Source organism: Kitasatospora sp. NPDC048286 (assembly GCF_043201735.1).
Lineage (GTDB): Bacteria > Actinomycetota > Actinomycetes > Streptomycetales > Streptomycetaceae > Kitasatospora.
In genome coordinates, this window is the sequence record NZ_JBICZE010000002.1 from 563,736 (window position 1) to 619,846 (window position 56,111).

The window sequence follows — 56,111 nt, forward strand, 5'->3', positions numbered from 1 at the left end:
CAGGCGGTACGGCGGCCGGCCGATGGACGGCCGAATGGGCCACCCGCCGTTCGCGGATGGCCCATCGGGAGGAAAGTGCTGGTCAGCGGGGTTGCCTGGTGCTCTACGGGCGGGGCAGGGTGCAGCCCGGGAGGGTGAGGTCGAAGCGGTTGCCGGCGGCGAAGCAGGCCGGTATCCCGTAGGTCTCCTGGGCGTAGCCGATGCCCGGGCGGACCGTCACCGCGCCGTTCTGGTCCACCTCGCAGGGGTTGTCCAGGGTGCAGGTCTCGCCGTTCTCGTTGATCGTGTTGTTCACCGCGACCACCTGGTTGGTCGAGGCGTCGACCACCGGCGAGCCGGAGGTCCCTCCGATCACGTTGCAGGTGGAGGTGTAGCGGAGCGAGTCCTTGAAGGTCCAGTCGGCTTCCTTCAGCCGGTAGGCGAAGCCGTCGACCGAGCAGGAGTAGATCTTCTTCCAGTAGCCGGAGACGACCTTGATCGAGGTGCCCTGGACGGGGTGGGTGGCCGCGATCGTCAACGGGGCTATCCCGTACCGGGACTGGATCGAGGCGTAGGTGGTGTTCAGCTGGTAGATCGACACGTCGGTGTCGGTCATCGCGCCGTACACGATCTTGGTCGCGCGCAGCGTGGCGACACCGCTGCCGCTCGCGTTGAGCAGGGTGAAGCTGCGGCTGGAGGACTGGTTGAGGACCACCTGGCCCGGGCCGGGCATGCCGGTCTCCAGGCAGTGCCCGTTGGAGAGCACGAGGGCCGGGTCGCTCGCGGCCGAGCCGGGCATCCGCACCAGCGAGCCGGAGCAGTTGCTGAGTGCGACCGTCCCGGCGAAGTTGACGGCGGCGACGGGCTTGGCGACGGACTTGTCAGCGGACGTGACAGACGTGGCGGCAGGGGCGGCGGCCTGAGCCGGAACGCCACCGACGAAGGCGGCGGCCCCGGCGACCAGGAACGTGGCGACCGTGCCTATGAGCGGCTTCTTCATGAGAGACCTCTCGCTGTGGGGGTCCACGGGTGGGGGTGCACCAAAGCTGTCGCGGACATGACCCACTGTCAAGAGTCAAAGCAACACCAAGAACCGCCCAAGCCTCAATGGCCGGTTACCGCCGCCACCCGGCACGAGGCTCGGCCCGCCTCGGCCCGCGACCCGGCCCACCCGTCACGCGAAGTGACCGTCAACTCCCCGACGGAGGCGCTCAGCCCGCCTGCCAGTGCTCCCGGCCGATGCTGATCAGGCGCAGCTGGAGACGCGCGGCGGCGGCGATCCGCTGCTCCCGCGCCGGGTCCGTCTCCAGCGCCTCCAGGAAGGCGGCGGCCGTGGAGACCATGTGGTCGACGTACAGCTCGGCGAGCATCCGCAGGTCCTGCTCGCTCCACCCGCGCGACTCCGGCTGCAGCGCGAGGGCGGTTCCCACCTCGGCGGCGAAGCGGCCGAGTTCGGCGTCGATCGCCTCGCGCACCTGCCGCACTCCGCCGTGCCGCTCGCGCGCCAGGAAGCGTACGTGCCCCCGGTGTTCGCGGACGTGCCGCTCGATCACGTCCACCGCACGGTCGATCAGCTCCTCGGCACCGCCGGACTCGGCGAGCACCGAGCGGATCATGACGTGCAGGCTGGCCAACGACTCCTCGACCAGCGCCACCCCGAGGGCGGCGAGGTCCGGGAAGTGCCGGTAGAAGGCGGCCGGCGAGAGCCCCGCCTCCCGGGTGACCTCGCGGACGCCCAGGCTCGCCAGGTTCTGATCGGCCAACAGGTGCAGCCCGGCGTCCAGCAATGCCCGCCGACTCTGCTGCTTCTGGGCCTGCCTGGCCCCAACGGTGTGACTCACGCCATTCAGTAAACATTCGTTTGCCGAACTTGGCCAGCCGGGCATACAGTGAGGACGAAGTCAGTGAACAGTTGTCAACCGAAATCGGCGCAGTCCCAGCCGCAGCCGAAGGAGCCAGCCGTGATCCTGCTCTCCGCCCTCGTCGCCATGGGCATCCTGACCGGCACCGCCGCCCACACCTCGCTCCCGGTCTTCCTCACCGCCTCCGCCGCCATCACCGCCTGGCTGCTCGCCTTCGGCGCACGCGAGGGCATCGCCCGCCTCCGGCACCGCTGACCCGGCCGCACCGCCGACCCAGCCGCACCGCCGACCCAGCCGCACTGCCGACCCGGCCGCTCCGCGGACCGCCCCGCGGCCACTCCCCAGAGAGGACCCGCACCACCATGAGCATCGTCACCGACCGCCAGGCGATCGGCCCTCGGAGCACCAGCCGCCCGGAGACCCACAGCCAGGCGACCACCCGTCAGAGCCCCGCCGAGGCCGACGGCCTCGCCATCGCCTCCTTCCTCCTCGGCCTGCCCGGCCTGCTGCTGTTCAACATCGTCCTCGGGCCGATCGCCATCACCCTGGCCACCCTGGCCCTGCTCCGCGGCACCCGCCGACGCGGCCGCGCCCTCCTCGGCCTGACCCTCGGCATCACCTCGCTGGCGATCCTCGCCGTCACCACCGTCACCTCCCACGGGGTGATCATCGACATCGGCTCCTGAACCCGATCCAACTCCCCTTGCGCTACCGACTCCTGACTCCGTCTCCCCCTCCGCTCCGCTCCCCCGGCCCGCGCCTCCCGTTCGTCTCCGCGCCACCGTCCGCCCCTGAAGCACCGGGCGGACCTCGACTCCCGAGCCGACGGTTCGAACGACTGATCCCGTCAACCCGCCCCGATCCCCCGGCCCGCCACATAGAGTGGGCCCATCGGCCGCACCGGCCGGACGACCTCAGGGGGCCGGAGTGACCACGGAGAACCGCAGCGCCGCACAGCCGACGCGGCCCACCCCGACGGGGGGACGGCTGCTCGCCGTGAGCGATCTGCACATCTCCTACCAGGAGAACCGCGACCTGGTGGAGAAGCTCCAACCCTCCCACCCCGACGACTGGCTGCTCGTCGCCGGTGACGTCGCCGAGCTCACCACCAGCATCGAGTGGGCCCTCGGCCTGCTCGCCGAACGCTTCGCCCGCGTGGTGTGGGTCCCGGGGAACCACGAGCTGTGGACCCACCCGGAGGACCCGGTCCAGCTGCGTGGGGTGGAGCGCTACGAACACCTGGTAGAGCTGTGCCGCCGGCTCGGCGTGGTGACTCCCGAGGACCCGTACCCGCTCTGGGAGGGCCCCGGCGGACCGGTCCGCATCGTCCCGCTCTTCCTCCTCTACGACTACACCTTCCGTGCTCCCGGCACGACCACCAAGGAGGCCTCCCTGGCGGCCGCCTACGAGAGCGGCATCGTGTGCGCGGACGAGCGGATGCTCTACCCGGACCCGTTCCCGGACCGCGACTCCTGGTGCCGCGAGCGCGTCCGGCTGACCGAGAAGCGGCTGGCGGCCTGTGACCCGGACGTCCCGCTCGTCTTCGTCAACCACTACCCGCTGGTCCGGCAGCCCACCGAGATCCTCTGGTACCCCGAGTTCGCCCAGTGGTGTGGGACCGAGCTGACCGCGGACTGGCACACCCGGTTCAACACCGCGGCGATGATCTACGGCCACCTCCATATCCCGCGCCGGACCACCTACGACGGCGTCCCGTTCACGGAGGTCTCGCTCGGCTACCCGCGCGAGTGGCGCAAGCGCGGCCTGCCGGACCCGCTGCTGCGGGACGTCTTCCCGCAGGCCGCGGGCTGAGCCGCCCCGCCACCGCCTTCGTTCCGCCGCCTCCTGCCGCCTCGCCTCCGGCTCGGCCGAGGTCGGCGCCGCCGACGCCGTGGCCCTTCACAGTGTCGGCGGGGCCGACCGCGGCGCCCCGCACGACCTCCGGGGTGGTCACCTGGCGCCACCTCCCCCGGCGTCGCCCTTGGACGACTCGCTGAGTACGGCCCGCTTGGCGCGGTACTCCTCGGCGTCGATCTCGCCCTCGGCGTAGCGGCGGCCCAGGACGGCCAGCGGATGCTCCGCCGCGGCCCCGGCTCCGAACCCGGCTCCGAACCCGCAGGCGCGCCGCCGCCAGACCGTGCGGCGCAACAGCGCGATCACCAGGACCACCACGGCGATCCAGGCCAGAGGGATCAGCAGGATCCACGGGCCGGGGCCGTACCAGTCGGCCAGCTGGGTGTACATGGTTGGTTCAACTCCTCGGTGGTGGGCCTCCAGGACCTCGAGTGGTTCCCGAGATGCCTAGAGCGTCCCTCAGAGAGGTCTCATCACGCGTCCCACCAGCGGCGGCAGTTGGGATACTCCCCGGAGAGTAGGCACCGTCCGCGACACGCCGGGCCGGAAGCAGGCCCGCTCACGGAGCAAGACCCGCTCACGGACGGCGACCCGCTCACGGACCATGCCCCGCTCAGCCCAACCACCCCGGCCGCACCAGCCCCGACTCGTAGGCCAGCACCACCAGTTGCGCCCGGTCCCGCGCGCCGACCTTCACCATCGCCCGGCTGACGTGCGTCTTCGCCGTCAGCGGGCTGACCACCAGCCGCCGGGCGATCTCCTCGTTGGACAGCCCCATGCCGACCAGCGCCAGCACCTCGCGCTCCCGCTCGGTCAGCATCGAGATGTCCGGCAGCCCCTGCGGCCCGGCCTCGGGTGCCTTCGACCGGGCGGCGAACTCGCCGATCAGCCGCCTGGTGACCCCCGGCGAGAGCAGCGCGTCCCCCGCGACGGCGACCCGGATCGCCCGCAGCAGGTCGGCCGGCTCGGTGTCCTTGACCAGGAAGCCCGCCGCCCCGGAGCGCAGCGCCTCGAAGACGTACTCGTCCAGCTCGAAGGTGGTCAGCACGACCACCCGCACGGAGGACAGCGCAGGGTCCTCGGCGATCCTCCTGGTCGCCTCCAGCCCGTCCATCCGCGGCATCCGGATGTCCATCAGCACGACGTCCGGCACGAGTTCGCGGGCGAGCCGCAGCGCGGCCTCCCCGTCGTCCGCCTCGCCGACCACCGTGACGTCGTCCTGGAGGTCCAACAGGGCCCGGAAGCCCGCCCTGACCAGCAGTTGGTCATCCGCCAGCAGTACCCGAATCAATCGCTCTCCACCTTCGGTGTCGGCAGCTCGGCCCGGACCCAGAAGCCGCCGTCGGGCAGCGGCCCCGCGCTGATGGTGCCACCGAACGCCGCCGCGCGTTCCCGCATCCCGACCAGCCCGCTGCCGGATCCGCCCGCGTCACCGAGCACCGCCGGCCCCGGGTCCTCCACCCGGACCACCAGCACGGCCTGGTCCGTCCAGTCCAGCACCACGACCGCCTGCCGGGCCGCCGAGTGCCGGACCACGTTGGTGAGCGCCTCCTGGACGATCCGGAAGGCGGTGAGGTCGACGGTGGCGGAGAGCGCTCGCCGCTCGCCGCGCTCCTGCACCTCCGCCTCCAGGCCCACCCGGTCCGCCTGCTCGGTGAGTTCGTCCAACCGGTCCAGCCCCGGGGCCGGCCCGCGCGGCGCCGCCCCGGGCCCACGCAGCGTGGCGAGCACCTGGCGGACCTCGCCGAGCGCCTCCTTGCTGGTCGACTTGATGGTCACCAGCGCGCTGCGGGCCTCCTCCGGCCGCCGGTCGAGCAGCGCGAGCGCGACCCCGGCCTGGATGTTGATCAGCGACAGGCTGTGCGCCAGGATGTCGTGCAACTCCCGGGCCATCTTGAGCCGTTCGTCGTCGGCCCGGCGCTCCTCCAGCTGCTGTCGGTAGGCCCGGTGGGCGGCGAACCGCTCGCGCCGGAACCGGACCAGCTCGCCGCCCGCCATCACCAGCAACAGCCAGGCCAGCAGCCCGAGCTCCTGCGGCCAGACGCTGCCGGACGGCGGGGCGGCGCGCTGCCAGCTCTCCGGCAGGGCGAAGGAGCCGAGCAGGTGCACCAGGTAGACGCCGCCGGCGCCGGCCCAGGCCGCCCGGCGGTGCCCGGAACCGATCGCCACGCAGCAGGCGATCAGCCAGCTCACGAAGACCGGCCCGTACGGGTACCCGGCGGCCAGGTACCCGGCGGTGACCACCGAGGTGCCGGCCACCACCGCGACCGGCCGGCGGTGACGCAGCACCAGCAGGGCCGGCCCGATCAGCAGCAGCAGGTAGCCGAAGGCGTCCAGCGGGGCCCGCCCGTGCTGTTCGTGCGCGGCGAAGGTCGAGCCGACCACCTGGAGCACCGCGACCGCCGCCGCGACCCCGAGCGGGTACCCCGCCCCGGCCGCACGCGCCCACGGCGGGCGCCACGGCTCGGGCGGCTCCTCGGGCGGCTCTTCGGACGGCCGCTCCGGTGGCTTCCCGGGCGGCTGCCCCGGTGGCTGTTCCGCCGGCCGCCGCGCCCGGGGCGGCTCGGTCGGCGGGGGCGTGAGCGGCATCATGCCCACAAGCTAGACCCGCGCCCCGTCACCACGCGTCCTCCACCAGTGGCGTTCAGGCGTACTCCCGCTGGAGTACGCCCCCGGGAAGTACGCCCTCGGGAAGTACGCGGCCGGTCGTCCTCAGCCCTCCGCGGCGGCCGCGCCGGCCCCGGCCTTCGCCTCCGCCTCCGCCTCCTCGAAGGTCGCCGACGCCTCCGGCCGCGCCAGGGTGACCACCAGCTCCCCGTCGCTCACGTCCGCGATCAGGGTGTCCCCCTCCCGCACCGAACCGTCCAGCAGCAGGTTGGAGATCCGGTTGTCCAGCTCCGACTGGATCGTCCGGCGCAGCGGCCGGGCCCCGAACTCCGGTTGGTAGCCCAGGTTGACCAGGTACTCCTTGGCCGCCTCGGTGACGTCCAAGTGGACGTCCTGGGCCCGGAGCCGCCGCCGGCTGCGCTCCAGCAGCAGGTCCACCACCGACAGCAGGTGCTTCCGGGTGAGCGCGTGGAAGACGATCACCTCGTCGATCCGGTTGAGGAACTCGGGACGGAACTGCTGCCGCAGGTCGCGCATCAGGTCGTCCCTGAGTGTCTGATCAGGAGCTCCGCTCCGGGCATCCACGTTCCCGACACGGTCGAGGATCCGCTGCGAACCGATGTTGCTGGTCATGATCACCACGGTGTTGCGGAAGTCGACCGTACGCCCCTGGGAGTCGGTCAGCCGCCCGTCGTCCAACACCTGGAGCAGCAGGTTGAAGACGTCCGGGTGCGCCTTCTCCACCTCGTCGAAGAGCAGCACGCTGTACGGCTTGCGGCGCACCGCCTCGGTCAGCTGCCCGGCCTCCTCGTAGCCGACGTACCCGGGCGGGGAGCCGACCAGCCGGGAGACGGTGTGCTTCTCCTGGAACTCGCTCATGTCGAAGCGGATCATCCGGTCCGGGTCGCCGAACAGCAGCGCCGCCAGCGCCTTCGCCAGCTCGGTCTTGCCGACGCCGGTCGGGCCGAGGAAGAGGAAGGAGCCGGTCGGCCGCTCCGGGTCGCCCATCCCGGCCCGGCCGCGGCGCACCGCCTGGGCGACGGCGGTGACCGCCTCCTCCTGACCGATCACCTTCTCGTGCAGGTGCTCCTCCAGCTTGAGCAGCCGCTCCCTCTCCGTCGCGTTCAGCTCCGCGACCGGGATGCCGGTCCGGGAGGACAGCACCTGCGCGATGTCGTCGGCCGTCACGTCGACGACCCCCTCGTGGGACTCGGTGATCGCCGCCAGCTCGTCCTCGGTCTGCCGCAGCTCGGTCTTCAGGTTGGCGGCCCGGACGAACTCCTCGTCCGCGACGGCCTCCTCCAACTCCCGCTTCAGCTTGGTGATCCGGCCCTGCACCCCGGTCGCCTCGGTGGACCCGCTCAGACTGCGCAGCCGGACCCGCGCACCGGCCTGGTCCAGCAGGTCGATCGCCTTGTCGGGCAGGAAGCGGTCACTGACGTACCGGTCGGAGAGCGTCGCGGCGGCGTCCAACGCCTCGTCGGTGAACCGCACCTGGTGGTGCGCCTCGTACGCGTCACGCAGCCCCTGGAGGATCTCGATCGTCTCCTCGACGCTCGGCTCGGGCACCAGCACCGGCTGGAAACGGCGCTCCAGCGCGGCGTCCTTCTCCACGTGCTTGCGGTACTCGTCCAGCGTGGTCGCGCCGACCACGCTCAACTCGCCGCGCGCGAGCGCCGGTTTGAGGATGTTGCCGGCGTCCATCGAGCCCTCGCCGCCGCTGCCCGCGCCGACCACGGTGTGCAGCTCGTCCAGGAACAGGATGACGCTCTTCTCGGCCGCGGTGACCTCGTCGATCACGTTCTTCAGCCGTTCCTCGAACTCGCCCCGGTACTTGGAGCCGGCCACCAGCGCGGTCAGGTCGAGGGTGACCACCCGCTTCTCCCGGAGGCTCCGGGGCACGTCCCCGGAGACGATCCGCTGGGCCAGGCCCTCGACGATCGCGGTCTTGCCGACACCCGGCTCGCCGATCAGCACCGGGTTGTTCTTGGTCCGCCGGGAGAGGATCTCGACGGTCTGCTCGATCTCCTCGGCCCGCCCCACCACCGGGTCCAGCCGGCCCGAGCGCGCCTCCTCGGTGAGGTCGCGCCCGTACTCGTCCAGCGTCGGCGTCTCGCTCGGGTGGGCTCCCGTGCTGCTGCGCTCACCGCCGGTGCCGTGCCCCTCCAGCACCGACTTCAGCGCCTCCTGCGAGGGTGCGGCGTTGCGCAGCGCCACGCCGGCGCCCGAGCGCTCCTGGTCGAGCAGCGCGCCGAGGATGTGCTCGGGACCGATGTACGAGGCGCCGACCTCCTGCGAGCGGGCGTGCGCGGCGAGCAGCGCGCGCTTGGCCGAGGGGGTGAGCGCCGGCCGGCCGTCCACCACGTCGGGGCTTCCGGACGGCAGGGCGTGCTCCAGGTCGCCGGAGAGCCGGTCCGGGTCGATGCCGGCCCGCTCCAGCATCCGGCGCGAGGGCTCCACCCGGGTGGCCGCCCAGGCCAGGTGCGCGGTGTCGAGGTCGCTGGAGCCGTCCTCGGCGGCCCGCCGCGCGGCCAGCGTCAGCAGTTCCTGCGAGGACTCGCTGAGCAGCCGCCCGATCGGCACCCGCTGCACGGCGGGCGGAGAGGCCAGCGGGCTCATCCCGAAGAACCGGCTGAGCAGATCGGAGAACGGATCGTTCGATCCGAACGGGGGCATGGTCACGGCGATTCACCTCTCCCAAGCGGTTTGCAGCCACACAAACACAGGCCGCACCCGCTCGCCTGTCGAGCCGCCCGGCGCCGTCACCCGGCGTGCCCGGGCCGCGCCCGCGCCCGGTCGGCAGGCCGGGGGCACAAGGTCACCCCGTGACCTGCTCCAGCAGCACACCGCCGCTGTACGTCACCGCCATCGCCAACAACCCGCCCACGACGTTGCGCAGGACCGCCCGCCCCGGGCCGGCACCCCCCAGCCGGGCGCTCGCCCAGCCCGACAGGGTCAGCGCGGCCACCACCGCCGCCACCGTCACCTGCAGCCGCCACGACTCCGGCGGCAGCAGCACCGCCAGCAGCGGCACCAGCGCGCCCAGCGTGAACGCCGCCGCACTGGCCAGCGCCGCCTCCCAGGGGTTGGTCAACACGTCCGGGTCAATGCCGAGTTCGGTCTGCGCGTGAGCGGCCAGCGCATCCCGCTCGGTCAGCGCCATCGCCACCTCCCGGGCCAGCCCGTCCGTCAGCCCGCTCCCCCGGTAGTAGTCGGTCAGCTCGTCGAGCTCACCCTCCGGGTCCTCCGCGAGCTCCCGCCGCTCCTGCGCCAACGCGGCCCGCTCGGTGTCCCGTTGGGTGCTGACCGACACGTACTCGCCGGCCGCCATCGACATCGCCCCCGCCAACAGCCCGGCCACCCCGGCCGCGAGCAGCGCCGTCCGCGAACCCGCCGCCCCCGCCACACCGGTCACCAGACCGGCCGTCGACACCACGCCGTCATTGGCCCCCAGCACGGCCGCCCGCAGCCAGTTCAGGCGCGAGGACAACTCCGCCCGCGACTCCCCGACCTGCTCAGCCATCCGCCACCGCTCCCAGGGGTCCGTCCGGTCCCCCCGATCCTCACCCGGCGCCCCGACCCCCGCCACCCACACCCGCACGCCGCCCAGCGGTTCGTCCGACAGGCGCGCGACGATCTCGCACTCCGTCTGCATCGCCTGCACCACGCTCCGGTCCAGCACCGGCGCCAGCGCCCGCCGCAGGTCCTCCGGCCCTCGGTAGCGCACCCCGGTCATGCCCATCGCCACCGCCGCGTCCACGTTCTCCTGCCGGTCGTCCACGAACAGGCACCGCTCCGGCGCCATGCCCGCCCGCTCGACGGCGATCTCGTAGATCCGCCGGTCCGGTTTGGCGCTGCCCACCCGGGAGCTGTTCACCACCTCGTCCGCCAGGTCCGTCAGCCCCAGCAGCGCCAGGTCCTCGTCCAGCCACACCGTCGCATTGGTCACCAGCACCACCCGGCAGTGCTCCCGTGCCCGCCGCAGCAGGCCCACCACCACCTCGTCCGCCCGGAACGGCGAGTCCGCGAACGCCTCCGCCAGCCCGCGCGCCCGCGCCCGCGTCACCCGGCCGGCCAGCCCCCGCGCGATCGAGTCCACCCACTCCGCCTTCCCGATCCGCCCGAGCAGCAACGGCAGATCGTTCTCCGGCGCGAACCCGATCGCCGCCGTACTCCCCTCCCCCAGCCCCGCCGCCCGCTCCAACGCCGCCACCCGGTCCCCGTCGAAGAACCGGATCACCCCGTCCACATCGCACAGCACCGCATCGAACGCCCTGGTCAGCATCCCCCCTCCCTACCACCGGCCCGGGCCCGGCCCACGGCCGGGCCCGGGTACGACCGACGGGGACCAGCAGGTGCGGCGGGACTATCACGATCTAGGTGTACGGCACCCGGTTGGGCTAGGTGTTGATCTTCCTGGCGGGCGTGGGCCGGGTGGCCTACGCCCGTCCGGCTGACAGGCGTCCGTCGAAGGCGATGTCGAAGGCGTTGAGGGCGGCCATCCAGCGGTTGCTCCAGCGTTGTCGGCCGCGTCCGCTGGGGTCGAGGGCGAGGGTGGCCAGGTAGAGCCGTTTGAGGGCGGCCTGGTCGTTGGGGAAGTGGCCGCAGGCGCCGGCGGCCCGGCGGTAGCGGGAGTTGAGGCTCTCGATGGCGTTGGTGGTGCAGATGATCTTGCGGATCTCGGCGTCGAAGGCGAGGAAGGGGACCATCTCGGACCAGGCCTTCTCCCACAGTCGCACCACGGCCGGGTAGGTCGCCTCCCAGGCGGCGGCGAACTCGGCGAACCGGTCCAGGGCCGCCTGCTCGTTCGGCGCGGTGTAGACGGGCTTGAGATCCCGGGCCACGGCCGCCCAGTCCCGCTTGGCCGTGTAGCGGAAGGAGTTGCGCAGCAGGTGGACGATGCATGTCTGGACCACGGTCTGGGGCCAGACCTGGGCGACCGCGTCGGGCAGGCCCGCCAGACCGTCGCAGATGAGGATCAGGCAGTCCTTCACACCGCGGTTCTTGATCTCGGTCAGGACCGACTGCCAGTACTTGGCGCCCTCGCCGCCGCTGGAGGTCCACAGACCCAGGATGTCGCGGTAGCCGTCGGCAGTGACGCCCAGGACCACGTAGACGGGCCGGTTGGCGACCTGGCCGTCGCGGACCTTGATGTTCACGGCGTCCACGAACAGGACCGGGTAGACCGCGTCGAGGGGGCGCGTGCGCCAGTCGGCCATGCCTTCCAGGACCCGGTCGGTGATGGTGGAGACGGTCTCCTTGCTGGTCGCCATGCCGTAGACCTCGGCCAGGTGCGCGACGATCTCCCCGCTGGTCAGGCCCTTCGCGGTCAACGAGACCACGAGGTTGTCCAGGCCCTCGGTGCGGCGCGCGTGCCGGGGCAGGACCTTCGGTTCGAACGTGCCGGCCCGGTCCCGGGGCACTTCGAGGGTGACCGGCCCGGCCTCGGTCATCACGGTCTTCATCCGGTAGCCGTTGCGCGCGTTGCCGCCCTTGCGGGCCGAGCGGCCCGGCTCCGCGGTCGAGGCCAGGTGCTCGTCCATCTCGGCTTCCAGGGCTTCCTGGAGCAGGTGCCGGGTCAGTTGCTGGAGCAGCCCGCCCTCACCGAGCAGTTGCATCCCGCCGGCCCTGGCCTGCTCGGCCGCCAGCTCGGCGACCGACGCCACCACATCCGACCCGCCGGTGTTCTTCCTCGGACCCATGTCCAAGGCATCGGCGTCTGCGGACTCCGACGAAACCGTTCCATCAGGAACCGACCCGATCTGGTGATCCGTCAGCGAGCTCATCAGTGTCTCCCTTGATCAGGGTGTCCACCTGATTCATGACACTCCCGGTGCGGCAGATCGGCAGGACACCGGAAACGGCCGAGGGCCGGTCCGGGAGGTGTACACCTCCCGGACCGGCCCTCGGGTCTGTGGGCGCGGACGGTTTCGAACCGCCGACATCTGCTTTGTAAGAGCAGCGCTCTACCACTGAGCTACGCGCCCCCCGTCGTGGCCCGGCGGGCGCACGACGAGTGCCTAGGGTACCTGGTCCCGGGGGGTGGTGGGGGACGGGTGTCAGGTGGGGCGGCGGGTGAGGGGGCGGGGCGCGGTGGGGTGGGCGGGGTGGGAGGGGGTGACGGGCCGGTGGGGGGATCGGGGAGAATGGGGCCGGATCAGCGGTTCGGAGCAGGGAGCGCGCAGTGACGGTGGCCGGCGGGAGCGGGCGGGGGCGGCGTCGGGCGGGGAGTGCGCTGGCCGACGCACTGGTGTTGCCGGTGGTGCTGGCGGGTGCGCTGGGGGCGGTCGGGCTGGCCTCGGCCGGGAGTACCGGCTGGTGGGGCCGGCGCGGCGGCGGTGAGGGCGGACGGGCGCAGGCCCGGGAGGCCCGGGCGGCTGCCCAGGAGGCGTTCTACGAGCTGGAGGAGACCCAGCGCGAGGTGCAGCTCGCGGTGGAGACGGTCCGCGCGGCCGAGGAGGGCCATACGGCGCAGCGCGCGCTGGCCGATCTGGCGGCGATCTCAGGTCGGGTCGAGCAGGTCACCGTGAACTACCTCGCCGCGCTCGACGCCCACAACCTGGACAGCGAGACCCTGGACGCGGGCACGGCCGCGCAGGCCAAGCGCCTCCTGGAGGACGTGAAGGGCCAGCTCGGCTCGGCCCGGGCGGAGCTGAACGACTTCCTGCGCCGCCTGCAGCCGACCATCCAGCACGCCGAGCAGCAGCTGATGCGGGTCACCCCGGCGGTCGAGCAGGCCAAGCGCGCGCTGCTCGCGGCCACCACCGCGCTGGACGAGGCGCGCGGCGTCGGCCTGCGGGCGGACGACCTGGCGGCCCGGCTGGCGGAACTGGCGCCCGAGCTCGGTCGGCTGAACGAGGGCCCGGCCCGGCACGGGGTCACGGGCACCCTGCGGCGCGCGGACGACGTGAAGCAGCGCGCCGAGGCGATCGCCGCCGACGCCGGGCAGCTGCCGGAGCGGGCGCGGGAGATCGACCGGCGGGTGGCGAGCCTGCGCACCCGCATCCAGGCACTGGAGACCAAGGCCGAGACGGTCGAGCCCGCCCTGAGCGAGCTGCGCCGCCGGTTCAGCACCGCCTGCTGGCAGGATCTCCAGCGGGTCTCGGAGCAGGTCGCGGAGACCGGGCGCGCCGCCGAGCGCAAGCTCGCCGAGGCCGCCCGGGCCCGGGACGAGCAGCGCTGGGCGGACGCCACTGCCGCGATCGGGACGGTCCGCGCGCTGCTGGAGACCGCCGACGGCTCGGTGTCCGCGGTGAACGACCGGCTGCGGCAGCTGAACGAGGTGCAGCACGACCCCAACCGGGAGATCGAGCGCGCCCGCTTCGCGATCCGGGACGCCCAGCGGCTGGCGATGGCCGGGCGCAGCGCGCCGGACCCGCGGCACGCCGCCCCGCTGGACGAGGCGGTGGCCCGGCTGGACCGCGCGGTGGCCGTGCTGGAGGCGGCCGGCCGGCACCCCGACTACTGGCACTTCCTGACCGAGCTCGCGGCGGTGCGGGACACGGCGGCCCGGGTGATCGAGCTGATCCGCGGGGACCTCGGCGGCCACCGGTAACGCGCGGCCGGGCGACTATCGCCAACACCGTGACCGGGCGACCGGTGGGCGCCCCGCTGGGTACGCTGCCGGTATGCCTCGCTACGACTTCCGCTGCCGCTCCTGCGGCGCCACCTTCGAGCTCCGCCGTCCGATGGCCCAGGCCAACGATCCCGCCGTCTGCCCCCAGGGCCACGAGGACACCGTGAAGCTGCTGTCCACCGTCGCCGTCACCGGCGCGGCCGGTGCCCAGCCGGCCCCCGCCGCCGGGGGCGGGGGCGGCGGGGGTTGCTGCGGCGGCGGCTGCTGCGGCTGACCCGACCCGGAAGCCGTTCCGGACCGGTCAGACCCCGACGGGCAGCGCCGACGCCCCCGCCAGGAACCTCCGGACGATCTCCTCCCCCGCCGTCACCCCCACCTCCGTCAGGGCGGTGACGCCGGGGGCCGTCCAGCCGCTGTCCGCGAGTTCGCCGTGCCCGGGGCGCCAGCCGGCGTCCGCCGCGAGCAGCAGGTCCGCGTCGAGCAGCGAGTCCCCGGCCGCCAGCACGGTGTCCGCGCCGGTACGCCGGACGACCTCGGCCAGCGCGGCGCTCTTGGTGAGCGGCGCGGGCACCGCGTACACCTTGCGGCCCTGCAGGGAGACCGTCCAGCCGCGCTCGGCGCACCAGCCGGTCAGCTCCGCCAGCCAGCCCTCCGGCAGGGCGGCGCGCTCGACCACCAGGTAGGCGAACAGCTCGTCGGCGACCTGCCGCTTGTGCGTCCACTCCGGGTCCGCGCACAGGGCGAGCCGCCGCACGACCTCCTCCAGCGGGGCCGAACCGGCGGCGATCCGCGCGGTGATCTCGGCCCGCCAGTCGCCGTCCGGGACGCCGTCCACCAGCAGTTGCCCGCCGTTGGCGCAGATCGCGTACGCGGGGACCCAGTCCGCCGTCGGTCCCGGCAGGTTGACCCGCCCGTACTGCTCCGGCGTCCGGGTGGTGGCCGGGACGAAGCAGGCCTCGCGGGCGAGTTCGGCGAGCAGTCCGGCGGCGCGCTCGGTCATGAAGGACAGCGGCCGCCCCTGGTACACCTCGACGCAGAGCAGCCGCGGCGCCGACCGGTCGGGGGCCGCCAGGGCCATGGCCCGCTCGGAGTAGATCAGCGTCCGGTCGAGGTCGCTGGCCACCAGAACACCCATCAGGAATCCCTCCCCGGGACCGAAATCGAAACCGAACCCGACAGCGAGCCCGAACCCGAGCCCGAAAACGCGCCCGAACCCGCGCCCGGAACCGCACCGGGAACCGCACCCGGAACCGACACCACGGCGTGCCCGTCGCCCCCGGTCGCCCCGCGGCTGTAGCGGGGGTGGATCAGGCCGACGCAGGTGTACGGCAGGCCGTCCACCTCCTCGACCTCCACGCCGCGCTGGGCGGCGAGCAGCCGGACGTGGTCGAGGTCCGCGCCGGCGCCGCGCCGGGCGAGGATCCGCCAGGGGACGCGGCGCAGCAGGACCCGGGTGGTCTCGCCGACGCCGGGCTTGACCAGGTTGACGTTGTCGATGCCGTACTCGGCGCTGATCCGCTCGACCGCGGCCCAGCCGGCCCAGTCGGGCGCCCGGTGCGGGTCGTCGGCGAGCCGGTCGGCGCCCGCGACGGCCGCGGCGCGGACCTCGCCGAAGCGGGCGGCCACCGCGTCCAGGAAGGCCGCCGAGACGTCGCTCCCGGCCAGTTCGGCATAGTGCTTGGCGCCGTGGAAGTCGTCCGGCCCGATCAGCCCGGCCCGCAGCACCGTGCGCGAAACCAGCCCGGAGACGGTGGAGTTGAGGCAGGCGGACGGGATCAGGAAGTCGTCCCGGGTGCCGTACGTCCGCACGCAGCGGCCCGGGTCGGCGAGCACCGCGAGGTCCGGGTCGAAGCCGGTGCCGGCCAGTGTGCCGGCGAGTTCACGGGTGATCGCGCCCTTGCCGGTCCAGCCGTCCACGAACACCACGTCGCCCGCGCGGTGGTGGGCGGCCAGGTAGCGCAGCGCGACCGGGTCCATGCCACGGCCGCGCACGATCGAGACCGTGTAGTGCGGCACGGACAGGCCGTGCGCGAAGGCCAGCCAGCGGCGGACCAGGATGCCGACGGGCGTGCCGGCCCGGGCCAGCGAGGCGAGCACCAGCCCCGGGCCGCGCTCGCGCAGCAGCGTCTCGGCGACGGTGCCGACGGCGAGCGCGATCCGGCCTGCGGAGTCGCGCAGCGCCTGGTGGAACAGCTCCTGGTACTCGGGGCTGGGCTGGTACTCGACCGGCAGCGACTCGGCGTAGTGCGCGCCGCCGTTCTGGACGGCCTCCTCGCGCTCCTCGGTGGGCGCCTCGAGCGCGACCCCGGAGAGGTCCTTGAGCAGCCAGGCCACCTCCTCGGCCGGGTACGAGGAGAACGCCGGCCCGTACAGGGGCGCGGGCAGCGACGCGGGAACGGATGGCAAAAGGGGCGCCGGCCGCGACACAGGGTCGGGCAGCGCCTCGGCCGCGGACGGCGCCTCGACCATGGACGGCGCCTCGACCACAGACGGGGCCGAGGCGCCCGCGGACGCCGAGGCGGCCACGGCCACCGGCCGGTGCGAGGGCAGCACCGCGAGCACCACCTGGTCGGTCACCCGCCGCAGCTGCCCGAGCAGCGCCCGCTCGCCCTCGTGCAGCGCCGGGGTGTCGGCCACGTCGTCGACCACCAGCACCACGGCGTCGAAGCGCCGCGCCGGGTCGCTGCCCGGGGCGACGTTGTACGCGTAGCGCTCGGGCGAGCCGCCGTCCTGCGGGTCGTCGTGGGCGGGGAAGGCGAGCCGGGTGCGGATGGCGTAGCCGGGGTCGTCCACCGCCAGGACGGGCGAGCGGGTGGTGGTGGAGAACCGGACGCGGTCGCCGCCGAGCCGCTCGGCGAGGGCGTCGGCCAGGCGCAGCGGCGCGTACATCAGCTCCTCGAAGCCGAGCACCAGTACCCGCTGTGCCCCGGCGGGCATGGCCTCGGCCAACTGACCGGCCAGCCGGGGGAGTTCGGCGTCCAGCCGGGCACGGTCGCGGGCGGTGAAGCCGTGCCGGCCGCCGTCCGGGAGGCCGGCGGGCCAGTCCAGCTCGACTCGGGCCAGCGGCGCGACGCCCGCCGCCTCCGGGTGCCCGGCCGCCGCTCGCCCGGCCCCCGGACGCGCAACCCCCGGATCCCCCGGATCCCTCGCCGCCTCCCCCGCCGCCTCGGCGATCAGCCGCTCGGCCCGGCTCGGCAGGTCCTCGGGCAGCTCGACGCCGCCGCTCGCGGTGGCCACCAGGTCCAGCCGGACGCCGAGTTCGGCGGCGGTCAGGTCGAGCCGCCGCCGGTCGGCCGCGGAGCGCAGGTCCACCAGGGCGACCACCACGTAGTGCCCGCGCGGGTGGCGGGCGTGGAGGTCACGGATGGTGTTGAGCACCGTCTGCCCGGTCGAGAACTCGTCGTCCACCAGCACCAGCGGCCCGTCCCCGGCGAGGAGCCCGGGGTCGGCCGGGAGCAGCAGGTGCGAGGTGGCGTGCGAGTGCTCCTCCTCGAAGCCGCCCACCGGGGCCACGCCGGGCACCGGGCGGCGGGTGGAGTGCAGGTAGGGGGCGTCCAGGCCGTCGGCGACGCTGTGGCCGAGGCCGGTGGCGGTCTCCGCGTAGCCGAGCACGACGGCCCGCCCGGCCGCGCGCTCGCCGAGCAGTTCGCGGACCCGGCGGCCGAGTTCGAGTCCGGTGCCGTGGACCACCGAGGGCCGCTGCGGCACGTGCTTGCCGAGCACGGTGGAGACCAGCAGGTGGGCGCGCTTGGGGTTCCCCGAGCGGAGGGCCAGGCCGACGAGTTCGGGGAGGCGCTCGGAGCCGGTCAGCGCGATCCCGGCCCGGTCGGCGACCCAACGGCCGGTCCACGTCTGCGGTGTTGCTGTCACTACTGGTCCTGCCTTCGGTGGTGCGATGGTGCGTTGGTCATATCCGCGCTCACGGATCCGTCATATCCACCCCGGGGAAACCGGAGGGAACGGCTCGGGCTCGGCCACGGAAACAGTCGGCCCCCGGGTACCGGCCACCCGGGGGCGAGCCGTACGGAAGTGAGCCGTACGGGAGTCAGCCACTCCGGAACCGGCCGCACGGTCAGCCGCACAGGCAGGCCGACAGCAGTTCCGCGAAGCTCACGTCCTCCCGGGCCACCCCGAACACCTCCGCCCGCAGCAGCACCCGCTCCGCCCAGGCCCGGTGCGGCCGGGCCTCGTTCATCTTGTTGGTGTACGCCGAGCGCAGTACCCCGCCGCCGCCCTGCTCCTGCCGGAGGATGTCGCGGGCGTCGCAGTACTCCTCGTGCGTGACCACGGAGAGGGCGTGCACGGCCGGAACGTGGCTGGGGTGAATGCAGGTCTTGCCGAGCAGGCCGTTGGCCCGGTCGAGTTCGACCTCCCGGATCAGCCCGTCCAGGTCGTGTTCGATGATCCGCCGGCGGACCTCCTCGCCGGAGGCCCGGAGCGCCCCGGAGGCGGCGGAGAGCGAGGCCCCGGCGAACGGGGTCCGGCGCAGCTGCGGCTTGAACATCCGCTCCTGCACCGGGAAGTACTCCCAGACCGGCCCGGTGACGGTGTACCCGGTGCCGTCCGCCCGGCCGAGCACGTTGACCACGTCCCCGATCACCGCCGCGACCAGTGCCACGTCGTACGCGGTGAGGTCGGGCGAGCGCCGCAGGCCGTACGCGGAGCAGAGGTCTGTGACGCCGAGCCGGACGGCGAGCACCCGGTCGCGGTGGCCGGCGAGCAGCTCGGCAATGCCGAAGAGCTGCTCCCGCCTGGTTTCCAGGTGGGCGAGTTCGGGCGACTCCAGGACGGGCATGGCGAACAGCCGCCGCCCGGTCGCGGCCTCGGCGGCGGCCAGCGCGGCCAGGTACTCACCGCCGTTCGCGGGGGTGAACTTCGGCAGCACGAAGCCGCTGAGCAGCTCGACGGCCGGTCCGAGGCGTTCGGCCAGGTCGAGGATCTGGGTGGCGGCACGGACCCTGATGAAGAGCAGGGGGTGGCTCTGTGTACAGTCGGTGAAATCCTTGACCAGGTCATTCAGCTGTTCGACCAGGTTCCGCTCGCCCGCGTCCACCTCGTGGTCGGCGATCGCGTCCTCCAGGCAGAGCACCATCGACACCACGCCCCGACCAGCGAGTTTGCGGATGTCCGCGGCCAGCGCGGGCCTGGTGGCCGGGCTGTAGAGGGTGCCGCCGAGGGCGGTGGCGAGCACCGTCGGCCCGCTCCGCGCACTGAACGGGCGCGGCTGTTCCAGGAAGAGCCGGCCGCGTACGTCCTCGGCGAGGTGGCCGAAATGGCGCAAGGTGCTCTCCTCCAGGAAGTGGACCGGCCTGCGGCCCGTTGCCGACGACACCCTGGTCAACCGGCCGACCGGGTGCCATGGTTCCCGGGCACGCCTCCGCCGGACGCCCCTGTGCCGACCCCCCGGGGACCTTTCGACCGCCCATCGTACGGACGGGATCCGGCCGGTCCCGGTTCCCCGGCACTGAACTCCCGGAACATCCCGGTCCACTTGGACGATCACGGATGATCACGGTTGTGACGGCCATGAACCTCGGAATCGACGGCGGCAAACCTCGGAAAGCGCAAGTCTTGGCAAAGTCCGACGCGGCACGGACCGCTCCGGTCACGTTGTCCGAAGGGGTGGCGAACAGGCAGGATGGTCGGCTATGACGCACGTGATGGCCAAGGGCGCCAACATCGCACTGCCGGCGGCGGCGGTCCGCGCCGTGCTGCGCTGGAGCGCCACGCCCGGTGCGCCGGACGTGGACGCGTCCGCGCTGCTGCTCGGCGCCACCGGCAAGGTCCACTCGGACGCCGACTTCGTCTTCTACAACCAGCCCCGCCACCCCTCCGGCCTGGTCCGCCACCTGCCCAAGCAGCAGACCTCCGGCGGCGCCGAGATCATCGACACGGTCGAGGTCGAACTGGGCAAGCTGCCCGCCGGGGTGGACCGCGTGGTGCTGGCCGGCTCCTCCGAGGGCGGGCCGTTCCGCGCGGTGCCGGGGCTGCGCCTGCTGCTCTTCGACGCCACGGCCGGCGAGGGCGCGCCCGCACTCGCCGAGTTCGCGATCGACGACGCCGAGAACGTCACCGCCCTGGTCGCGGGCGAACTGTACCGCCGCTCCGGCGCCTGGAAGTTCCGGGCGATCGGCCAGGGCTACACCTCCGGGCTGATCGGCCTCGCCACCGACTTCGGCATCACCGTGGACGACGAGGCGGAGGCCGACCAGGCGCAGGCCCAGGCGCCCGGGTCCACCACCACCGCGGTCGGCACGCTCGATCCGCGCAGCACCCCGATGCCGGACCCGCGCTCGACCACCCCCGAGCCCGGCACCTTCACCCTGGCCCCGGCCGTCCCGCAGACACCGCCCGCCCAAGCTCCGGCCGCCGCCGGCGCAGCGGGCACCGCGCCCGCACCGGCGACCCCGCCGCCGCCCGCGGCCCCGCCGACCATGCCCCCGCCGCCCACCGCGCCCCCGGCCCACCAGCCCGGTCAGCCCGGTCAGCCCGGCAACGGTTACGACTACCCCCAGCCCGGCACGGGCTACGGCTACCCCCACCAGCAGCAGCCCGCCGGCGGCTACGGCTACCCGCAGCCCGGCGGTTACGGCTACCCCCAGCCGAACCAGCCGGTCCAGCCGGTCCAGCCCGTCCCGCAGCAGCAGGGCCCCGCCGGCTACGGCTACCCGCAGCCCGGCACCGGCCAGCAGCCGCCCGTCCCGCCGCAGCCGCCGACGGCCCAGCCCCCGGCACCCACCGGCGAGGAGTTCGCACTGCCCCCGCAGGGCCCGCAGTTCCAGCCCCGCTGACGCCCCCGGTCCCGCCCGCCACAGGACCACCGATCGCCATCGGTCGCCCGGCCGCACTCAACCGCTCAACCGCTCAACCGCTCAACCGCTCAACCACTCAGTCGCTCTTGTACCCGCGCTGCCACTGCATCCCGAACCCGTACAGCCGGTCGATGTCCGCCTGGAACCCGTTGACGTACCGCACCTCGCGGCGGACCCTCAGCTGGTTGTCCCCCGCGTTCTCGATCAGCACCACCGCGCAGGAACGCGCCGCCCGGGCCCGCTCGTCCAGCTTGATCTCGATCCGCGGCCCGGTCTGCGGCACGATCGTGACCACCGCGTTCGACTGCTCGAAGGCCGGCGTGCCGTCGTAGATGTAGACGAAGATCAGCAGCCGCTTGAACTTGTCCTTCTTCTCCAGGTTGACGTACATCGTCTCGCCGGACGGCGCCCCGTACTGGTCGTCGCCGCTGAGCTTGATGTACGGCGCGTTCTGGAGGTCGCCGAAGAGCCCGCCGAGCGGCTGCACCACGCCCGTGCTCCCGTCGGAGAGCTCGTACATGCAGGCCAGGTCGAGGTCGACGTTGGTCGGCTCGGCGTTCTGCGGCGAGTCCGGATCCTGCGGCCGCAGGATCCGCGGGCTGAAGAACCGCCTGACGGACTCCCGCGGGCTCGGCCGGGCGGCGCCCCCGGAGCTCATCGTCCAGTGCAGGTTGACGTAGAGGTAGCCGGTGGTGGCGGCCGACCCGGTGATCGCGTGCTGCGGGGCCGACTTGGTGAGTATGACCTTGTGCTGACCACCGGGGTTGTCGAAGGTGTAGCTCTTGTCCCCGCGCAGGTACTCCCAGATCGAGACCATGCAGTCCTCTCCCCCCTGCTCCCGTCAGGCGTTCTGACGGCCCGCCGACCAATGATCGGGCATCGGCCCGGCCGTCGGATACCCCGTTCACCCCCTCCCCTACCCAACCTGGCCCGACCGGCGGGTCGATTGGCCCCGAGAAGCCGCCCTCCCGTAACATGCCGCCCCTTCGGACGCGATATCGTCTAGCCGCACAGGTGTCCCGTCCGCCCCTGCGCGGGCGCGGCGGGCATGCCGTGCGGCGACGAACGAACCGTCAGGCAGTGCCCGCACGGCGGGTCCTGACCGTCTGTGTCGCACTGTGATCCTGTCCCCTGCGGAAACCCGAGGCCCGACCCGCAATGAACCTGACCTCCATACAGCTGGTCTGGACCGTCGTCGGCGGCGCAGCCCTGCTGTTCGTCGCCCTCCTGATGGCGACGCTGCGCTTCAAGAACTCGAAGAAGGACGAGTCCGGCGACTCCTGGGAGCGCAGCGAGGAGCGCCGCCGCCGCAAGGAGATGATCTACGGCATCTCCTCGTACACGCTGCTCTTCTGCTGTGCCGGTGTCGCCGCCGCGCTGTCCTTCCACGGCCTGGTCGGCTTCGGCAAGGAGAACCTGGGCCTGTCCGGCGGCTGGGAGTACCTCGTCCCGTTCGGTCTGGACGGCGCCGCGATGTTCTGCTCGGTGCTCGCCGTCCGCGAGGCCAGCCACGGTGACGCCGCGCTCGGCTCCCGCCTGCTGGTCTGGGTGTTCGCGATCGCCTCGGCCTGGTTCAACTGGGTGCACGCCCCGCGCGGCGTGTCGCACGACGGTGCCCCCCAGTTCTTCTCCGGCATGTCGATCTCGGCGGCGATCCTGTTCGACCGGGCACTGAAGCAGACCCGCAAGGCCGCACTGCGCGAGCAGGGCCTGGTGCCGCGCCCGCTGCCGCAGATCCGCATCGTCCGCTGGCTGCGCGCCCCGCGCGAGACCTACGCGGCCTGGTCGCTGATGCTGCTGGAGAACGTCCGCAGCCTGGACGAGGCGGTCGACGAGGTGCGCGAGGAGCGCCAGGCGAAGCTGGACGCCAAGGCCCGCGCCCGTACCGCCGACCGCCGTGAGCGGGCCGAGATGAAGGCCATCTCCCGCCAGACCGGCATGCTCGCCCGGGCCCGCGGCGGCCGCCAGGTTCCCGCCCTCACGGCTGCCGGAGACGGCCCGAGCGCTACGGAGCCTGCCCTAGCCGCGGGAACCGACGCCACCACCTCGACCTCGGCCTCCTCGTACTCGGCCTCGAAGCAGTCCGCCGACCCGCTCGAGCCGGCTGCCCTGGACTCCGGCCTCCGGCCGCGCGCCGCCGTCAGCTCCTCGTACACGTCCTCCTCGTACGCGTCCTCCTCCTACACGTCCTCCTCGGTCTCCGGCACCGGGTCGTCCCGCAGCGGCTCGACCGTCGACCTGACGGCCGACGACGACACCCTGTCGATGCCGAAGCTGGACTCGCTGGAGCGCAAGCTGCGCGCGATCGAGCAGCAGCTCGGCTGACGGGCCCCGCACCCCACAGGAACGACCAGGGACACACGACGAACGGCCGCCCCCGGGAAACCCCGGAGGCGGCCGTTTCGCGTGCCGGTCGTCGGACGGCGGTTACTTGTTGCCGCTGCCGACCAGTTCCGGTTCCTCGTCCGCGCCCTCGCGCCGGTTGCGCAGGATCGACGAGCCGAGCGCCAGCCCGATGAAGGCGACGCCGATCAGGCCGGTGACGATCTCCGGGATGTGGTACTTGATCCCGACCAGCAGGATCGCCGCCAGCGCGCCGATCGCGTAGTGCGCGCCGTGCTCCAGGTAGACGTAGTCGTCCAGGGTGCCCTTGCGGACCAGGAAGACGGTCAGCGAGCGGATGTACATCGCGCCGATGCCGAGGCCCAGGGTGATCTGGAAGATGTCGCTGGAGATGGCGAACGCGCCGACCACGCCGTCGAAGGAGAACGAGGCGTCCAGGACCTCCAGGTAGAGGAAGAGGAAGAACGCCGCCTTGCCGCCGACCTGGACGATCGACTTGCCGGCCTTCTCCGCCGCCTCCTCCCGCTCCTCCTCGGCCTCCAGGCCCGACTCGAAGATCGAGGAGAGGCCGTTGACGGCGAGGTAGGTGACCAGGCCGAGGACGCCGGCGAGCAGGACGGTCTCCGCGTGCTCCTCGGCGAAGAAGTTGGAGGCCAGCAGCAGGGCGACCAGGGCGACGACGGTGGAGAAGGCCTCCAGCTTGCCGACCTTCTCCAGCGGCCGCTCGATCCAGGCCAGCCAGTTGTAGTCCTTCTCCTCGAAGATGAAGTCGAGGAAGATCATCAGCAGGAAGACGCCACCGAAGGCCGCGATGGCCGGGTTGGCCGCCTCCAGGTACTGGGCGTAGGTGAGGCCCTCGTGGGTCTTGTCGGAGTGCAGCGCGAGGTCGATGACCGTCGCGGGGCTGAGCTTCGCGGTGAGGCCGACGACCAGCAGCGGGAAGACCAGGCGCATGCCGAAGACCGCGATGAGGACACCGACGGTCAGGAAGATCTTCTGCCAGTACGGGTTCATCCGCTTCAACACCGTGGCGTTGACCACCGCGTTGTCGAACGACAGGGAGATCTCCAGGATGGAGAGGATCAGCACGATGCCGAAGCCTTGGGCTCCCCAGAGCAGTCCGGCCGCGACCAGGCCGATGGCGGTGATCGCGAACGACCAGCCGAATGTGCGGAGGAACACGGGAGTTGGCTACCTTTCGGGTTCTGGCCGTGCCGGGGGCGGCCTCGTCCCGAGACGCCCTGACCGGGCCGGGCCCGGTCAGGTCACCCCCGCACTGCCCTTTGTTCTCATGATCGGGTCGGGTGCGATAAGTCCGATTTCCGCCCTTACTGTACGTTCACGCCGAAGTCGAGCGCGATGCCGCGCAGGCCGGAGGCGTACCCCTGGCCCACCGCGCGGAACTTCCACTCGCCCGCGTAGCGGTACAGCTCGCCGAAGATCATCGCAGTCTCGCTGGACGCGTCCTCGGACAGGTCGTAGCGGGCGATCTCCTGGCCGTCGACCGAGTTGACGACCCGGATGTAGGCGTTGCGGACCTGACCGAAGTTCTGGAACCGCGCCTCGGCCTCGTAGATCGAGACCGCGAAGATCACCTTGTCGGCCTGGGCCGGGACGAGGTCCAGGTTGACCAGGACCACCTCGTCGTCACCCGTGTCGTCGCCGCCGGTGAGGTTGTCGCCCTGGTGCTCCACCGAGCCCTCGGGGCTCTTGAGGTTGTTGTAGAAGACGAAGTACTCGTCGCCGAGCACCCGCCCGCCACCGCAGATCAGGGCGCTCGCGTCGAGGTCGAACGGGGCGCCCGTGGTCGAACGGGCGGACCAGCCGAGGCCGATCTGGACCTGCGTCAGGTTCGGCGCGGCCTTGGTGAGCGAGACGTTGCCACCCTTGGCGAGCGTGACCACCATGACGTTCTTCCTCCCTTGCTTCTCCCGGGGCGCCTTCCAGGTGTAATCCCCCGCGACCCCGGCCGACCGGCTCCGGTCGGCTGAACTTCCTGAACTCACATCCTCGCAGCGCGACGGACCACCGCGGCACCGGGGCGGACGCAACCGGGGCGGCCCCGGACCACGGAGGTCCGGGGCCGCCCCGGCGGAACGGCGCGGGACCCGCGCCGCAGGGTGTGCCCGAAGGCTCAGACGTTGACGCCGAAGTCCTGCGCGATGCCGCGCAGGCCGGAGGCGTAGCCCTGGCCGATGGCGCGGAACTTCCACTCGCTGCCGTTGCGGTACAGCTCGCCGAAGACCATCGCGGTCTCGGTGGAGGCATCCTCGGAGAGGTCGTAGCGGGCCAGCTCCGAGTTGTCGGCCTGGTTCACCACGCGGATGAACGCGTTGCGCACCTGGCCGAAGTTCTGGCCGCGGGTCTCGGCGTCGTAGATCGAGACCGGGAAGACGATCTTCTCCACGTCCACCGGCACGCCGGCCAGGTTGACCTTGATCGCCTCGTCGTCGCCCTCGCCCTCGCCGGTCAGGTTGTCACCGGTGTGCTCGACCGAGCCGTCCGGGCTCTTCAGGTTGTTGAAGAACACGAAGTTGCCGTCCGAGGCGACCTTGCCCTGGGCGTTGCACAGCAGGGCGCTGGCGTCCAGGTCGAAGTCCGCACCGGTGGTGGTCCTGACGTCCCAGCCCAGGCCGACGACCACGGCCGTGAGGCCCGGTGCCTCCTTGGTGAGCGAGACGTTGCCGCCCTTGCTGAGGCTGACTCCCACTAGTCCTCCAAGAATCGGGAGGCACGTCCAGTGGTGCCCCCGGTGGTGCGGTCCGGGGCGTCGGGAGGCCCATCGGCTCCCGCACCCCACCCCGCCAACGGCCCGAGCGTAGTACGGGGTTCCCGTCCGCACCCCTGATCAGGCCGGACACGGCCCGACGGCACCCGGCCGGCGGGTGCCGCGGGAGCGGGCGCGGCGCCGTCGGGGCACTGGGCGGGGGCCTCAGAGCGCCGCGAGGACCTTCAGGTACTCCTGCTCGTCCCGGGCGTCCGGGAGGCCGTTGACGACGCTCCAGCGCACCGTGCCCTCGGTGTCGATCACGAAGGTGCCGCGCAGCGGGCAGCCCCGCTCCTCGTCGAGGACGCCGTACGCGCGGGTGACCTCGCCGTGCGGCCAGAAGTCGGCCAGCAGCGGGAACTCCAGCCCCTCCCGGTCGGCGAAGACCCGCTGGGAGAACTGCGAGTCGCAGGAGACGCCGAGCACCTGCACGGTGTCGTTCTGCAGGCCCGCCAGCTCCCGCTGGATCGCGCCCAGCTCGCCGGTGCAGACGCCGGTGAAGGCGAACGGGTAGAAGACCAGGACGACGTTCTTGCGGCCGCGGAAGTCGGAGAGCCGGACGGTCTCCCCGTGCTGGTTGTTGAGCTCGAAGTCCGGAGCCGGGGTGTCGACCTCGATGGCCATGGACGGGACCTTTCTGACGCGACCACGCCGCGCGGCGGGCGCGGCAGGCCACATCCTCGCATTCGTTTACGGCGGTTCGACCGAACGGATGAGGCGGGCGGTCGCGGCCCCGGTCCGTTCGCCGTGCGCGAACGGGGCGGCGGGCCGTCCGGGTGTGTCGGGGGATGCGGCGCCGGGCAGTGCGGCGCCGGGAAATGCAGCAGGCCCCGCCGGAGGAGTTCCTCCGGCGGGGCCCGGTGCGGGGCTTCAGAGCCCGCTCAGCGCTTGCCGCCCTTCATCGTGGACTTGGTGGCGAGCCGGGTGGCCGCCCAGTCCTTGACGATGTTGATCGAGCTGGTCTGGGAGAGGCCCGCGGTCTTGGCCGCGTCGTTGATCTCGGAGGCCTCGATGTGGCCGTCCCGCCCGGTCTTGGGCGTCATCAGCCAGATCAGGCCGCCCTCAGCGAGGTACTCCAGCGCGTCGACGAGGGCGTCGGTGAGGTCCCCGTCGTCGTCGCGGTGCCACAGCAGGACGGCGTCGGCGACGTCGTCGTAGTCCTCGTCGACGAGATCCGTACCGGTGAGCTCCTCGATGCCCTCGCGGAGGTCCTGGTCAGTGTCTTCGTCGTACCCCAGCTCCTGGATGATCTGGCCTTCTTCGAAGCCGAGACGGGTCGCCGGGTTGGACTTGTCCGCGGGGTCCGCGGTCGCGCTCACGGGAATAACCTCCAGTATTCGGCTCGGCATCCATGCCGAGGCTGTGGCCGTAGTCCACACGGGCGCGGCGGTTCGCGCAAGTACCCGACCCCCGATCCCCTCCAAAGGTTGACGTGTCGCAGCGGGACACGCCGCGCGGCGTGGCGGGAATCACACCGATTTGCCCTTTTCTGCATGGTCCGAGGATGCTTCGGGTGGTCCCGGTCCACAGGCCGTACGCACGACCGAGATGCGAACGGCATTCGGGTCCGCGCGTGCGCGGGCGTAGAGTCTCCTGTTGGCCCTCACCCCGGCCGCCCGCCATCGGGCGGACGGGACACCAGGTCGGACCACCTCTTTTCGTAACACCCGGGGGTGTGCGGAGCGGACGAAGACGCCCGCACCGCGCGCCACCAGACCGGACCGCCCACCAGGCGGAACGGTTACCGGTCGGTAGAGATGACGGATCTCCGAGCGCGGTAGCACGATGGAGGCGGCGCGACACACCTCAGTTTCGACCGACAGTGAAGGAACAGCGTGGCTTCCGGATCCGATCGCAACCCGATCATCATTGGCGGCCTTCCGAGTCAGGTCCCGGACTTCGATCCCGAGGAGACCGCGGAATGGCTGGAGTCGCTCGATGCGGCCATCGACGAGCGGGGGCGTGAGCGTGCCCGTTACCTGATGCTGCGGCTGATCGAGCGCGCCCGCGAGAAGCGTGTCGCCGTGCCCGAGATGCGCAGCACGGACTACGTCAACACCATCGCGACCAAGGACGAGCCGTTCTTCCCCGGCAACGAGGAGATCGAGCGCAAGATCCTCAACGCGACCCGGTGGAACGCGGCCGTCATGGTCTCCCGGGCCCAGCGCCCGGGCATCGGCGTCGGTGGCCACATCGCCACCTTCGCCTCCTCCGCGTCGCTGTACGACGTCGGCTTCAACTACTTCTTCCGTGGCAAGGACGCCGAGGGCGAGTCCGGCGACCAGGTCTTCTTCCAGGGCCACGCCTCCCCCGGCATCTACGCCCGCGCCTTCCTGCTGGACCGACTGTCCGAGCAGCAGCTCGACGCGTTCCGCCAGGAGAAGTCGAAGGCGCCGTACGGCCTCTCCAGCTACCCGCACCCGCGGCTGATGCCGGACTTCTGGGAGTTCCCGACCGTCTCGATGGGCCTCGGCCCGCTCGGCGCGATCTACCAGGCCCGGATGAACCGCTACCTGGAGCACCGCGGCATCAAGGACACCTCCGACTCGCAGGTCTACGCCTTCCTCGGCGACGGCGAGATGGACGAGCCCGAGTCGCTCGGCCAGCTGTCCCTGGCCGCCCGTGAGGGCCTGGACAACCTGACCTTCGTGGTCAACTGCAACCTGCAGCGCCTGGACGGCCCGGTCCGCGGCAACGGCAAGATCATCCAGGAGCTGGAGTCCCAGTTCCGGGGCGCCGGCTGGAACGTGATCAAGCTCATCTGGGACCGCAGCTGGGACCCGCTGCTCGCGCAGGACCGCGACGGCGTCCTGGTGAACAAGATGAACACCACCCCGGACGGCCAGTTCCAGACCTACGCGACCGAGACCGGCGACTACATCCGCGAGCACTTCTTCGGCAGCGACCTGCGCCTGCGCGCGATGGTCGAGAACATGTCCGACCAGCAGATCCAGCACCTGGGTCGCGGCGGCCACGACCACAAGAAGGTCTACGCCGCGTTCAAGGCCGCCCGCGAGCACAAGGGCCAGCCGACGGTCATCCTGGCGCAGACGGTCAAGGGCTGGACGCTGGGCCCCAACTTCGAGGGCCGCAACGCCACCCACCAGATGAAGAAGCTGACGGTCGAGGACCTGAAGCGCTTCCGCGACCGGCTGCACCTGCCGATCACCGACAAGCAGCTGGACGAGGGCTACCCGCCCTACTACCACCCGGGTCGCGACTCGGAGGAGATCCAGTACATGCACGACCGCCGGCAGGAGCTCGGCGGCTACGTGCCGACCCGCAAGGTCCGCCCGCGGAAGCTGGAGCTGCCCGGCGACGACGCCTACAAGGCGGTCAAGAAGGGTTCCGGCAACCAGACCATCGCCACCACCATGGCGTTCGTCCGGGTGCTCAAGGACCTCATGCGGGACAAGGGCATCGGCAACCGCTTCGTGCCGATCGCCCCGGACGAGTACCGCACCTTCGGCATGGACTCGCTGTTCCCGTCGGCCAAGATCTACAACCCGCTCGGCCAGACCTACGAGTCGGTCGACCGGGACCTGCTGCTGGCCTACAAGGAGTCGCCGAAGGGCCAGATGCTGCACGACGGCATCTCCGAGGCCGGCTGCACCGCCTCGCTGATCGCCGCCGGCTCGTCCTACGCGACCCACGGCGAGCCGCTGATCCCGGTGTACGTCTTCTACTCGATGTTCGGGTTCCAGCGCACCGGCGACCAGTTCTGGCAGATGGCCGACCAGCTGGCCCGCGGCTTCGTGATCGGCGCCACCGCCGGCCGCACCACGCTGACCGGTGAGGGCCTGCAGCACGCCGACGGCCACTCGCACCTGCTGGCCTCGACCAACCCGGGCGTCGTGGCCTACGACCCGGCGTACGGCTTCGAGATCGCGCACATCGTCCAGGACGGTCTGCGCCGGATGTACGGCTCCAGCGCCGAACACCCGCACGGCGAGGACGTGTTCTACTACCTCACCGTCTACAACGAGCCGATCAAGATGCCGGCCGAGCCCGAGAACGTGGACGTCGAGGGCATCCTCAAGGGTCTGCACAAGTACGCGCCGGGCACCGCCGGCCAGATCCCGGCCCAGATCCTCGCCTCCGGCGTGGCCGTGCCGTGGGCCCTGGAGGCCCAGCGCATCCTCGCCGAGGAGTGGAACGTCAAGGCCGACGTCTGGTCCGCGACCTCCTGGAACGAGCTGCGCCGCGACGCGGTGGAGGCCGAGGAGTTCAACCTGCTGCACCCCGAGGAGCAGCAGCGGGTGCCGTACGTCACCCAGAAGCTCCAGGGCTCCGAGGGCCCGGTCGTCGCGGTGTCCGACTGGATGCGCGCGGTGCCGGACCAGATCGCCCGCTGGGTGCCGGGCCAGTACCAGTCGCTGGGTGCCGACGGCTTCGGCTTCGCCGACACCCGTGGCGCGGCCCGTCGCTTCTTCCACATCGACGCGCAGTCGGTCGTCCTGGGGGTGCTCACCGAGCTCGCCAAGCAGGGCAAGATCGACCGCTCGGCGCTGAAGGACGCGATCGACCGCTACCAGCTGCTGGACGTGGCCGCGGCCGACCCGGGTGCCGCCGGCGGCGAAGCCTGATCAGCCCGTAGGCACTGAGGGGCCGGACTCCCGTACGGGGGTCCGGCCCTTCGGCGTGCGCCGCGCACTCGCGCGCCTGACGGCGGGAGCACCACGACGGCCCCGGACTCCGAGGAGTCCGGGGCCGTGGCGTTGCGGCGTCGGGGGCGCCCGTCAGATGTGCACGGCCGGGCCCGCGTCGGTGGTGCCGCGGCGGGTGAGCAGGCCGAGCACGGCGGCGGCGAAGGCCACCACGGCGGCCACCGCGAAGGCGAGCGACATGCCGCTCACGAAGGACTCGTGGACGGCGCCGGCCATCGCGTCCACCGCCTGCTGCGGGGTGCCGGCCGGGGCCGGCGGGGCGATGCCGAGCTGGGCGGCCTGCTTGAGGCCCTCGCCCGCCGTGCCCTCGACCGGCGGCAGGCCGGCCTTGGCCCAGTTGCCCGGCAGCACGTCGCCGACCTTCGCGGCCATCAGCGCGCCCAGCGCCGCGGTGCCGAGGCTGCCGCCGACCTGCATCGCGGCCTGCTGGAGGCCGCCGGCCACGCCGGAGAGCTCCAGCGGGGCGTTGCCGACGACCACCTCGGTGGCGCCGACCATGACCGGGCTGAGGCCGAGGCCCAGCAGGACGAACCAGAGCGACATCACGCCGTTGCCGGAGTCGGTCTCCAGGGTGGACATGCCGAACATCGCGGCGGTGGTGATCAGCATGCCGGCCACGATCGGGATGCGCGGGCCCAGCTTGCCGATCGCGATGCCGGCCAGCGGCGAACCGACGATCATCATGCCGGTCATCGGCAGCAGGTGGACGCCCGCCTCGACCGGCTTCATCCCGTGCACGTTCTGGAGGTAGAAGGTCACGAAGAAGAGCGCGCCGAAGAACGCGAAGGCCATCAGCACCATCAGCAGCACGCCCGCCGACAGCGGCACCGAGCGGAACAGGCCGAGCGGGACCAGCGGCTCCTTCGCCCGGCCCTGCCAGAACGCGAACAGCACCATCAGGACCACCGCGCCGCCCAGGAACAGCAGCGTCCTGGTGTCGCCCCAGCCCCACTCGGGGGCCTTGATGATGCCGAAGACCAGCGCGAACATCCCCACCGAGAGCAGCGCGATGCCCGGCAGGTCGAAGGACTTGGCGGCGTTCTCGGCCCGGACGTCCCTGAGGATCCACAGGCCCAGCGCCAGCGCGATCAGGCCGACCGGGATGTTGATGAAGAACACCGACTCCCAGCTGACGTGCTCGACCAGCAGGCCGCCGACGATCGGACCGGCCGCGGTGGAGGCGCCGATCACGCCGCCCCAGATGCCGATCGCCATGTTGAGCTTCTCGGCCGGGAAGGCCCCGCGCAGCAGGCCGAGCGCGGCCGGCTGGAGCAGCGCGCCGAACAGGCCCTGGAGCACCCGGAAGGCGATCACGGTCTGGATGTTGCCGGCGAAGCCGATCGCGGCCGAGGTGGCGGCGAAGCCCACCGCGCCGACCAGGAAGGTGCTCTTGTGGCCGAAGCGGTCACCGATCTTGCCGGCGGTGATCAGGAAGACCGCCAGGGCCAGCAGGTAGCCGCTGGTGACCCACTGGATCTCGGAGGGCGCCGCGTGCAGCTTCTCCTGGATCACCGGGTTGGCGATGGCGACGATCGTGCCGTCCAGCGCGACCATCATGACGCCGACCGCGACGGTCAGCAGGGTCAGCCAGGGGTGCCCCTTGAGGCCGCCCCCCGACGGTGGATTCGGCGGCGGCGGTGCGTCCGCCTCGGAGTTCTTCACGACGGACTGGCTCATCTGGGCCCTCCGGGGGCGTGGCTCGGTTCAGGACGTGGTCGTGGCGCCCCGGCCCACCCGTCCCCACAGGTGCCCCGGCCCGACGGACGCCACCACGGCAGATTATGTCAGCCTCTGACATACGGCAAACAGTGACTTCTGACCAGCACTGACATTTGTCAGAGCGCTAAGGTTGTGCTCCCACCCGCCCCACCCCGCGCTCCGGAAGGCCCCCGCCATGGCCGCTCACGCCCCCCGCACCACCGACGCCCCGGAGGGCCCCGCCCGCACACCGGGGCTGCGCGAGCGCAAGAAGCAGCAGACCCGGACCGCCCTGATCCAGGCCGCCCACGTGCTCTTCCTCCGGCAGGGCTTCGCCCACACGACCGTCGACGAGATCGCCTCCGCCGTCGACGTCTCCCAGCGCACCTTCTTCCGCTACTTCGCCAACAAGGACGAGGTCGCGCTCGCCGTGATGGCCGTGGCCGAGGACTACTTCATCGCGTGCCTGCGCCGCCGCCCGGCCGAGGAGACCCCGCTCCAGGCCCTGCGCGCCGCGATCGTCAAGGCCTGGCTCGACCTCGGCAGCGCGGAGGGCTCCGGCCCCGACTCGATCCACAGCGCCCTCGAACTCATGCGGATGATCGAGGAGACGCCCCCGCTGCTCGCCGCCCACCTGCGCCGGGTCACCGAGCAGGAGCAGGTGGTGATCCAGGTGCTCGCCGAACGCGAGGGCCTGGACCCGGCCGAGGACCTGCGCCCGGCCGTGCTCGCCGCCGTCTTCGCCAGCCTGCTGCGCTCGGCCCACCTGGCCTGGAGCGCCGAACGCGAGCCGGCCGGCCCCGAGGGCATGGTCGCGGTGATCGAGCGCTACTTCGACCAGCTCGGCCCCGCCCTGGCCGGCCACTGGCGCCCGTAGCACCACCCACCCGCGGTACCGCCCGGACCCCGCCCGTCATACCGGGGTATCACCCGATACCCCGGTACCACCCGGAAGTTCGCGCTCCAGTCCGACGCCCGACACGGGCCCGGCCACCTAGGGTGGCCCCCGATGAAAACGCCCACCAGAGCCGACGGCCGCGGGTTCGCGCTGCGCCAACTGCGCACCCTGCGGCACCACCTGACCACCCCGAGCGAGGACCACACCCCGCTGCTCGGGGACTCCCGCCGGCGCTGGGTGCGCCGGCTCCCGTACATCGTCGTGATCATCCTGCAGGCCTCGCTGATCCCCACCGGGATCGTCAACCTGGTCGGCTTCTACGGCCTGGCGGTGCCGGTGGCCGGCGCGCTGACCGTCGCCCAGACCACGCCGCTGTTCCTCGCCGTCACCCGGCCGCTGGCCGCCTGGTGGATCAGCGCCGCCACCCTGGTCGCCACCGCCGCCATCACCGCCCGCCACGAGCAGGTGATGGGCAGCTGGCCGTGGACGGCTCCGATGATCATCGGGTACGTCTTCCTGCTGCTCGCCCTCGCGCTGCGGGAGAGCCGGGCCACCCTGGTCTCGGTCTGGGTCGCCACCATCCTGCTCACCGTGGTCACCACCACCCTCGGCCTGCCCCGGCCCGGCGACGGCACCACCGTGCTGCTGATCGCGCTCAGCGGCGCCGCGCTGCTGCTCGGCTGGGCCGTCCGGGACCGCGCCGTGGCCCGCCGGCTGCTCACCGAGCAGGAGCAGATCAGCGAGGTCGAGCGCGAACGCCGCACGCTGCTGGAGGAACGCGCCCGGATCGCACGGGAGTTGCACGACGTGGTGGCCCACCACATGTCGGTCATCGCGGTGCAGGCGGCCAGCGCGCCGTACCGGATCGGCGGCGTACCGGACGAGGCCGCCGAGGAGTTCACCGCGATAGCCGGCACCGCCCGCGAGTCGCTGGCCGAGATGCGCCGGCTGCTCGGCGTGCTGCGCAGCGAGGAGTCCGGCGGGGACAAGGCGCCCCAGCCCGGGGTCGGTCAACTCGCCCAGCTGGTCGAGACGGTGGGCCGGGCCGGGGTGGCGGCCGAACTGACCCTGGAGCCGGACGCGGCGGACCTGGCAGGCCAGGCGCCGCAGGCCGTCGGGCTGTCCGCGTACCGGATCGTGCAGGAGGCGCTGGCCAACGTGGTGCGGCACGCCCCCGGCGCGCGGACCTGGGTCTCGCTGACCACGGACGGCCCGGCGCTGCTGGTGACGGTGGTCAACGCGCCCCCGCCGCAACCCACCGAGTCGCTGGAGGCCTCGGTGGAGGGCACCGGGCAGGGGCTGGTCGGAATGCGCGAACGCGTCCGGCTGGTCGGTGGCAGGCTGGACACCGGTCCGCTGCCGGACGGCGGCTTCAAGGTGGCCGCCGTCCTGCCCCTCGACCGCCCCGACAGCCCCGACACCCCCCGGGAGACCACCGCATGACCATCCGCGTGATCATCGTCGACGACCAGGCCATGGTGCGCGCCGGCTTCGCGGCCCTGCTCAACGCCCAGAGCGACATCGACGTGGTGGGGGACGCGGCGGACGGCGCCCAGGCCCTGGAGGTCAACGGCCGCACCCACCCGGACGTGGTGCTGATGGACGTCCGGATGCCCGTCATGGACGGCCTGGAGGCGGCCCGGCGGCTGCTCGACCCCGAGGTGCCCGGCGCCCACCGGCCCAAGGTGCTGATGCTGACCACCTTCGACGTGGACGACTACGTGTACGAGGCGCTGCGCGCCGGGGCCAGCGGCTTCCTGCTCAAGGACGCCCCGCCGGCCGACCTGATCGCCGCGGTCCGGGTGGTCGCCGCCGGCGAGGCGCTGCTCGCCCCCTCGGTGACCCGCCGGCTGATCGAGGACTTCGCCCGCACCCGCCCGGCGAAGCGCCGCGACCCCAAGGTGCGGCTCAACGGCCTGACCCCGCGCGAGACCGAGGTGCTGGAGCTGATCGCCCGCGGCCTGTCCAACCAGGAGATAGCCGCCGGACTGGTGCTCGCCGAGCAGACCGTCAAGACGCACATCGGGCGGATCCTCGCCAAGCTCGGCCTGCGCGACCGCGCCCAGGCGGTCGTCCTGGCCTACGAGTCGGGCCTGGTGGCACCGGGTCAGTAGCCGGCGCCCGCCCGCTCGGGCGGCCCCCCTGATACCCGGGTAGCACCCGGGAGTTGGCCCCGCGGTGTGACGTCCGCGGGGCCGTCGCGTTCCTACCTTCCTCTCCACCGGACGCCGAACCGACTCGGCGGCCGCGCCGACGAGGGGGAGCACGGACATGCGCAGGTTCCGGACCAGACGGGCGATCGCCGCCACCGCGCTGGCACTGGCGGTGGCGCTCGGCACGGGCGGCTGGGCCGCCGACACCCAGACCCCCGTCACCGGCCCGCCGCCCGGCAGCGCCGCCTGGACCGCCGACACCTCGCTCGGCCTGCGGCCGCCCGACCCGGCCACCGCCGCCCCGGCCCTTGTCGCCGCGTTCTTCGCCGGGTTGGCCCCGGCCACGCAGGAGGCCCTGGCCGCCCGGCACCCGCTGGTGGTCGGCAACCTGGACGGCGCCCCGGTCGCCCTCCGGTACCGGGCCAACGCCCTCGCCCTGGCCGCCGAACGCACCCGCGAACTCGCCCGGGCCACCGACCCCGCACTCACCCCGCAGGACCACGCGGCCGCCCGCACCCGGGCCGAGCGCTACCGAGCCCTGCTGGACGGCGGCCGCCAGGTCCTCGCCTTCGACCCGCGCGGCCGCGGCCAGGTCGCCGAGGTGTACGGCGACCTCGCCACCGCCCGCCGCACCGCCGTGATCGTCCCCGGCTCGGACATCGACCTGCTCCGCTTCGACCGCGCCTCCGACCCGTACGGCACCCCCGCCGGCATGGCCCGCGCCCTCCTGGACGCCACCGACCGGCAGACCGCCGTGATCGCCTGGGCCGGCTACACCACCCCGCTCGGCCTCGGCCCGGACGCCGCCACCGAGGACCTGGCCCGGGCCGGCGCCCCGCGCCTCACCCGACTGCTCGACGGACTCGCCGTCACCACCCGCCCACAGGCCCCGCCCACCGTGTTCTGCCACAGCTACGGCTCCGTGGTCTGCGGCCTGGCCCGCCCCACGCCCGCGCAGGCCTCCGGCGTGGTGGTGCTCGGCTCGCCCGGCATGGGCGTCGACTCGGCCGCCGACCTCGACCCGGGCGTCCCGCTCTGGGCCACCACCCGCAACGGCTCCGACTGGATCGGCGAGGTGCCCAACGTCCGGCTGTTCGGCCTCGGCCACGGCGCCGACCCGACCGGCACCGGCTTCGGGGCCCGCCCGCTGCCCGCCACCGGATCCCACGGCCACACCGGCTACTTCGCCCCCGGCACCGCCTCCCTCGCCGCCTACGCCGACGTCGCGCTCGGCCGCGCCTGACCGCCCGCACCGGAAGGAACACCACGCCATGGCCGGCACCACCACCCCCAGCCCGCTCACCGCCCTGCGCCGCGCCGCCGCCCGCGTCGACGCGAAGACCCCGGCCGACCGCGACCGCGCCCTGGACGGGCTGCGCGCCCTGGCCCTGCTCGCCGTGCCCGTCGGACACTGGATGCTCGGCGGCTTCACCCGCACCCCCGACGGCGCCCTGCACAACGCCAGCCCGCTCTCCACCCTCGACTTCTTCGCCCCGCTCAGCTGGGTGCTCCAGATGCTCGGGGTGTTCTTCCTGGTCGGCGGCCACTCCTCGGTCCGCTCGCTGGAGCGCGCCCGGGCCAAGGGCCTGCGGACCCGCGACTGGCTGTGGGCCCGTACCGTCCGGCTGCTGCGCCCGGTGCTCGGGGTGGCGGCCGTCTGGGCGGCGCTGGTCCCGCTGCTGCCCGCGCTCGGCGTCCCCGCGGACACCCTGCGCACCGGCGCCACCCTGGTGGTGCAGCCGCTCTGGTACATCGCCGTCTACCTGGGGCTGACCGCGCTCACCCCGCTCTGCGTGGCCGCCGGGCGCCGGCTCGGCGGCTGGTCGGCGGGCCTGCCGGTGGTCGTGGTCGCCGCCGTCGACCTGCTGCGGTACGGGCCGTGGGCCGGGGCGGTGCCGTCCTGGGTGGCGCTGCTGAACATCCTGCCGGGCTGGCTGTTCGGCTACCAGCTGGGCGTGCTCTGGGCGCAGGGCCGGCTCGGCCGCCCGGCGGCCCGGGTGCTGCTGCTCGGCGGCGGCGCGCTGTTCGCCGCGCTGCTGCTGGTCTTCCACTACCCGGCCAGCATGGTCGGCGTGCCCGGGGCCGCGCGAACCAACTCGCACCCGCCGTCCCTGCTGGTGCTCGCCCTGGCCGCGTTCCAGTGCGGCGCCGCGGTGCTGCTGCGGGAGCGGCTGGGCCGGCTGCTGACCCGCCGCCCGCTGCTGTGGCTGCCGGTCGTGGTGGTCAACCTGTCGGCGATGACGGTCTTCTGCTGGCACCAGAGCGCGATGCTCGCGGTCGCGGTGCCGGGCGCGGCCGTCCTGGGCGCCGTCCCGGGCCTGACCACCGCGCCGGACTCGCTCGGCTGGGTGGCCGCCCGGCTGGCGCTGCTGCCGCTGTTCGGCGCCGTACTGGTGGCGGTCGGCTGGTTCACCCGCCGGTTCGACGGCCCGTGGACGGCCTTCTCGCGGGGCGGCAAGGCGGTGGCCGGGGCGGCGGCGGCGCTGTTCGCCGCGTACGCGCTGGGTGTGGTGTGACGGCACGCCAGGCGTGAGCCGCCCCCGGTGCGCCGTGCCGCGCGCCGGGGGCGCGCTGTCGGTGCCCTGCCCTACCCTGCCGCCATGGTGACGTTCGACGAGTTCCGCGCGATGGGTCTGGCCCTACCCGAGGCCGTCCAGGAGCCGACCTGGGACATCGAGACGCTGCGGGTCCGCGGCCGGATCTTCGCGATGGGCGCACCCGACGGGGAGCGCGTCAGCGTGAAGGCCTCCCCCGAGGACCAGGCCGAACTGCTCGCCGCCGAGCCCGAGGTGTTCTCCTCCGCCCCGTACGTCGGGCGACACGGCTGGGTGAGCGTCCGGCTGGACCTGGTGGACCGGGACGAGCTGCACGACCTGGTCACCGAGGCCTGGCGGCGGACGGCGCCGAAGCGCCTGGTGCGCGAGTTCGACGCCTGAGCGCCACCCCGCCGGCCCCTGTCGCACCCGACCGCACGCGCCGCCCGAACCACTGGGAGACGCCGTGAGGACACCCCCGGTTCATGTGATCCATCCCACAGTTTAGGCGTTCCCGCCGCCCCGTCGGGCGCCCTAGGCTTGCGCAGGGAAGTCAGCAGAACCATCGCACCCTCCGGGCACCGCCCGCGAAACGGTGACGGGCCCCAAGGGAGTTGGTGCGGTGCGCAACCGTCGACGCTGGAAGCGGGTACTGATCGGGGCGTTCGCCGGCTGCGCGGTGCTCGCCGACGCCGGAGCCTCCGCCGCCGCGGCCGCGGTCTCCTCCGAACAGCTGGCGATCTCCACGCCTCCGGCCGGCAGCGCCGCCTGGATCCAGGACCACTCCTTCGGCCGCTCCCTGCCCGACCCGGCCACCACCACGCCGGCCGCCGCCGCGGCGTTCTTCGCCTCGCTCGCGCCCACCGAGCTGGACCGGCTCATCCAGGACTACCCGCTGGTCGTCGGCAACTACGACGGCGCCCCGCTGGACCTGCGCTACCGCGCCAACCGGATCGCCCTGGCCGCCGAGCGCGACCAGGCCCGGGCCCGCGCCGCGGACCGCAAGCTGGACTCCGACACCCGCGCGCTGGCCGTCTCCCGCGCCAACGACGTCGAACACCTGCTCGCCCCGGACCGGCAGATCCTGGCCTTCGACCCGCGCGGCCGCGGCCTGGTCACCGAGGTGTGGGGCGACCTCGCCGACGCCGAGCGGATCTCCGTGCTCGTCCCCGGCTCGGACGCCGACCTCGGCCACCACGACCAGGCCGCGGATCCACTGCGCTCCCCGGCCGGGATGGCCCGCGCCCTGTACGCCGAGGAGCGGCACCAGGCGGCGGGCACCCGGACCGCCGTGATCTCCTGGACCGGCTACGTCACCCCCTCCGGCCTCGGCCCGGACGCGGCCACCTCCCGGCTCGCCGACGTCGCCGCCCCCCGGCTGGAGCGGCTGCTCGCCGGGCTCAAGGAGACCACCCGGCCGGACGCGCCGCCGTCGCTGCTCTGCCACTCGTACGGCTCGGTGGTCTGCGGCACCGCCGCCCCGGAGATCCCGCGCGCGGCCGCCTCGCCGTCCGACACCTCCGGCATCACCGACCTGATGGTCTTCGGCAGCCCGGGCATGGGCGTGCAGAGCACCACCGAGCTGGGCGCCGGCGTGCACGTCTGGGCCACCCGCAACCCCAGCGACTGGATCGGCAACGTGCCGTTCCTGGAGGTCGGCGGGCTCGGCCACGGCGCCGACCCGACGGCGAGCGGCTTCGGCTCCGAGCAGATCTCCTCGGCCCGCGCGGTCGGCCACAACGGCTACTTCAGCGAGGGCACCGACAGCCTGCACAACTTCGCGGCGATCTCGCTCGGCCACTACCAGGACGTGCTCCGGCCGAACCCCGACCAGTAGCGGCCCGGCGCCTGGACGCCCGACCCCTAGACGCCCTGCTCCTGGTACAGCCGCAGGGCGTCCGCCGCCGCCCGGGCGAGCTCCCGCCGGGCGGCCGGCGGGGCCAGCACCTCGACCTCCGCCCCGAAGGCCAGCAGCGACCGGACGGCCGCCGGGGCCGGGAAGGCCATTGCCACCTCGGCCCACTCCTCGGCCGGCCCCGTACCCGGCTCCGGCGGCGGGGCGGTGACCCGGCCGCCGTGGATGCGCAGGAACATGTCCAGCCGTCCGCGCCGGACCCGCACCCGCACCGGCACGTCCTTCGGCAGCCGCTCCACCTGCTCGCGCAGCACCGCCCAGACGTCGCCGAGCCCGACCCCGGCCCGGCGCCGCACCGCCTCCTCGGTGGTCTCGGCGGCCAGCACCCGGTCGGCCCGGAACAGCCGCGGCTCGCCGTGCAGGTCGGCCACCAGGTACCAGACCGCGGCCTTGCTCACCAGCCCGTACGGGTCGACGGTGTACTCCACCGGCGCGGGCGTGCCGCCGTGCCGGTAGCGCAGCCGCAGCCGCCGGTCCGCGAAGACGGCGTACTGCAGTTCGCCGAGGTCCGGCCCGGCGGCGGGGCCGGCCGCGCCTGGGGTCTGCATCCAGCGGGCCGGGTCGACCAGGATCCGCTCGCTGATCCGCTCGGCGCCGGGCCGGTGCGGGGCCGGCAGCGCCGCCATCACCTTGCGCAGCGCCGAGCCGAGCGCGCCGTCCAGCCCGAGGTCGCTGTGCGCGCCCTGGGCGGAGAGCACGAACAGCGCCCTGGCCTCGTCCGCGGTCAGGCCGGTGACGTCGGTGCGGTAGCCGGGCAGCAGGCCGATGCCGCCGTGCCGCCCGCGTTCGGTGAACACCGGCACCCCGGCGGCGGAGAGCGACTCGACGTCGCGGTAGATGGTGCGGACGGACACCTCCAGCCGCTCGGCGAGTTCGGTGGCGGACACCTGGCCGCGGGTCTGGAGCAGCAGGAGGATCGAGAGCAGGCGGTCGGCCTTCATGCACCAAGAATCCCAGTAATCCTGACGGCAGCTGTCAGGTTTTACTGGGAGATTGCGTTCCGAGCCCGAAAAACCATCCGACACCAGGGAGTTGAGCACGGATGACCGCCGTCCAGGATGCCCGCCCGCAGTACCGCAGCGCCCTCGACCAGCTGGAGAAGCTGTTCGCCACGATCACCCCGGCCGACCTCGAACGGCCCACGCCCTGCCCCGAGTTCACCCTGCGCGAGCTACTGAACCACGTGGTCGGCGGCGTCCACCGGTTCGCCTACTTGGGCGAGGGCGGCCATGCCCGGGACGCCGTGCCCGCCATCGAGGACCCCTCGGACGAGGGCTGGCCGGCCGCGCTGGGCCGCGCCCGGGCCCGGGTGACCGCCGCCTGGGCGGACGACGCCAAGCTCGGCCGCCCGACCGTCGTCCCCTGGGGCGAGGTGCCCGGCGCGGCGGCGGTGGGCGGCTACCTGATGGAGCTGGTGACCCACTCCTGGGACATCGCCGTCGCCCTGGACAACGGCTTCGCCCTGGACGACGACCTGGCGCGGACCGCGCTGGGCATCGCCGAGTCCGCGCTGCCGGCCGAACGGCGGGTGCCTGGCGTCCCGTTCGCCGCCGTCCGGCCGGTCGCCGAGGACGCCGACGTGCACACCCGGCTGGCCGCCTGGACCGGTCGTACGGTCTGAACCCGACGCGGCGGGGCCGGGGAGCGCCGAACGGACTCCCCGGCCCCGCCGGGCCGTCGGCGTCCGGCTACTCGCGCGCGGCCGAGGTCGAGCTCATGTCCGCGTAGCGGTTGCCCGCCACCCGGTCGGCCACCGGCTCCAGCAGCGCCAGTTCCTCTGCGGTCAGCCGCAGCGTCGCCGCCGCGGTGTTCTCGGCGAGCCGGCTGCGCTTGCGGGTGCCCGGGATCGGCACCACGGCCAGCCCGTGCGCCTCGGCCCGCTGGTGCACCCAGGCCAGCGCGACCTGGGCGAGCGTCACGCCGTGGGCCGCCGCGATCTCCCGCAGCGGGGCGAGCAGTTCGCCGTTGGCGGCGGCGTTGTCGCCGGTGAAGCGCGGGAAGTTCCGGCGGAAGTCGTCCGCCGGGAGCTCCTCGGCGTTCTGGAAGGCACCGGTCAGGAACCCACGCCCGAGCGGCGAGTACGGCACGAAGGCGACGCCCAGCTCCGCGGCGGCCGGCACCGCCGTGCGCTCGACGTCGCGGGCGAACACCGACCACTCGGACTGCAGCGCGGCGATCGGGTGGACCGCGTGCGCCTCGCGCAGCTCCGCCCCGGTCACCTCGGACAGGCCGAGGTGGCGCACCTTGCCGGCCTTCACCAGCTCGGCCATGGCGCCGACCGAGTCGGCCAGCGGCACGGCCGGGTCGCGGCGGTGCATGTAGTACAGGTCGATCACGTCGACGCCGAGGCGGCGCAGCGAGGCGTCGACCGCGGTCCGGATGTACTCCGGGTCGTTGCGGATGCCGCGGACGGAGGCGTCCTCCGCGGAGCGCACGATGGAGAACTTGGTGGCGAGCACCACCTTGTCCCGGTTGGCCCGGACGAAGGGGCCGATCAGCTCCTCGTTGCGGCCGGAGCCGTACATGTCGGCGGTGTCGAAGAGGGTGACGCCGGCCTCCAGGGCGGCGTCCAGGGTGGCGAGCGCCTCACCGGTGTCGGTGTGGCCGTAGAACTCGCTCATGCCCATGCAGCCGAGGCCCTGGACGCCCACCAGCGGGCCTCCGGTGCCGAGTTCGACGGTGGGAAGGACGGTCTGAGTCATGCGCTCTGCTCTTCCTCTACACGGATGTTCTGGCATTGGACCGGGGTACCGGTGCGGTCGGCGACCTTCCCGGCATAGAGATCGATCTTGTGGTCGAGGACGGCGAGGGTGGCCTGGAGGTCCACGATCCGCTGCCGGACCTCCTCGCGCTGGGCCTCCAGGAGCAGCCGCCGGTCCTCGTAGGTCCGCTCGCCCTGGCGGGCCATGTCCACGTATTTGAGCATGTCCGCCACGGACATGCCGGTCAGCCGCAGCCGGCCCAGAAAGGCCAGCCGGTGCAGGTCGGCGTCGCAGTAGCGGCGCCGGCCCCCCGCGGCCCGGCCGACCGGGTCCAGCAGGCCGATCCGCTCGTACCAGCGCAGGGTGTGGGCGGTCAGTCCGCTGGCCGCGGCGACCTCGCTGATGGTGTGCCGCGGCGAGCGGTCCGGATCGCCGGCCGGGCTGCTGAACACCTCGGAGCAGCTGCGCAGGTCGATCTCGACGCGTTCGGGTGTGGCCATCGCTCGTTCCCCCTGTCCTGTGCGACGTGAACGACGCTACCGACTTCGAGTGCACTCCAAGCAAGCCGCTACCCGGGTGGCTCCGCCACCACCTTCTCCGGCGGATTTCCCGGCGACTAGAGTCGGGCCCATGGAGAGCTTGCGGATGATCGAGAACTGGCCGGTGCCCCATGCCGCGGCGGCCGTGGTCCGGGGGGCGGACGGCGCTGTGCTGGGCGCGCACGGGCCGCAGCAGCACCTGTTCCCGCTCGCCTCGGTCACCAAGCTGCTCACCTCGTACGCGGCGCTGGTCGCCGTCGAGGAGGGCGTGTTCGAGCTGGACGACCCGGCCGGGCCGCCCGGGGCGACCGTCCGCCACCTGCTCGCGCACACCTCCGGCCTGGGCTTCGACGAGGACCGGGTGTTCGGTGTGCCCGGCAAGCGCCGGCTCTACTCCAACGCGGGCTTCGACGCGCTGGCCCGGGCACTGTCCGAGGCCGCCGGGATCGAGTTCTCCCGCTACGTCGCCGAGGCGGTGTTCGAGCCGCTGGGCATGACGGACACCCTGCTCCACACCGCGCACAAGTCCCCGGCCGGCGCCGGCGGCCTGTCCACCGTCGCCGACCTCGCCCGGTTCGCCGCCGAGCTGCAGGCGCCCAAGCTGCTGGACCCGTCCACCGTCCTGCGGGCCACCCGCGAGGTCGCCTTCCCCGGCACCAGCGGCGTGCTGCCCGGCTACGGCCACCAGCGCCCGAACGACTGGGGCCTCGGCTTCGAGATCCGCGACGAAAAGAGCCCGCACTGGACCGGCTCCGCCAACTCCCCCGGGACCTTCGGGCACTTCGGCCAGTCCGGCACCTTCCTGTGGGTGGACCCGCGGGCCGGTGTGGCCTGCGTCGCGCTCACCGACCGGGACTTCGGCCCGTGGGCCGTCGAGACCTGGCCGGCCTTCTCGGACGCGGTCCTCGGAGAGCTCGCGAAGGACTGAGCCGAGCCGTGCGGCTAGCCGTACGAGACCGGCGAGTGCATCTCCCAGAGCAGGAGTTCGGCGCCGGTCTCGCCCGCCGCCGGATCGGCGAAGGCCTCGCCGGTGATCCGCACGCTGTCGCCCGGCACCATCGAGCGGCCGGCGCCCTTGGGCCCGGGGACGGTCCGGTAGCCCAGCGAGCCGGCCATCAGGTGGGCGTACCGCCAGGGCGCCTCGGGCAGCGGCGGCAGCGGCTGCCACGGCCCTGCGGTGGCCAGCCAGAGCGCGGCGTCGCCGCGGCGCAGCCGCAGGGCGTCCGTCCCGGCGTCGCGCTCCAGCCCGGAGGCCAGTAGCGTCAACCCGCCGTCCGCCGGTTCCACCTTGCGCAGGCCGTACGCGGGGGGCGCGTCGAACTCGTCCGGTTGGAGCCACATCTGGACGAAGCGGACCGGACCGGTGGCACCGCCGACGTTGCGCTCGGTGTGGGTGACGCCGGAGCCGGCGCTGAGGTACTGGACCGTCCCGGGCCGGACCACCCCGCTGTGGCCCTGCGAGTCCCGGTGGGCCAGCGCGCCCTCCAGCACCCAGGTGAGGATCTCGGTGTCCCGGTGCTTGTGCTCCTCGAACCCGGCCCCGGGGGCGAGGAGTTCCTCGTTGCACGCGAGCAGCGCGCCGAAGTGGGTGTTCTTCGGGTCGTAGTGGCCGGAGAAGGAGAACGCGTGCCTGGTCTCGACGCCCTCGGCCGGGGCGGAGCGGTAGCGCTCGGCGGTGCGGCGCAGGTCGGCACGGGGGCGGGCGGCGGCTTCGGTCACGCCCCCACCGTAGTGGGTGGGCATCGGAGTGTGACTCTTGCCACCGTGCCGCTCCGCCGGGGATTGTGCACGAGCAGTCACTCACGTGAGGCAGTCTTGTCCTTGTGCCAGCCGCCTCCACGAACTCCACGAACGACCCCAGCTCCAGCCCCGCACCCGACCCCACCGGGAAGAGCCCGACCGCCCGGTCGGGCCGCGACCGCCCGGGCCGCGCGGCGCCCCGCCTGACCGCGCAGGAGCGCAGAAACGCCGCCGAGCGCGCCGAGCGCCGGGCGGCGACGCTCAAGCGGCTGGAGAAGTCCTCCGGCAAGCTGGCCACCGCCGCGATCTCGCGGATGGACGACCAGCTCGGCTGGTACCGGCGGATGCCGCCGGAGCACCGGTCCTGGATCGGCCTGGTCGCCCAGGCCGGCATCGCCGCGTTCACCGAGTGGTACCGCCACCCCGACGCCGCCCAGGCGATCTCCACCGACGTCTTCGGCACCGCCCCGCGCGAGCTGACCAGGGCGATCACCCTGCGCCAGACCGTCGAGCTGATCCGCACCACGATCGAGGTGATGGAGGAGGCCATCGAGGAGGTGGCCGCTCCCGGCGACGAGGCCGACATGCGCGAGTCGGTGCTGGTCTACGCCCGGGAGATCGCCTTCGCGACCGCCCAGGTGTACGCCCAGGCCGCCGAGGCGCGCGGCGCCTGGGACGCCCGCCTGGAGGCGCTGGTGGTCAACTCGCTGCTGTCCGGCGACGCCGACGAGGGCGTGCTCTCGCGGGCCGCGGCGCTCGGCTGGGGCCAGCCCAGCCAGGTCCGGGTGGTGATGGGCAGCGCGCCGGACGGCGACAGCGAGCTGGTGGTCGAGGCGATCCGCCGGGCCGCCCGCTACGCCAAGCTGAACGTGCTGACCGGGGTGCTGGGCAAGCGCCTGGTGGTCGTGGTCGGCGGCGACAAGGAGCCGGTACACGCGGCCCGGGCGCTGATCGGCCAGTTCGCGCCGGGCCCGGTGGTGGTCGGCCCGACCGTGCCCGACCTGCTCTCCGCGACCCGCTCGGCCCACGCCGCCGCGGCCGGCCTGCGCGCCTGCGCCGCCTGGCCGGACGCTCCTCGCCCGGTGCTGGCCGACGACCTGCTGCCCGAGCGGGCGCTGGCCGGCGACCAGGCCGCGCGCCGTCAGCTGGTGGAGGAGATCTACACACCGCTGGACGAGGCCGGCTCCGCCCTGCTGGAGACGCTGAGCGTCTACCTGGAGCAGGCCTCCTCGCTGGAGGGCGCGGCCCGGATGCTCTTTGTGCACCCCAACACGGTGCGCTACCGGCTGCGACGTGTGACTGACGTCACGGGGTACGCCCCCTCCGACGTACGTTCGGCGTTCACGCTGCGGATCGCGCTGGCCCTCGGCCGGCTGGGCGCCGTCGGAGAGCCCGGCTGAGCCGGAGTGTAGGGACCATACAATCCCGGATGGTTTTCTTCGTTACCGTCGCCTACCCGCCCCTGGGCGCCTGGCGAGAGAGGGTTGAACCGTGCTCGTAATCGTCGCCCCTGGACAGGGTGCCCAGTCCCCCGGTTTCCTCAGCCCCTGGCTGGAGCTCGACGGCGTCGCCGACCGCCTGCGCGGCTGGTCGGAGGTCGCCGGGCTCGACCTGGTGCACGCCGGCACCGAGGCGTCCGCCGAGGAGATCAAGGACACCGCCGTCGCCCAGCCGCTGCTGGTCGCCGCCGGTCTGGTGACCGCCCGGGAGCTGTTCCCGGACGAGGACGCCGCCCGCAAGCTGGTCGGCGCCGTGGCCGGCCACAGCGTCGGTGAGATCACCGCCGCCGCCGGCGCCGGAGTGCTCACCGCCCACGACGCGCTGGCCTTTGTGCGCGAGCGCGGCCAGGCCATGGCCGAGGCCGCCGCCGTCACCGAGACCGGCATGCTCGCCGTGCTCGGCGGCGAGCCGGAGGAGGTCGCGGCGAAGCTCGCCGAGCACGGCCTGACCGCGGCCAACAACAACGGCGGCGGCCAGATCGTCGCCGCCGGCACACTGGCCCAGCTGGAGGCACTGAAGGCGGACCCGCCGGAGCGCGCCAAGCTGATCACCCTCAAGGTGGCCGGTGCCTTCCACACCGAGCACATGGCCCCGGGCGTCGAGCGGCTGGCCAAGCTGGCCCCGACCCTGACCGCGGCCGACCCGCTGGTCCGCTACGTCTCCAACCGGGACGGCGCGGTCGTGGAGTCCGGCGCCGAGGTGCTCTCGCGCCTGGTGTCGCAGGTCTCCAACCCCGTCCGCTGGGACCTCTGCATGGAGACCCTCGGGCAGCTGGGCGCGACGGCCGTGATCGAGCTGTCCCCCGCGGGCACCCTCACCGGACTGCTCAAGCGCAACCTCAAGGGTGTGGCCACGCTCGCCCTCAAGACCCCCGCCGATCTCGACAAGGCCCGCGCGCTCGTCGCGGAGCACGGCGGTCAGGAGCAGGAGACCCAGGCATGACCAAGCCCCAGATCCGCCCGGTGAACGGCGCGCAGTACGCGCGCATCCACGGCGTCGGCGGCTACCGTCCGGTCCGGGTCATCCCCAACTCCGAGGTCCTGGAGTGGATCGACTCCTCGGACGAGTGGATCCGCACCCGCAGCGGGATCGCCGAGCGCCGCTGGGCCGGCCCGGACGAGTCCGTCGCCGAGATGTCGGTCCAGGCGGCCGGCAAGGCCATCGCCCAGGCCGGGATCACCGCCGACCAGATCGGCGGCGTGATCGTCTCGACCGTCTCGCACTTCAAGCAGACCCCCGCGATCGCCACCGAGATCGCCGAGCGGCTCGGCTGCGGCACCGCCCCGGCCTTCGACATCTCGGCCGCCTGCGCCGGCTTCGGCTACGGCCTGGGCCTGGCCGACGGCATGATCCGCGGCGGCAACGCCGAGTACGTGCTGGTCATCGGCGTCGAGCGGCTCAGCGACCTGACCGACAAGTCGGACCGCTCCACCGCCTTCATCTTCGGCGACGGCGCCGGCGCCGCGATCGTCGGCCCGTCCGACACGCCCGGCATCGGCAAGCTGATCTGGGGCTCGGACGGCTCGCAGGCCGAGCTGATCACCCAGACCCAGGCCTGGGACACCGCCTTCGCCAAGTCCGACGCCGTCAACGGCGCGGGCGAGGAGACGAAGTGGCCGGCCCTGAAGATGGACGGCCAGCCGGTCTTCCGCTGGGCCGTGTGGGAGATGGCCAAGGTGGCCCAGCAGGCGCTGGACGCCGCCGGGATCACCGCCGACCAGCTCGGCGCGTTCATCCCCCACCAGGCCAACATGCGGATCACGGATGCCATGATCAAGGCGCTCAAGCTGCCGGATTCGGTGCCTGTCGCCCGCGACATCGCCGAGACCGGCAACACCTCCGCCGCCTCCATCCCGCTGGCGATGGAGCGCATGCTGGAGAGCGGTGAGGCCCACAGCGGGGACCTGGCCCTGATCATCGGGTTCGGGGCGGGTCTCGTCTACGCCGCCGCAGTCGTTACTCTCCCCTAGGCGCGTTCGCGCCATCCACAAGCCTGTGTCCGGCCGCCGGCCGGACACGTTCAACACCGAAGAGGAGCAGCCAGTATGGCTACCAAGGACGAGGTCCTGGAAGGTCTCGCCGAGATCGTCAACGAGATCGCCGGTATCCCGACCGAGGACGTCCAGCTCGACAAGTCCTTCACCGACGACCTGGACGTCGACTCGCTGTCCATGGTCGAGGTCGTCGTGGCCGCCGAAGAGCGCTTCGACGTCAAGATCCCGGACGACGAGGTCAAGAACCTGAAGACCGTCGGCGACGCGGTGGACTACATCCTCAACGCCTGAGCGACCGACTCGTTCGACTCGGCCAGCCCGTCCGGCGTCCCGTACGCCGGCCCGGGCTGACCGGTCGGCCGGGCTCGTAGAGCCTGGCCGACCTCTCCGGCCGGGACGCCCTCACCGGGCGCCCGGCCGGGCCCATCCTCGGCACGCCGCCGACCCCCGCACACGTGAGAGAAGAAGAAACCAGTGACCGCTGAAAATCGCACCGTGGTCGTCACGGGTATCGGCGCCTTCACGCCGCTGGGCGCCGACGCCGCCAGCACCTGGGAGAACCTGGTCGCGGGCACGTCCGGCGTGGCGGCCCTGACCGAGGAGTGGGCCGAGGACCTGCCGGTGAAGATCGCGGCGCGGACCGCCGTCGAGCCCGGCGACATCCTTCCCCGCCCGCTGGCCCGCAAGCTGGACCGCTCGGCCCAGTTCGCGCTGATCGCCGCCCGCGAGGCCTGGGCCGACGCCGGCTTCGAGACCCCCGCCACCGACGAGTCCTCCAAGCTCGCCCCCGAGCGCCTGGGCACCGTCATCGCCTCCGGCATCGGCGGCGTGACCACCCTCCTCGACCAGTACGACGTGCTGAAGGAGAAGGGCGCCCGCAAGGTCTCCCCGCACACCGTCCCGATGCTGATGCCCAACTCCCCGGCGGCCAACGTCGGCCTGGAGGTCGGCGCCCGCGCGGGCGTGCACACCCCTGTCTCCGCCTGCGCCTCCGGCGCCGAGGCGATCGGCTACGCGATCGAGATGATCCGCACCGGCCGCGCCGACGTCGTGGTGGCCGGCGGCACCGAGGCGGCGATCCACCCGCTGCCGATCGCCGCGTTCGCCAACATGATGGCGATGTCCAAGAAGAACGACGACCCCCAGCGCGCCTCCCGCCCGTACGACAAGGCCCGCGACGGCTTCGTGCTGGGCGAGGGCGCCGGCGTGGTCGTGCTGGAGTCCGTCGAGCACGCCGAGGCGCGCGGCGCCCGGATCTACTGCGAGGCCGTGGGCCAGGGCCTGTCCTCGGACGCCCACCACATCGCCCAGCCCGAGCCGACCGGCGCCGGCGTGGCCCGCGCGCTGGCCGACCTGTTCGAGCGCAACGAGCTGGACAAGGCCGAGATCGTGCACGTCAACGCGCACGCCACCTCGACCCCGCAGGGCGACACCGCCGAGCTGAAGGCGCTGCGCAAGGAACTGGGCGACGACCTCGACCACATCGCCGTCTCGGCCACCAAGTCGATGACCGGTCACCTGCTGGGCGGCGCCGGCGGCGTCGAGACCGTCGCCACCGTGCTGGCCCTGCACCACCGGGTCGCCCCGCCGACCATCAACGTGGACGAGCTGGACGACGACGTGGACGCCGACATCGTCCGCGGCGAGGCCCGCAAGCTGCCCGAGGGCCGGATCGCCGCGCTGAACAACTCGTTCGGCTTCGGCGGCCACAACGTGGTGCTGGCCTTCCGCACCCGCTGACGCCCACGACGAAGGGGCCGGCGCTCTCCGCGAGCGCCGGCCCCTTCGCACGTCCCCGGTACGGCCCCGGGGCGGGCCTCAGACCACCTGGTGCAGCCAGCGCACCGGCGCGCCCTCGCCCGCGTACCGGAACGGCTCCAGCTCGTCGTCCCAGGGCTTGCCGAGCAGCCGGGCGACCTCGGCCTCCAGGTCGGCCCCCTCGCTGCGGGCGCGCACCAGGACGGCGCGCAACCGGTCCTCGGGGATCAGGATGTCGCCGTGGATGCCGGTGACGGCGTGGAAGATGCCCAGCGAGGGCGTGCTGCTGTACCGCTCCCCCTCCGCCGTGGCGCAGGGCTCGCTGGTCACCTCGTACCGCATCAACTGCCAGCCGCGCAGCGCGGAGGCGAGCTTCGAGGCCGTACCGGGCTCCCCCTGCCAGGAGAGTTCGGCGCGCCAGTGCCCGGGTGCGGCCGGCTGGCGGATCCAGTCCAGGCTCACCCGCACACCGAGCACCCCCGCGACGGCCCACTCGACGTGCGGGCACAGCGCGCGGGGCGCGGAGTGGACGTACAGGACTCCACGTGTCGTCACCGGGACCTCCAGGCTGTGGACGAGGGTCGCCTTCCCCAGCTGCCTCGTGCCTGCAGTTGATCCGCAGTTACTCACGTTAGCTGACATTAAGCTACTAAATTGAGCAAAACGGACAGGCTTTCGCTCAATGCTAGTCGAATCCTCAACGAGGTCTACCCCTCGGCCGGATCTCTCCCCCGAACGGCCCCATCACCGGCTGAACCACCGTACCGCGCGGCGCCACAGGATGGATGACGCACTTTCGGATCCGGCCGGAATGCGGTAGTGCGGCCCCGGCACCCGCGCCCGGCGGCGGTCCGCCCGTGACGAACGCCCCGCCGCCCGGTCGGGGCGGCGGGGCGGTCAGGATGCCTGACGGTCCGTCAGTCACCCAGGCGGACGACCATCTTGCCGGTGTTGACGCCGCGCAGCAGGTCGAGGAAGGCCTCGGCAGCGTTCTCGACGCCGTCCACCACGGTCTCCTCGGTGCGCAGTTCACCGGACTTCAACCAGCCGGCCACCTCCGCGACGAACTGCTGCTGGAGCCCGGCGTGGTCGCGCACCAGCATGCCCTCCAGGCGCAGCCGCTTGCCGATGGCGAGCGCGAGGTTGCGCGGGGCGGCGGGCGCGGCGGTGTCGTTGTACTGGGCGATCGCGCCGCAGAGCACCGCGCGGCCGTGCACGTTCAACGCGCCGATCGCGGCCTCCAGGTGGTCGCCGCCGACGTTGTCGAAGTAGAGGTCGATGCCGTCCGGGGCGGCCTGGGCGAGCTGCTCGGCGACCGGGGCGTCCTTGTAGTTGAAGGCCGCGTCGAAGCCGTACTCGTCCACCAGCTTGGCCACCTTCTCCGCCGAGCCGGCCGAACCGACCACCAGCGAGGCGCCCTTGAGCCTGGCGATCTGGCCGACCAGCGAACCGACCGCGCCGGCCGCGCCGGAGACGAAGACCCTGTCGCCCTCCTCGAGGCCGCCGACGGCCAGCAGGCCGGAGTAGGCGGTCAGGCCGGGCATGCCGAGCACGCCGAGGTAGGCGGAGAGCGGGGCGGCGGCCGGGTCGACCTTGACCGCGTGCCGGGCGTCCAGCGTCGCGTACTCGCGCCAGCCGAGCCCGTGCAGCACCGCGTCTCCCGGGGCGAAGCCCTCGGCCCCGGAGGCGACGACGTGACCGACTGCGCCGCCGTCCATGGCCTGGCCCAGCTGGAACGGCGGGACGTACGACTTCACGTCGTTCATCCGGCCGCGCATGTACGGGTCCACCGAGAGGTAGGCGTTGCGGACCAGGATCTCGCCCGGGCCCGGGGTGCGGACCGGGGCCTCGACCAGGGCGAAGTCGGCCGGCACCGGCCAGCCCTGCGGGCGGGCGGCGAGGTGCCATTCACGGGCGGTCGCGGGGGCGGCGGCCTGCTCTGCCATGGGTGTGCTCCTTGTGGTTCGGGGGCGGGTCGGGACGCGGGTTCGAATGAAGTTCGAACGCCTGAAAGGTTGAGCAACTGAAGTAACGATGGGCATGAAAGGTTCATGTTGTCAACTTTTCAGGTAGACTCTCGACCATGGACACCCAGCCGATCGAGGACGCCGCGCCGCAGCCCGACGAGATCACCCGCGAGGTCGTCGACCTGATGGCCAACCTGGTCGCGCTGTTCCACCGCGAGTACGAGGACGCCGCCGCCGCCCGCTCGCTCACCGGCGCCCAGGCCAAGGTGCTCGCCCTGCTGCGGCGCGGGCCGATGCCGATGCGCCAGATCGCCCAGACGCTCAGCTGCGAGCCCTCCAACATCACCGGCATCGTCGACCGGCTCGAATCCCGCGGCTTCGTGACCCGCGAGGCCGACCGGCACGACCGCCGGGTCAAGCTGGTCGCCGCCACCGACACCGGCTCGGCCGCCTCCGAGGAGCTCCGCGAGTCGCTGAACTTCGCCCGCGAGCCGCTGGCCGCGCTCGGCCCGGACGAGCGGACGGCGCTGCGCGACCTGCTCCGCAGGATGCTCGCGGGCGCCTCCGGCCCCGGCGCGTGACCAGCATCACAGGACCCCGGGGCTGCTCGTAGGCCCCGGGGGGGTAACCGAACCGCCTCCCGGAACGTCTAACGTTCGAACATCGAACGCGAGAGACCTGAAGACGGGGGGCACGGAGGATGAGCAGCAGCACGCGCCGGCGCCGCTACCTGCGGACCGCCATCGGCCTGGCCGCCGTACTGGTGCTGTCGGTGGTGGGCGCCGGAGCCTGGTTCTACCACCGGCTGGACAACAACATCACCACCTTCGACCCGGGCGGCGTCGCCACCGAGCGCCCGCCGGCCCCCGTCCCGGCAAGCCCGGGCGCCTCCGTACCGGTCAACGTGCTGCTGCTCGGCTCGGACACCCGCGACGAGGGCAACGACTCGCTGGGCGGCGGCGACGAAGGCGTCGGCCACTCGGACACCGCGATCCTGGTGCACGTCTACGCCGACCACAAGCACGCCGTCGGCGTCTCGATCCCCCGCGACACCCTGGTCACCATCCCGTCCTGCAAGCTGCCGAACGGCACCTGGACGGCGCCGAAGACCGACCAGATGTTCAACTCCGCCTTCACCGTGGGCCTGGCCGAGAAGGGCAACCCGGCCTGCACCCAGAACACCGTGGAAAAGCTCACCGGACTGCGGGTCGACCACACCGTCGTGGTCGACTTCAAGGGCGCGGCCGCGATGTCCGACGCCGTGGGCGGCGTGGACGCCTGCGTCCCCAACGACGTCAACGAGTACGGCATACACCTCAAGAAGGGCCTCCAGAAGCTCTCCGGGCAGTCCGCGGTGGACTACCTGCGGGCCCGCCACGGCATCGGCGACAACTCCGACATAGGCCGGATGAAGCGTCAGCAGGCCTTCCTCTCCTCGATGATCAAGAAGGTGCAGGGCCAGGGCTTCTCACTGCCCACCCTGCTGCCGCTGGCCGACGCGGCCACCAAGTCGCTCACCGTGGACGAGGGGCTGGGCACCGCGATGAAGCTGGTGGACTTCGCCCACTCGATCCAGGACATCAAGCTCTCCGACGTCTCCTTCGTCACCGCCCCCTGGCGCTTCGCCGGCGACCGGGTACGGCTGGTCCAGCCGGACGCCGACACCCTCTGGAAGCTGCTGCGCGAGGACCGCACCCTGGACGGGCAGAGCACCTCCGGGACGGGCCAGGCGGCCTCCTCCCCCACCGCCGACCCGGGCGCCGCCGCGACGGCCCCCGGCACCCCGCTCACCGCGGAGCAGGCCGCGGCGCCGATCACGGTGGTCAACGGGGTCGGCACGCCCGGCCTGGCCGGATCCGGCGCCGACACCCTCAAGGCGCGCGGCTTCCGCAACGTCACGCTGGGCCACACCTCCGCCGGGCGGCAGACCACCCGGGTCGCCTACGACCCCGCGCTGAAGGCCACCGCCGACCAGGTCGCGGCGCTCTTCCCCGGCGCCACCACGGTCGAGGAGCCCGGCACGGAGGCGATCACCGTCACCCTCGGCGCCGACTACCGCGCGGCGGGCACCCGGATCGACCCGGCGGCCGCCCCGAGCCCGGAGCCCGGCGTCCCGGCCGCCGCCACCCCGGGTGCCGTCCCCGGCAGCACCACGCCGGGCACCACCGCCGGCAGCACCCCCGGCACCGCCCCGGGCCTGCCGAGCGGCATCCCCACCGGCATAGCGGAGAACACCCGCAACGCCGACACCGACCCGTGCGCGAACCTGACCTTCGGCTGATCGCGCCCTCCCGCCGGACGGACGGCCCGCCCTCCCCGCCGAACGGCGGGAGCGCGGGCCGTCCGCGTCGGAGCCGAGGCAGCCCTACCGCGGATCCGGCAGCCCGGTGACGACGGCGGTGAGGCGGGTGCCGCGGGGGAAGGCGCCGTCCGCCGTCAGGTCGGCCAGCGCGGCGAGCAGCTTGGCGACGTAGCGGCGCTCCAGCGGGATGCCGTGGCGGCGCTCGAACCGCTCGGCGAAGGCGGCCAGTTCGGCCGGGACCCTGCCGTAGCCGCCGCCGTGGTGCGCGTGGTCGATCCGCCAGTTGTCGAACCCCCGCCCGTACGCGGCCCGGTGCAGCCGGGTGACCTCCGCCTCCAGGTAGCCCTCGCCGCCGCGCAGCACGGCGACCCCGAGCGCCCGGGCGCCCGCCGGCAGGCCGGCCGCGATGCCGGCCAGGGTGCCGCCCGTGCCGACCGGGCAGCAGACCACGTCCCGCTCACCGAGACCGGGCAGTTCGGCCGGGATCGCGGCCGCGCCGACGGCGGCCAGCGCGTTGGAGCCGCCCTCCGGGAGCACCAGGCAGGGGCCCCAGCGGCGGAGCAGGGCGTCCGTGCCGTGCTCCCCCTCGGCCCGGCCGGTGGCCTCCCGGTACTCGGCCCGGGTCAGGAACTCCAGCCGCATCCCGGCCGCCTCGGCGGCCCGCAGCGACCAGTTGCGCGGCCGGTCGGCCAGCTCCTCGCCGCGGACCAGCCCGACGCTCTCCAGTCCGAGCGCCCCGGCGGCGGCCGCGACGGCCCGCAGGTGGGTCGAGTAGGCGCCGCCGAAGGTCAGCAGCCGGGTGTGGCCCTGCTCCACGGCGGCGGCCAGGTTGGGCGCCAGCTTGCGCCACTTGTTGCCGGGGACGGTCGGGTGCAGCAGGTCGTCCCGCTTCAGCCGCAACTCCACCCCGGCCCGGGCGTAGGCCTCGTCGGTGCAGTCCACCAGCGGGGTCGGCAGCAGGGCGGGTTCGAGCATCCGGCCAGCTTACGGGCCGGTACGCCCGGACGGCCGGGAGCCCGGCCACCGGACCGGTGACCGGGCTCCGCGCCCTCTTGCGGGCCGTCTCCCCCGCGGACGGCCCGTCAGCCCAGGGCCGCGCTCTCCGCCGCGTGGCCCGCCATCCGCCAGGCCAGCGCCGTGCCGAGCGCGCGCGGGACCGGGCCGGCCGCCGGGGTCAGCTTCGCGATCCGGCCCCGGTGCTCCCGGCGCTGCCTGCCGTTCAGGACCGAGCCGAGCCGGCCCGCCGCGACCAGGGCGGTCAGCGCCGCGTCGGCCGGGTCGACCCGGCTGAGCGGCCCGGTCAGCGCCCCGGTGACGGAGGCCGCCAGCGCCTCGCGGACCCCCGGGTCCGCCAGGGTGACCAGGGTCACCGGGAACAGCCCGGCCGCCCGGTGCGACCGGAGGGTGAGCCGGCCGGAGTCCGCCAGACCGTCCCGGACCCGGCGGACCGGCTGGTCGCGGCCGGTGCTCCTGGCGCGGCTGACCCAGGAGTTCCAGCTGTGCGGCCGGCTCTCCCTGATCTGGCCCAACAAACGGGCGCTGTACGGGTCGAGGCCCTCCTCGGCCGCGCCGCCGCGGACCCGGGCGACAGCCTTGCGGCCCTCCTCGTACAACAGGCCCCGGCGCAGCAGCTCGGTCAGCGCCGCCGCCTGGAGCAGCAGGTTGAGCGAGGAGTTCCGGGTGGTGCGCTCGCGCCGCGGGTCGTAGGCGAGCAGGTACAGCTTCTCGGGCAGGTTGTCGGGCAGGTCCATCTCGGTCTCCGAAGGTTCTCTGAGCCCCGGCCCGCGGTCAGTCCTCGCCGGACTCGCCGCTCTCCGGGCTCTCCTTGGGGGGGCGGCCGCGCCGGGGAAGCCTGGCCGCGCCGCTGGGCATCCGTCCCGCGTCGGTGAGGGCGCGGCGGAGCAGGAACTCGATCTGGGCGTTGGTGCTGCGCAGTTCGTCCCC

The 56,111-nt window shown here is 73.2% G+C and carries 51 protein-coding genes, 1 tRNA gene and 1 pseudogene (1 of these 53 only partly in view); 24 read left to right on the top strand and 29 right to left on the bottom strand.

What is annotated here, in order from left to right; translation table 11 throughout:
* Positions 1 to 103: 103 nt before the first annotated feature.
* Both ACGF13_RS06860 and ACGF13_RS06865 read right to left on the bottom strand, forming a co-directional pair.
* Positions 104 to 979, bottom strand: coding sequence for a serine protease (locus ACGF13_RS06860; RefSeq protein WP_392869665.1), 876 nt, complete (start codon positions 977 to 979; stop codon positions 104 to 106).
* 211 nt (positions 980 to 1,190) lie between these two features.
* Positions 1,191 to 1,820, bottom strand: a complete 630-nt coding sequence (locus ACGF13_RS06865) for a TetR family transcriptional regulator (protein WP_392869666.1) — start codon at positions 1,818 to 1,820, stop codon at positions 1,191 to 1,193.
* Between the two features lie 120 nt (positions 1,821 to 1,940).
* Here ACGF13_RS06865 and ACGF13_RS06870 point away from each other — a divergent pair, with 120 nt between their 5' ends.
* The 3 genes from ACGF13_RS06870 (at position 1,941) to ACGF13_RS06880 (ending at position 3,653) form a co-directional block, all read left to right on the top strand.
* A complete protein-coding gene (locus tag ACGF13_RS06870; RefSeq protein ID WP_392869668.1) occupies positions 1,941 to 2,096 on the top strand; it encodes a hypothetical protein in 156 nt (51 codons plus the stop codon).
* 107 nt (positions 2,097 to 2,203) lie between these two features.
* Complete coding sequence (locus tag ACGF13_RS06875) at positions 2,204 to 2,527, top strand: DUF4190 domain-containing protein (protein WP_392869670.1); 324 nt, start codon at positions 2,204 to 2,206, stop codon at positions 2,525 to 2,527.
* Positions 2,528 to 2,768: 241 nt separating this feature from the next.
* Positions 2,769 to 3,653 carry a metallophosphoesterase family protein gene (locus ACGF13_RS06880; RefSeq protein ID WP_392869672.1) on the top strand — a complete coding sequence of 295 codons (885 nt, stop codon included), beginning with the start codon at positions 2,769 to 2,771 and terminating at the stop codon, positions 3,651 to 3,653.
* A 138-nt stretch (positions 3,654 to 3,791) separates the two neighbouring features.
* On the opposite strand, the gene ACGF13_RS06885 is transcribed toward ACGF13_RS06880, so the two are convergent.
* The 8 genes and pseudogenes from ACGF13_RS06885 to ACGF13_RS06920 all read right to left on the bottom strand — a co-directional run bounded on the left by ACGF13_RS06885 (position 3,792) and on the right by ACGF13_RS06920 (position 12,289).
* On the bottom strand, positions 3,792 to 4,085 hold the full coding sequence (locus ACGF13_RS06885) for an SHOCT domain-containing protein (RefSeq protein WP_392869674.1): 294 nt from the start codon (positions 4,083 to 4,085) through the stop codon (positions 3,792 to 3,794).
* Between the two features lie 223 nt (positions 4,086 to 4,308).
* Positions 4,309 to 4,986, bottom strand: a complete 678-nt coding sequence (locus ACGF13_RS06890) for a response regulator (protein ID WP_392869676.1) — start codon at positions 4,984 to 4,986, stop codon at positions 4,309 to 4,311.
* Positions 4,983 to 6,287 (bottom strand): sensor histidine kinase, encoded by a 1,305-nt coding sequence (locus ACGF13_RS06895; protein ID WP_392869678.1) that lies wholly within the window; start codon positions 6,285 to 6,287, stop codon positions 4,983 to 4,985. The genes ACGF13_RS06890 and ACGF13_RS06895 overlap by 4 nt, the downstream gene beginning before the upstream one ends.
* A gap of 120 nt (positions 6,288 to 6,407) precedes the next feature.
* Positions 6,408 to 8,978, bottom strand: a complete 2,571-nt coding sequence (locus ACGF13_RS06900; RefSeq protein WP_392870096.1) for an ATP-dependent Clp protease ATP-binding subunit — start codon at positions 8,976 to 8,978, stop codon at positions 6,408 to 6,410.
* Between the two features lie 142 nt (positions 8,979 to 9,120).
* On the bottom strand, positions 9,121 to 9,825 hold the full coding sequence (locus tag ACGF13_RS06905; protein ID WP_392870099.1) for a VIT family protein: 705 nt from the start codon (positions 9,823 to 9,825) through the stop codon (positions 9,121 to 9,123).
* Positions 9,826 to 10,086: 261 nt separating this feature from the next.
* Positions 10,087 to 10,587 (bottom strand): annotated as a pseudogene (locus ACGF13_RS06910) (HAD family hydrolase); the annotation flags it as partial.
* 154 nt (positions 10,588 to 10,741) lie between these two features.
* Positions 10,742 to 12,004: an IS256 family transposase gene (locus tag ACGF13_RS06915; protein ID WP_392869680.1), complete on the bottom strand. Its 1,263-nt coding sequence runs from the start codon at positions 12,002 to 12,004 to the stop codon at positions 10,742 to 10,744.
* Between the two features lie 213 nt (positions 12,005 to 12,217).
* Positions 12,218 to 12,289, bottom strand: a tRNA-Val gene (locus tag ACGF13_RS06920).
* 197 nt (positions 12,290 to 12,486) lie between these two features.
* On the opposite strand from ACGF13_RS06920, the gene ACGF13_RS06925 reads away from it, so the two are divergent.
* Positions 12,487 to 13,857 (top strand): hypothetical protein, encoded by a 1,371-nt coding sequence (locus ACGF13_RS06925; RefSeq protein ID WP_392869682.1) that lies wholly within the window; start codon positions 12,487 to 12,489, stop codon positions 13,855 to 13,857.
* 73 nt (positions 13,858 to 13,930) lie between these two features.
* Complete coding sequence (locus ACGF13_RS06930; RefSeq protein ID WP_392869684.1) at positions 13,931 to 14,152, top strand: zinc ribbon domain-containing protein; 222 nt, start codon at positions 13,931 to 13,933, stop codon at positions 14,150 to 14,152.
* Positions 14,153 to 14,179: 27 nt separating this feature from the next.
* Here ACGF13_RS06930 and ACGF13_RS06935 read toward each other — a convergent pair whose 3' ends face one another.
* From ACGF13_RS06935 to ACGF13_RS06945, 3 genes are all read right to left on the bottom strand, one after another.
* Positions 14,180 to 15,013 carry an HAD family hydrolase gene (locus ACGF13_RS06935; RefSeq protein ID WP_392869686.1) on the bottom strand — a complete coding sequence of 278 codons (834 nt, stop codon included), beginning with the start codon at positions 15,011 to 15,013 and terminating at the stop codon, positions 14,180 to 14,182.
* A complete protein-coding gene (locus tag ACGF13_RS06940; RefSeq protein ID WP_392869688.1) occupies positions 15,013 to 17,748 on the bottom strand; it encodes a phosphoribosyltransferase in 2,736 nt (911 codons plus the stop codon). Before ACGF13_RS06940 ends, ACGF13_RS06935 begins: the two co-directional genes overlap by 1 nt.
* A 202-nt stretch (positions 17,749 to 17,950) precedes the next feature.
* The gene (locus tag ACGF13_RS06945; RefSeq protein ID WP_392869690.1) at positions 17,951 to 19,159 is read right to left on the bottom strand and encodes an HpcH/HpaI aldolase/citrate lyase family protein; all 1,209 of its coding nucleotides are present in this window, start codon (positions 19,157 to 19,159) and stop codon (positions 17,951 to 17,953) included.
* Positions 19,160 to 19,526: 367 nt separating this feature from the next.
* Here ACGF13_RS06945 and ACGF13_RS06950 point away from each other — a divergent pair, with 367 nt between their 5' ends.
* Positions 19,527 to 20,669, top strand: coding sequence for a TerD family protein (locus ACGF13_RS06950; RefSeq protein WP_392869692.1), 1,143 nt, complete (start codon positions 19,527 to 19,529; stop codon positions 20,667 to 20,669).
* Positions 20,670 to 20,766: 97 nt separating this feature from the next.
* Here the strand turns inward: ACGF13_RS06950 and ACGF13_RS06955 are convergent, their stop codons facing one another.
* The gene (locus ACGF13_RS06955; RefSeq protein ID WP_392869694.1) at positions 20,767 to 21,507 is read right to left on the bottom strand and encodes a Tellurium resistance; all 741 of its coding nucleotides are present in this window, start codon (positions 21,505 to 21,507) and stop codon (positions 20,767 to 20,769) included.
* A 341-nt stretch (positions 21,508 to 21,848) separates the two neighbouring features.
* Between ACGF13_RS06955 and ACGF13_RS06960 the strand changes: the two genes are divergently transcribed.
* A complete protein-coding gene (locus tag ACGF13_RS06960) occupies positions 21,849 to 23,015 on the top strand; it encodes a DUF2637 domain-containing protein (protein ID WP_392869695.1) in 1,167 nt (388 codons plus the stop codon).
* 102 nt (positions 23,016 to 23,117) lie between these two features.
* Here the strand turns inward: ACGF13_RS06960 and ACGF13_RS06965 are convergent, their stop codons facing one another.
* From ACGF13_RS06965 to ACGF13_RS06985, 5 genes are all read right to left on the bottom strand, one after another.
* Positions 23,118 to 24,215 (bottom strand): DUF475 domain-containing protein, encoded by a 1,098-nt coding sequence (locus tag ACGF13_RS06965; RefSeq protein WP_392869697.1) that lies wholly within the window; start codon positions 24,213 to 24,215, stop codon positions 23,118 to 23,120.
* 146 nt (positions 24,216 to 24,361) lie between these two features.
* Positions 24,362 to 24,940 carry a TerD family protein gene (locus ACGF13_RS06970; protein ID WP_392869699.1) on the bottom strand — a complete coding sequence of 193 codons (579 nt, stop codon included), beginning with the start codon at positions 24,938 to 24,940 and terminating at the stop codon, positions 24,362 to 24,364.
* Positions 24,941 to 25,167: 227 nt separating this feature from the next.
* Positions 25,168 to 25,743, bottom strand: coding sequence for a TerD family protein (locus ACGF13_RS06975; RefSeq protein ID WP_392869701.1), 576 nt, complete (start codon positions 25,741 to 25,743; stop codon positions 25,168 to 25,170).
* 222 nt (positions 25,744 to 25,965) lie between these two features.
* Positions 25,966 to 26,424, bottom strand: coding sequence for a peroxiredoxin (locus ACGF13_RS06980; RefSeq protein WP_392869702.1), 459 nt, complete (start codon positions 26,422 to 26,424; stop codon positions 25,966 to 25,968).
* A 257-nt stretch (positions 26,425 to 26,681) separates the two neighbouring features.
* The gene (locus ACGF13_RS06985) at positions 26,682 to 27,119 is read right to left on the bottom strand and encodes a DUF3052 domain-containing protein (RefSeq protein ID WP_392869704.1); all 438 of its coding nucleotides are present in this window, start codon (positions 27,117 to 27,119) and stop codon (positions 26,682 to 26,684) included.
* Positions 27,120 to 27,635: 516 nt separating this feature from the next.
* On the opposite strand from ACGF13_RS06985, the gene aceE reads away from it, so the two are divergent.
* On the top strand, positions 27,636 to 30,386 hold the full coding sequence (aceE, locus tag ACGF13_RS06990; protein ID WP_392869706.1) for a pyruvate dehydrogenase (acetyl-transferring), homodimeric type: 2,751 nt from the start codon (positions 27,636 to 27,638) through the stop codon (positions 30,384 to 30,386).
* 153 nt (positions 30,387 to 30,539) lie between these two features.
* Here the strand turns inward: aceE and ACGF13_RS06995 are convergent, their stop codons facing one another.
* A complete protein-coding gene (locus ACGF13_RS06995) occupies positions 30,540 to 32,129 on the bottom strand; it encodes an MFS transporter (RefSeq protein WP_392870102.1) in 1,590 nt (529 codons plus the stop codon).
* Between the two features lie 232 nt (positions 32,130 to 32,361).
* Here ACGF13_RS06995 and ACGF13_RS07000 point away from each other — a divergent pair, with 232 nt between their 5' ends.
* The 7 genes from ACGF13_RS07000 to ACGF13_RS07030 all read left to right on the top strand — a co-directional run bounded on the left by ACGF13_RS07000 (position 32,362) and on the right by ACGF13_RS07030 (position 39,587).
* Positions 32,362 to 33,042, top strand: coding sequence for a TetR family transcriptional regulator (locus ACGF13_RS07000; protein ID WP_392869708.1), 681 nt, complete (start codon positions 32,362 to 32,364; stop codon positions 33,040 to 33,042).
* Between the two features lie 132 nt (positions 33,043 to 33,174).
* A complete protein-coding gene (locus ACGF13_RS07005) occupies positions 33,175 to 34,506 on the top strand; it encodes a sensor histidine kinase (RefSeq protein WP_392869710.1) in 1,332 nt (443 codons plus the stop codon).
* Complete coding sequence (locus ACGF13_RS07010; RefSeq protein ID WP_392869712.1) at positions 34,503 to 35,177, top strand: response regulator; 675 nt, start codon at positions 34,503 to 34,505, stop codon at positions 35,175 to 35,177. Before ACGF13_RS07005 ends, ACGF13_RS07010 begins: the two co-directional genes overlap by 4 nt.
* A 157-nt stretch (positions 35,178 to 35,334) precedes the next feature.
* Positions 35,335 to 36,459: an alpha/beta hydrolase gene (locus ACGF13_RS07015; protein WP_392869714.1), complete on the top strand. Its 1,125-nt coding sequence runs from the start codon at positions 35,335 to 35,337 to the stop codon at positions 36,457 to 36,459.
* Positions 36,460 to 36,487: 28 nt separating this feature from the next.
* Positions 36,488 to 37,732 carry an acyltransferase gene (locus tag ACGF13_RS07020; RefSeq protein ID WP_392869716.1) on the top strand — a complete coding sequence of 415 codons (1,245 nt, stop codon included), beginning with the start codon at positions 36,488 to 36,490 and terminating at the stop codon, positions 37,730 to 37,732.
* 84 nt (positions 37,733 to 37,816) lie between these two features.
* Positions 37,817 to 38,152 carry an MmcQ/YjbR family DNA-binding protein gene (locus tag ACGF13_RS07025; RefSeq protein ID WP_392869718.1) on the top strand — a complete coding sequence of 112 codons (336 nt, stop codon included), beginning with the start codon at positions 37,817 to 37,819 and terminating at the stop codon, positions 38,150 to 38,152.
* Between the two features lie 220 nt (positions 38,153 to 38,372).
* Positions 38,373 to 39,587, top strand: coding sequence for an alpha/beta hydrolase (locus ACGF13_RS07030; RefSeq protein WP_392869720.1), 1,215 nt, complete (start codon positions 38,373 to 38,375; stop codon positions 39,585 to 39,587).
* A gap of 26 nt (positions 39,588 to 39,613) precedes the next feature.
* Here the strand turns inward: ACGF13_RS07030 and ACGF13_RS07035 are convergent, their stop codons facing one another.
* Complete coding sequence (locus ACGF13_RS07035; RefSeq protein ID WP_392869722.1) at positions 39,614 to 40,606, bottom strand: helix-turn-helix transcriptional regulator; 993 nt, start codon at positions 40,604 to 40,606, stop codon at positions 39,614 to 39,616.
* A gap of 101 nt (positions 40,607 to 40,707) precedes the next feature.
* Between ACGF13_RS07035 and ACGF13_RS07040 the strand changes: the two genes are divergently transcribed.
* A complete protein-coding gene (locus ACGF13_RS07040) occupies positions 40,708 to 41,286 on the top strand; it encodes a TIGR03086 family metal-binding protein (RefSeq protein WP_392869724.1) in 579 nt (192 codons plus the stop codon).
* A gap of 67 nt (positions 41,287 to 41,353) precedes the next feature.
* On the opposite strand, the gene ACGF13_RS07045 is transcribed toward ACGF13_RS07040, so the two are convergent.
* Together ACGF13_RS07045 and ACGF13_RS07050 are read right to left on the bottom strand one after the other, a co-directional pair.
* Entirely contained in the window at positions 41,354 to 42,367 is a 1,014-nt protein-coding gene (locus ACGF13_RS07045; protein WP_392869726.1) for an aldo/keto reductase, read from the bottom strand.
* A complete protein-coding gene (locus ACGF13_RS07050; protein ID WP_392869728.1) occupies positions 42,364 to 42,867 on the bottom strand; it encodes a MerR family transcriptional regulator in 504 nt (167 codons plus the stop codon). Before ACGF13_RS07050 ends, ACGF13_RS07045 begins: the two co-directional genes overlap by 4 nt.
* Before the next feature lie 130 nt (positions 42,868 to 42,997).
* Here ACGF13_RS07050 and ACGF13_RS07055 point away from each other — a divergent pair, with 130 nt between their 5' ends.
* Positions 42,998 to 43,834: a serine hydrolase domain-containing protein gene (locus ACGF13_RS07055; protein ID WP_392869730.1), complete on the top strand. Its 837-nt coding sequence runs from the start codon at positions 42,998 to 43,000 to the stop codon at positions 43,832 to 43,834.
* Between the two features lie 14 nt (positions 43,835 to 43,848).
* Here ACGF13_RS07055 and ACGF13_RS07060 read toward each other — a convergent pair whose 3' ends face one another.
* Positions 43,849 to 44,625 (bottom strand): pirin family protein, encoded by a 777-nt coding sequence (locus ACGF13_RS07060; RefSeq protein ID WP_392869732.1) that lies wholly within the window; start codon positions 44,623 to 44,625, stop codon positions 43,849 to 43,851.
* A 224-nt stretch (positions 44,626 to 44,849) separates the two neighbouring features.
* Here ACGF13_RS07060 and ACGF13_RS07065 point away from each other — a divergent pair, with 224 nt between their 5' ends.
* The 5 genes from ACGF13_RS07065 (at position 44,850) to fabF (ending at position 49,880) form a co-directional block, all read left to right on the top strand.
* A complete protein-coding gene (locus ACGF13_RS07065) occupies positions 44,850 to 46,046 on the top strand; it encodes a PucR family transcriptional regulator (RefSeq protein ID WP_392870105.1) in 1,197 nt (398 codons plus the stop codon).
* Between the two features lie 91 nt (positions 46,047 to 46,137).
* Complete coding sequence (locus tag ACGF13_RS07070) at positions 46,138 to 47,088, top strand: ACP S-malonyltransferase (RefSeq protein ID WP_392869734.1); 951 nt, start codon at positions 46,138 to 46,140, stop codon at positions 47,086 to 47,088.
* Positions 47,085 to 48,116, top strand: a complete 1,032-nt coding sequence (locus ACGF13_RS07075) for a beta-ketoacyl-ACP synthase III (protein WP_392869736.1) — start codon at positions 47,085 to 47,087, stop codon at positions 48,114 to 48,116. Before ACGF13_RS07070 ends, ACGF13_RS07075 begins: the two co-directional genes overlap by 4 nt.
* Positions 48,117 to 48,191: 75 nt before the next feature.
* Positions 48,192 to 48,431 (top strand): acyl carrier protein, encoded by a 240-nt coding sequence (locus tag ACGF13_RS07080; protein ID WP_355251392.1) that lies wholly within the window; start codon positions 48,192 to 48,194, stop codon positions 48,429 to 48,431.
* A 183-nt stretch (positions 48,432 to 48,614) separates the two neighbouring features.
* Positions 48,615 to 49,880 (top strand): beta-ketoacyl-ACP synthase II, encoded by a 1,266-nt coding sequence (gene fabF, locus ACGF13_RS07085; protein ID WP_392869738.1) that lies wholly within the window; start codon positions 48,615 to 48,617, stop codon positions 49,878 to 49,880.
* A 78-nt stretch (positions 49,881 to 49,958) separates the two neighbouring features.
* On the opposite strand, the gene ACGF13_RS07090 is transcribed toward fabF, so the two are convergent.
* Entirely contained in the window at positions 49,959 to 50,453 is a 495-nt protein-coding gene (locus tag ACGF13_RS07090; RefSeq protein WP_392869740.1) for a DUF3145 domain-containing protein, read from the bottom strand.
* A 362-nt stretch (positions 50,454 to 50,815) separates the two neighbouring features.
* Positions 50,816 to 51,844, bottom strand: a complete 1,029-nt coding sequence (locus ACGF13_RS07095) for an NADP-dependent oxidoreductase (RefSeq protein ID WP_392869742.1) — start codon at positions 51,842 to 51,844, stop codon at positions 50,816 to 50,818.
* Between the two features lie 137 nt (positions 51,845 to 51,981).
* Between ACGF13_RS07095 and ACGF13_RS07100 the strand changes: the two genes are divergently transcribed.
* The gene (locus ACGF13_RS07100) at positions 51,982 to 52,446 is read left to right on the top strand and encodes a MarR family winged helix-turn-helix transcriptional regulator (RefSeq protein WP_392869744.1); all 465 of its coding nucleotides are present in this window, start codon (positions 51,982 to 51,984) and stop codon (positions 52,444 to 52,446) included.
* Positions 52,447 to 52,565: 119 nt separating this feature from the next.
* On the top strand, positions 52,566 to 54,146 hold the full coding sequence (locus ACGF13_RS07105; RefSeq protein ID WP_392869746.1) for an LCP family protein: 1,581 nt from the start codon (positions 52,566 to 52,568) through the stop codon (positions 54,144 to 54,146).
* An 84-nt stretch (positions 54,147 to 54,230) separates the two neighbouring features.
* Here the strand turns inward: ACGF13_RS07105 and ACGF13_RS07110 are convergent, their stop codons facing one another.
* The 3 genes from ACGF13_RS07110 to ACGF13_RS07120 form a co-directional block, all read right to left on the bottom strand.
* Positions 54,231 to 55,142 carry a 1-aminocyclopropane-1-carboxylate deaminase/D-cysteine desulfhydrase gene (locus ACGF13_RS07110; protein WP_392869748.1) on the bottom strand — a complete coding sequence of 304 codons (912 nt, stop codon included), beginning with the start codon at positions 55,140 to 55,142 and terminating at the stop codon, positions 54,231 to 54,233.
* 107 nt (positions 55,143 to 55,249) lie between these two features.
* A complete protein-coding gene (locus ACGF13_RS07115) occupies positions 55,250 to 55,918 on the bottom strand; it encodes a GPP34 family phosphoprotein (protein WP_392869750.1) in 669 nt (222 codons plus the stop codon).
* A gap of 37 nt (positions 55,919 to 55,955) precedes the next feature.
* Positions 55,956 to 56,111: the 3' portion of a hypothetical protein gene (locus tag ACGF13_RS07120; RefSeq protein WP_392869752.1), read on the bottom strand. It continues 72 nt past the right edge of the window; only the last 156 of its 228 coding nucleotides appear in the window; the start codon falls outside the window, past its right edge; the stop codon is at positions 55,956 to 55,958.

What these genes read in the sequence shown, in the direction of transcription:
- ACGF13_RS06860 (WP_392869665.1), bottom strand. Translation starts at nt 979, where the DNA reads ATGAAGAAGCCGCTCATAGGCACGGTCGCCACGTTCCTGGTCGCCGGG.
- ACGF13_RS06875 (WP_392869670.1), top strand. Translation starts at nt 2,204, where the DNA reads ATGAGCATCGTCACCGACCGCCAGGCGATCGGCCCTCGGAGCACCAGC.
- ACGF13_RS06885 (WP_392869674.1), bottom strand. Translation starts at nt 4,085, where the DNA reads ATGTACACCCAGCTGGCCGACTGGTACGGCCCCGGCCCGTGGATCCTG.
- ACGF13_RS06895 (WP_392869678.1), bottom strand. Translation starts at nt 6,287, where the DNA reads ATGATGCCGCTCACGCCCCCGCCGACCGAGCCGCCCCGGGCGCGGCGG.
- ACGF13_RS06900 (WP_392870096.1), bottom strand. Translation starts at nt 8,978, where the DNA reads ATGCCCCCGTTCGGATCGAACGATCCGTTCTCCGATCTGCTCAGCCGG.
- ACGF13_RS06905 (WP_392870099.1), bottom strand. Translation starts at nt 9,825, where the DNA reads ATGGCTGAGCAGGTCGGGGAGTCGCGGGCGGAGTTGTCCTCGCGCCTG.
- ACGF13_RS06915 (WP_392869680.1), bottom strand. Translation starts at nt 12,004, where the DNA reads ATGGGTCCGAGGAAGAACACCGGCGGGTCGGATGTGGTGGCGTCGGTC.
- ACGF13_RS06930 (WP_392869684.1), top strand. Translation starts at nt 13,931, where the DNA reads ATGCCTCGCTACGACTTCCGCTGCCGCTCCTGCGGCGCCACCTTCGAG.
- ACGF13_RS06935 (WP_392869686.1), bottom strand. Translation starts at nt 15,013, where the DNA reads ATGGGTGTTCTGGTGGCCAGCGACCTCGACCGGACGCTGATCTACTCC.
- ACGF13_RS06950 (WP_392869692.1), top strand. Translation starts at nt 19,527, where the DNA reads ATGACGCACGTGATGGCCAAGGGCGCCAACATCGCACTGCCGGCGGCG.
- ACGF13_RS06955 (WP_392869694.1), bottom strand. Translation starts at nt 21,507, where the DNA reads ATGGTCTCGATCTGGGAGTACCTGCGCGGGGACAAGAGCTACACCTTC.
- ACGF13_RS06960 (WP_392869695.1), top strand. Translation starts at nt 21,849, where the DNA reads ATGAACCTGACCTCCATACAGCTGGTCTGGACCGTCGTCGGCGGCGCA.
- ACGF13_RS06970 (WP_392869699.1), bottom strand. Translation starts at nt 24,940, where the DNA reads ATGGTGGTCACGCTCGCCAAGGGTGGCAACGTCTCGCTCACCAAGGCC.
- ACGF13_RS06980 (WP_392869702.1), bottom strand. Translation starts at nt 26,424, where the DNA reads ATGGCCATCGAGGTCGACACCCCGGCTCCGGACTTCGAGCTCAACAAC.
- ACGF13_RS07000 (WP_392869708.1), top strand. Translation starts at nt 32,362, where the DNA reads ATGGCCGCTCACGCCCCCCGCACCACCGACGCCCCGGAGGGCCCCGCC.
- ACGF13_RS07005 (WP_392869710.1), top strand. Translation starts at nt 33,175, where the DNA reads ATGAAAACGCCCACCAGAGCCGACGGCCGCGGGTTCGCGCTGCGCCAA.
- ACGF13_RS07010 (WP_392869712.1), top strand. Translation starts at nt 34,503, where the DNA reads ATGACCATCCGCGTGATCATCGTCGACGACCAGGCCATGGTGCGCGCC.
- ACGF13_RS07015 (WP_392869714.1), top strand. Translation starts at nt 35,335, where the DNA reads ATGCGCAGGTTCCGGACCAGACGGGCGATCGCCGCCACCGCGCTGGCA.
- ACGF13_RS07020 (WP_392869716.1), top strand. Translation starts at nt 36,488, where the DNA reads ATGGCCGGCACCACCACCCCCAGCCCGCTCACCGCCCTGCGCCGCGCC.
- ACGF13_RS07025 (WP_392869718.1), top strand. Translation starts at nt 37,817, where the DNA reads ATGGTGACGTTCGACGAGTTCCGCGCGATGGGTCTGGCCCTACCCGAG.
- ACGF13_RS07035 (WP_392869722.1), bottom strand. Translation starts at nt 40,606, where the DNA reads ATGAAGGCCGACCGCCTGCTCTCGATCCTCCTGCTGCTCCAGACCCGC.
- ACGF13_RS07040 (WP_392869724.1), top strand. Translation starts at nt 40,708, where the DNA reads ATGACCGCCGTCCAGGATGCCCGCCCGCAGTACCGCAGCGCCCTCGAC.
- ACGF13_RS07045 (WP_392869726.1), bottom strand. Translation starts at nt 42,367, where the DNA reads ATGACTCAGACCGTCCTTCCCACCGTCGAACTCGGCACCGGAGGCCCG.
- ACGF13_RS07050 (WP_392869728.1), bottom strand. Translation starts at nt 42,867, where the DNA reads ATGGCCACACCCGAACGCGTCGAGATCGACCTGCGCAGCTGCTCCGAG.
- ACGF13_RS07055 (WP_392869730.1), top strand. Translation starts at nt 42,998, where the DNA reads ATGGAGAGCTTGCGGATGATCGAGAACTGGCCGGTGCCCCATGCCGCG.
- ACGF13_RS07075 (WP_392869736.1), top strand. Translation starts at nt 47,085, where the DNA reads ATGACCAAGCCCCAGATCCGCCCGGTGAACGGCGCGCAGTACGCGCGC.
- ACGF13_RS07080 (WP_355251392.1), top strand. Translation starts at nt 48,192, where the DNA reads ATGGCTACCAAGGACGAGGTCCTGGAAGGTCTCGCCGAGATCGTCAAC.
- ACGF13_RS07095 (WP_392869742.1), bottom strand. Translation starts at nt 51,844, where the DNA reads ATGGCAGAGCAGGCCGCCGCCCCCGCGACCGCCCGTGAATGGCACCTC.
- ACGF13_RS07100 (WP_392869744.1), top strand. Translation starts at nt 51,982, where the DNA reads ATGGACACCCAGCCGATCGAGGACGCCGCGCCGCAGCCCGACGAGATC.
- ACGF13_RS07105 (WP_392869746.1), top strand. Translation starts at nt 52,566, where the DNA reads ATGAGCAGCAGCACGCGCCGGCGCCGCTACCTGCGGACCGCCATCGGC.
- ACGF13_RS07110 (WP_392869748.1), bottom strand. Translation starts at nt 55,142, where the DNA reads ATGCTCGAACCCGCCCTGCTGCCGACCCCGCTGGTGGACTGCACCGAC.
- ACGF13_RS07115 (WP_392869750.1), bottom strand. Translation starts at nt 55,918, where the DNA reads ATGGACCTGCCCGACAACCTGCCCGAGAAGCTGTACCTGCTCGCCTAC.